Origin of the sequence: Bacillus cereus (assembly GCF_015071065.1) — a bacterium.
GTDB classification, from domain to species: domain Bacteria; phylum Bacillota; class Bacilli; order Bacillales; family Bacillaceae_G; genus Bacillus_A; species Bacillus_A cereus_BA.
In genome coordinates, this window is the sequence record NZ_VOVA01000022.1 from 1 (window position 1) to 52118 (window position 52118).

Consider the following 52118-nt stretch of genomic DNA (forward strand, 5'->3'; position numbering starts at 1 on the left):
ATAATATCATATATGGGTGTCTTTTCTTTATGCATTAAAAAGCCTCACCATCCTATGGAAATGGTGAGGCTCTTATGACTATTATTTATCATCAGTTTTATTATAAACACATTTGGCTTCTCCAACATCCTGTTTTTTAATTAAATCTAAGTAAAAATGTGAGACAGTTGTGTTGTAATAAGGAGAAATGAAAATAAATGATAGATTAAATGTAAACATTCCTATAAATGCGGCTAATAAAAACCACCCAATAAAAGATAACCAAAGAACAAATAACTTTAACTTATGTCCTTTCATTATTTTTTTACTCTCCCTTAATGCTTCACTTGCTGTATAATCAGGGTTCTCTATTAATATGTAATATGCCATGGAATAAGAAAAATATTTAATAATACCTGGAATAATTAATAAAAGACTCCACAAAAAAAGAAAAATAGCCTGCAACAGACCCAATTTTATTGACTTAAACAAATTGTTCTTCTTAAACCCCAAAAATACATCATCCACTTTAGCATCTTCATTTTTACCTAAATGTAAGGTGAAAACAGAATATCCATAGTTAAAGATACCTTGTATGGAACTGTAAATTAAGAAACAAATAAGTCCTAAAAATGTATAACTTAGAATAAGTAAAACTAGTGCTGTTGGATCTACTTGTGGTTGCCCACCAATTGAATAAATAAAGAACACATCCAAGCCAATTACCCCAATAAACAGGCCAACTATTAAATACATGAAACTAGCGATCGCTGATGCACTTAGAGTTGGTACAAAATAGTATAACGCTGATACTCCTATACCCACTCCCCATTTTCCATCTAACGAATTAAGTGCTTCTTTCTTTAAATTTCTTATCATACTTGTATTCCCTCCTTTTTTTTCGTATTTTCATTTACTGAAAAGTAATTCTCAAAATAAAAGAACTTGTAGCAGGCCCCGCTACAAGTTCTTTTAGCTAAATATTTTAGCTCATCAAAATAAAATATACATTCTACACAATCAGGGGTAATGCCTAAAATATGGTTTGTTAACATCATTATATAACATAATTATGAAATTTTGTTAAAAATTCTATAATTTTAGATACATTTCATTCCACTTTCTTACTTATTTATATTTTTATTTAGTTTAATCGTTTATAAAAAGGTAAAAATGCACCGTTGAAATAAAGTCGTACTGTTTATAAAAAAAGATGTACCGTTTCAAAGAAAGTTATATCGTTTATAAAAAAGTTGCACCGCTTTATCCCTTTGTATATAGGGATATTTTTTGTGAGTATTTTTAATTATAAGAAACATTTTGTCAAAAATACTTTACGAATTGCAAGAAATACATTACAATCTTTTCAAGAGGTGTTGCTATTGTTACAAAATAAAATTGTAGTTTGTCGAGCAGAAAAAGGTTGGACTCAAGAAGAACTGGCAAAAAGAGTGGGTGTCAGTCGTCAAACTATCGCTACTCTTGAAAAAAATAAATACAATCCTTCTCTAATTCTTGCTTTTAAAATTGCAAATATATTTGAAAAGTCAATAACTGACGTGTTCGATTATCAGGAGGAGTGAGACATATGTTGTGGTTAAAATCTTTATTTTTAGTTTTAATATTCATCAGTCAGATGTATGTAATAAAATTTCAATCAAGTGATGAAGCAAAAGACGAAAGAGGGAGAGAAATTCAATATAAAACAAATAATTTGTTGTACAACATCCTATATTTAGGTATCATTGCCATTATTATTTTTCAATCGATAGATATTGTTCCTTCAGAATTTCTACCTGATTTATTGTTATATTTTGTGCTTTCATTAAGTGTGCTAGGCAGTATTTTTATATTTATCAACAGGAACAGGAAAAATTACTAATATGAGCTAGTTTTTTTATCTTGTTCTGTTAGACGATCGAACAAAATGTTTCTTTTAAAAAGTGAAATTTATATACTAATCATGAAGGAATATAGTTAAACTAACAGCTGCGTTTATTTAAGTAGACCACATAAAATAATCAATCTTTTTTATAAAAAATTAAGGAATTCAAAATTAAAACCCACACATTTTGATTAAACTTTTTCAAAGTGTGTGGGTTTCTTCTATTTATAAAATCAATATTTGCAGCAATATCGCATTTCTGCTACAATTTCTTTTTAAATTCTTTATTTATAAAAACATATTCTTCCGGATCATCATCCTCACCATACCAAACTTCTATCTTTTTAATATGTGAAACTACTTCCCTTAAAATTACATTCATAAATGATGTAATAGGTATTACGTTATGTTCTGTATCTCTGTAGTTCTTTATAATAGCTATAAATGACCATTCATTACCTTTTAAATTTGTATAATAATTACTCTCTTCTTCCCAGTTTCCTCTGTGAGACCTCATATATAGAAAGTCATCTTCTGCTAATGCTTCATTTATCTGTTTCTTAGTAAATGGAATGGTCTTACTTTGATTAACTTTTGTATATTCTTTAACGAATGGAAATTTTAAAGCTGCTTCTTCCCAGCTTCCTGTATTTATTAATTCCACCAATTGTTTATATTTGTCCTTTATAATTACTTTAACTCGAAAAGCTGTATACATTACAAATGGCACCTTTTTCACCCTCTTGAACCCATTATGAATTTAATTACCATATATCCTTAACTACACTATAGTAGGTTTTAGAAATCGTATTACGTTTCCCTTTTCGTTAAATTCACTCTCGTTGTTGCAATTCTTAGAGGTAAGATCAACTATATAACTCTCTGAAATTTTAAAAGTTCTTTCCTCATTAAACATTTTCAAAGGAACTGATACTCCAACATTATTATCTAAATGACTTAGTACCATTACTGGAATAGTTTCTCCTTTTAATAAATCAACATATGAGGTCTTAACTTTATAATAATGCCCTTCTAAAAAGTGCATTTTTCCGTTTATTAAATCTACTGCAACTCCGTTATTACAGTACGCTAAGCTTTGATTTGAAAAATGAATATCATCTGATACTTTAATCAATCTCATTGTTTTATTATCAAATATATAGTAACCCTCTCTTACTACAAAAAGATTATGCGGGTTGATAAACTCTAAAAGATAATGTGTGATTTCAAAACTAGTATCGCCCTCAATCATTTCACTGTATTCTGCATAAAGTTTCTCTAACTTTTTAAATGTGCTTAGTTTGATTCCCTGGTTTGGTCTTGATGCAAGTGTTAAGTCATCTAATACCCATTTAGCCACATATGTTGACGTTGGAATCATTTACAATATACCTCCTTCAAAATTCTATATATAAACATATAAACTATTTAAATTTAATAAATTAGGCTCTACTTAAAGTATAGGCAGAATCTATTTAATAACTAAGATAATTCTCTAACTTTTTCATATTTACTTCTTTTGAACCACCCCCACTTTCACTTCGTTTAGAAGAGGGGGATTCCTAAGTAAAGAGTTCTATCGAACTCTAATTTATTAGGCTAGCTCCACAGTCCTTGCGGTTAGAAGCCTTATCGCTTCATTCTTTAGATTGATACTTGCGTTAATATCCCTATCATGGTGTGTACGACAAGAAGGGCAGTCCCATTTACGTAGGTTTAGATTTTTAACGTCTTTGTTTTGATAGCCACAACAAGAACATAATTGGCTGGAAGCAAATGTTTTCGATACGACAATGACTTGTTTGCCGTACCATTTTGCTTTGTATTCCAACATGGCTCGAAACTGTGACCATGATACCTCACTAATTGCTTTTGCTAACTTATGATTCTTTAACATATTCGATACTTGCAAATCCTCTATACCGATAACATCGTGGTTTTTGATGATTTCAGTTGAGATTTTGTCCAAGTAATCTTTTCTAGCATTTGTCATGTATTCATGAATTCTAGCTACCTTTACTCGCTGTTTATTCCAGCGAGAAGAACCTTTCATTCTTCTAGAAAGAACACGCTGTGCTTTCGCCAACTTCTCTTCTAACGATCGAAAAAACTTCGGATTTTTATAGATTGTTCCATCTGACAAAATGGCGAAATCTTTTAGCCCTACATCCACTCCAATGTAAGAATGTGTTTTCGGAAGTTCTTGCACTTCTGTTTCAACTAATAACGACACAAAGTATTTACCAGAAGGGTTCCGTCTAACTGTAGCATTTAAAATACGGCCATTTACTTCACGGCTTTTGGCAAATCGAACAAGACCTAGTTTTGGTAGTTTAATTTTGTTTCCTACGACGGCAATGTTTTCATTTGTTTGTTTTGTGGTGTAAGATTGTACATTATTCTTCTTAGATTTAAAACGCGGGGCACTGTTTTGTTTTTTGAAAAAGCGTGTATAAGCATCCGCAAGGTTGCGAACAGACGACTGAATAGCGATACTATCCACTTCTTTTAGCCAAACAAACTCTTTCTTCATGGCAGGAAGTTTGGCAGAGCATGTACCATATGTTAAACCTTTTCCTGTTTCTTTGTATACATTATCCCATAGAGATAGGAAATGATTGAATACAAAACGAGAACAACCAATCGTTTTATTGATTAGGGTCGCTTGTGCTTTATTTGGATAGATACGAAATTTATATGTTTTATTGATTACCATTCGTTTCACCTCCATTTCGATATGCGTTTATTATACAACAAACATACATTCGATAGGTAGTGAATGAAGTAACACTTTATGTATGTCGAACAATTAAGATGGCTTCCTGCCATCCCTTGTCCGAAGCCAATTCATCTCCCACCTACTCACTTCGCGTTCCTTGAGGAAGGAGTCTTCTTGGCTAAAGTGATAAATTATATTTATCAAACTCTAAAATGAAATCTTTATAATTAATTTACATTTTCAGAAATTTGAGATATTATTTGTTGTATACACCTTTTTAATTTTTTAAATCAATCTCAATACACATAAGCCCTTCGGGTTACTTGAAATAAGAATGTAATGCTAACTGCATTAGTTCTTACTATCCAGTATCCTTGAAGGGCTTTTTGTATTGTCTAGAAAGGAGCGAGTAAATGAGTTTTAATGAATTCGTATTAGATCAATGCGGAAAAACATGGCCAGAATTAAAAAACGAGACTCTGATTGAAAATCAGGATCTAACACATGAAGACATTCAAGAAATTATCTCAAATCAATACTTACTTTTGAGAAATGACTACGAAGAATTCCTATTAGAAACACAGTAAGAAAATATTTAACGCATTTATGCGTAACAACCAGACTTCTCAATTTTGAGGAGTTTTTATTATGGAGGGAGTTTAGATGACTAATTTTATTGAGCTGCTAAATGAAACTTACTGGGATAGTTGTTTAATTCACGAACATGCTGAAATCCAAAAGTTCTCTAAAGCAAAAATTGAATTTACAAAAACTATGCTTTTTTTAGATTCCTATAATCGTATCTACAAAAAGAATCCAGAAATATTTACTTTTATGATGGAAGTACTCTCTTCTAGTCTAATTAAAGCGATATATCGTTTTATCGCCCCGAAACTTGAAGAAAGAAATCTTCTCGAAAAAACAGAAGTACGCCATAAATTCCAAAATACACAGCAAAAATCAACTTTCTATTTCAACAGTAAGATCGGGCAATATGAATTAAGCATTAACTTTGAAAGTATTACATCAATTAGCATGTACTTTGGAAGTCATGTATTTGACGATATTATTCTGCTAGATAGACAAATACACTTTCTGTTGGACCAATTTTCAGATGCAGCAGCAAGTCATTATGAAGATGATAGAAATATTATTAAGGATAATAAGGAGGAATTATAAAATGTTTGAAAATAATAATGAGTTATTCAGTTTGTATTTAAATGGTGAGTTTCAAGGGTATGTGAATAGCGACGATTATCATCAAATAGCTGCAGCAATTCGTGTATTAGGCATGAAAGGAGATTTAATTTTCACTTCTTTTATGGATACTACGGTTATTTCGACAATAGGAATATTTTTAGATTATTGCTTACCAGAAATACGTCAACCATTAATGCAAGAATTAGTGCCCATGCAACAAAGTGCAGAATCACCTGAATTAGCCCTTCTTGGAAATATTCAATTTTACGCTCAAGATGATGAAACAATTGAGGAATTTTCTGAATTTCTTTTAGAAAGGCTTAAAGACACTCCAAATTATCCAGCTGGTTTAATACAGGGGGTTATATATGGAGTTGTTATTCCTGTCGGTATGGAATCAACTAAAGAATCAATAATAGAAGACTTATATGAACAACTAACTATCAGTAATTAGAACCTGGGTGAGAACCTAATTTTATAGTTTCAAAATGGGGTTATATTCAATTTGAATATGCCCCTTTTCTGCTTTAAAAAATAGTCAAGGGGGTACTTTTATGTTAGTGGCATTTGCATCTAAGACAAGTAATGTTGAACGGTTTATAAAATCATTTCCTGATATAAAGTCAGTAAAAATTACTGATAATTTACTCCTTGAAGAAGATTTTATACTCGTTACTTACACAACAGGTTTTGGTCAAGTGCCACAACTTGTAGAAGACTTCTTAACTAAGAATAACAAGCATTTACGGGGCGTTGTAGCGAGTGGTAATCGCAATTGGGGAGACATGTTTGCAAAGAGTGCAGATGTTATCTCTGATAAATATAACGTACCAGTATTATTGAAATTTGAGTTATCTGGAACGATAAATGATCGCAAGAAATTTGAATCTATTTATTCTCAGATTGTATGAAAAATATTTAAGTATTAAAACATACAGACCAGGGGGAATAAAAATGGCAAGTATTAATGGAATTGAAATCAAGACTTACACAATTAAGCGTGGACATGATGGTGAACCACTTCAACAAGCAGTGGTATATATAGATGGGAAAAAGACTGGCTATATCTCTGACGGTGATTGGGGAGGCCCAATGGTATTAGAGTTTAGCAATTATGATTTAACCGTGATTAAGCAAAGATTATTTGCATATGCCAAACATGAAAATTTCATTTCCAGTATGTCTTGTGATATAGAAATGCTATTTGCACTACTACTCGGATATGTAAATTTAGAAAAGGTATATAAAAAGATTAGTAAAAAGAATAAGGATTTACTCTTATTAGTAGTTGGTCTCCGAGAAAATTATTTAAAAGGCTGGTCGATGAAGAATGAGTTAGTATATTGGCAATTAGAGAATGATGATCCAAAAAAAATAAATAACTTTATAAACAAAATAAAAAAGAGTGAAGCTTGTTCTGAAGTGATTATATTTCAAAAGCAAGAAGATTTCCATATAAACACTCATGACTTTATTCGTATTTAAGAAAAATTCACTTTCACTTGTTAATAGTCAAAATATCCTTTTTTAGTTTAACTTTGATGTAATTTGAAATTTAAATACTTGGATAAAACTTCTGATTCACCCAAATAATTGAGGTGAATCAGAAGTATATTAAGGAGGTCCTTCATGCTTAATTTAGTTAGTATTAAATCAAAAACTCCTGCTATGAAATTTCCAAGAATCAAAAAACTAATACAATTCGATGTAGATATTTGGCTATATAAAAATAAATTACCTATCGATCAATTGGATTTACACTTTAAAAAATGCACAAATTGTTCCTATTATGGGGTTCAGCCGAGATACGTGTAAAACTAGGTCATAGTAATACATTATTTACCAATAAGTGTTTTTCGATGATATTTGTAACATAAACGGTCGTTTTTGTTATTTTATATTTAAAAATATGAAATATCTTAACCGTTGAATTAGCTGTAACAAAATACTGTATCAAAAATAATCCGTAACATTATTAATGAAATACCTTTTTGTTACACTAAAACCTGATAATGGAAATGAAATACAGTATGTGACCCGAAATTACATGTATCTCGGTCGAACCCCTATGTAAGGGGGATAAACAGTTTAATCTATTATGTTCAGATATTCTTCTAAGGTAATGTTTTTTTCATAAATATCTTTAGCAATTTCACCAACATATCGAATATGCCATGGTTCATATGAATAACCCGTAATGTGTTCTTTTCCTTTTAAATAACGAATAATAAAACCGGCACGATGAGCATTATTTTTTAACCAGGTTCCTTCAGCTGTGTTAGCAAATTGAGTTTCTAATGTATTATTGACACTATCCGCAGAAACATCCATCGTTAACCCTGTTTGATGTTCACTATGCCCTGGCTTTGCAGAAACTTTATCAGCTTGTAACTGACCTTGCGTCTCTACATTTCGCCTATAGACACTTTGTTGATATTTTTCAGAGCAATAGCAGATTCTTTTCGCATATAATTTTTCTCTAGAATCTCATCAAATGAAAACTTAACATTGGGCACAATTAAATCATTAGGTCTATAATTACTTGGAAGTTTTCTATGCTTATTCACTACCACATCCACAGCATCTGGAAAGGTAATAGTTATAAACCACCCATCACCACTTTGAATGTTCTCTTTACTTTTAGCAATATCAAATGTACTTAGGAAAAAATTACATATGCACAGGAAGAGTAAAAAATTCACCCCTACTAAGCCGCCTATTAATTTTCTATTCATTTTATCTACTCCTTATAGATACCACTTTTATAACCTGTTTCGTATTGTGATGTAACGATCTAATAAATTGCCGGGATGTTTTTTATATAATTTCATTTTAACTATTTATTATAATTTCAAAATACATTTTACAGATTAAAAAAAAGGTATATAAACTTTATGAAACCCATATGAAAATAATTTTTTTGTTTCTATAAATCGCTTGGCATCTTCACTGGTTCCCATGACAACAGAAATCATTCTTCTTTCACCTTGTTTTGCTGTTCCTGTAAAACAATAGCCTGCTTCATCTGTAAATCCAGTTTTTAAACCATCGATTCCTTGAAAATGCAACTTATTACTAGATGTATAGAGCATCTTATTTGCGGTTTTTAAAGTTGTACCATTAAAATATTTAGGCTTGATTAATAGATTTATTATGTTTAATCTTGCCTTTACAATAAATAGATTAATAGAGAAAGATAAAATGCAGATGATGTCGAAATTAATAAAGAAATACACTATCCTGTAGACAAGAGGAAGATTTTCACTCTAAAGAATGCAACTCTTTCTATTTATATTAATGAAAGAATTGTATCTTTTCATTAATTGATTAATTACAAACAAGTTCATGCTGTAAAATATCCAATAATCCCATCAACAATACCTTTTTTTGATTTTGTTTGGAATTCTTCTGAATTCATTCGTTTCTCATCACTTTCATTCGAAGTAAATCCTAACTCAATTAAAACAGCTGGAGTTGAATTCTCCCTTAAAATAAGATAATCACTACCTTTAACGCCTCTATTTCGAGCATCTACATCTTGATTGAAAATAGCTTTTTGTATGCTCTTTGCTAATTTCTTATCTGACCATTTATTCGCTCCATAATGAGTTGTTATTCCTTGCACACTCGTATCTTCAAAAGCATCATGATGAATGCTAATGTAAAGATCTGCTGAATGATTTTTAGCTATATTTACCCGTGCTTGTAATTCTTCTTTTTGCTTCGTCTCTGATAATAAGCTAGTATCCTTTTCACGTGTCAAAATGACTTTCGCATCCGTTCTCTCTTCTAACTCTTTTTTTATATTTTGGGCTACTTTTAAATTAAGATCTTTTTCTATTGTTCCATATTTCTTTCCCTTTGTTCCTCTGTCTCCCCCGCCATGACCAGGGTCAATTACAATTGTTTTCCCTTTCAAACGTAAATCATCAGTTGTTACATTTTTATGTGCTTGTACCTTAAATAAAAAGAAACTTGCACTTATAAATACTAGTATAAATAAAAAGACTTTCGTCATTTTTTTCATCAAAAACTCCTCCTTATCAGGCTTCTATAAATTATCGATAGCGTAAAACAAAACCATACTTCCATGCCTCTTCTTCAATCCATTTTCCTTCAGGAGCTTTCTCCATTTTCATTTGAGTAGACCCTACATCGAGTGATAAACCTAAATTATGTTTGCTATATCCTGCGGCAATGCATAATCAGAGCCCATTTTTTGATATAGCTTCCTTTGCTCTTTAAAATCTCGATAACCACGACTGATCAAAAAATGAAGAACACCTTCTTTTTTCGCCGCATCTACGACCTTCAAAAATTTATTCACAATGACGAAGATTTCTATCAAGTACTCCATAGCCTCTTACTAACTCTTTATTTTGAAATAAATTTATAATATCGGATTTTATGCTATCTTTCTGAACTGGATAATCTTTATTAACTAGTAATAGATCACCTTTATAAATTTGCTTTTTTGTAATTTCTTTCTTTTCGGTATGCGTAGAAGCTACCTTATCATCTTTTTCCACTCTCTTAACCTCTACGCCATTTTGAAATAATTGTACTATATAAATACCAGCACATACTGTGCACAATATAAAAAGCAAAAAAATACCCACTTTTTCATTTCTAGTTTCCTCCTTAACCTTACTTACGTATAGGATAGAAAAAACTATTTAAATAAAAAGTGGGGTAAACTTAAAATTTTTATTAAATTATTAAATTAGATTCAGCACCATCGTCCGCTGGTAATCTTACTTCAAATATTGTTCGTATTAAATTACTTTCGGCAGAAATCGTTCCGTTATGTTGCTCTACAATATTTTTTGCAATAAATAAACCAAGCCCTGTACTATCTTGCTGCTGGGTTCGTGCTTTATCACCTGTATAAAACATATCGAAAAGATACGAATGCTTTAAAAATGGTGCAATTAAGAAACAATCGGAATACATAAAAATTGATGTGAAACAGATTTTAAACCAACTACAGCCCGGAGAAGCATTTGAATTAAAACATACTTATATTGTGATAAACAACAACTGTTTGCACGTGTTATTTTGGTTCTGGTGCAAAAATAAAATAAAAGAGAATAAAGCGCATATATTCCTAACGGAATCGTATCTTATGCTGCAAGTCCAAACAATTGATGGATGAATTCTTTCTGATTTTGGACAGACTGGTTCCGTAAATCAATCTGTTCTTTTTTAATCATATGCATGGCTTCTACTCCAGAAAGAATGGATATAGCTGTGTCAAAAGATTTGAGCCCTAGCATAGAACGGATACGCTTCTTTATAAAGCGATGATCTTGTTCTACTATATTATTCAAGTACTTTTGTTGTCTATGTTGCATACCATCAGGTATGCTTTTTTCTTTTTTCAACTGTTCAATTGCTATAGGATAAGCCGGATTCTTATTGACTGTTATAACACGTGGCTTTGAAACATGAAAAGACCGCAAAGATTTCTTGAAAAAGCGTTTTGCAGCCTTTTGGTCTCTTGTTTTGCTTAGATAAAAATCGATTGTGTTTCCTTTCGAATCAACAGCACGGTACAGGTACATCCATTGCCCTTTAACTTTGATATATGTTTCATCGACTCTCCAAGAGTCATTGGTTTGCTTGAGGTGACGACGAATTCGTTTGTCCAATTCAGGACCATACTGATGAACCCAACGCATAATCGTGGTATGAGAAATAGATAAGCCCCGTTCCTTCATCATTTCCACCAAACCACGAAAACCGAGGTTATACCGTAGGTACCATCTTACCGTTAACAAAATAATATCAGGCTGATAATGCTTCCATTTGAAAAAATTTTCCTTTTTCATACTCATCACACACCTTTTCTAGAGTAGTAATATCAGTATGTCCAAGTTCTATAGATTTTTTGCACCAGAACCGCTCTCTTGATAAAGAGAGCTCCTTTTTAAGATATATTGACATTTCAGCACAACATATCAATCGCTCAACCAAATAGTCATAAGTGCAAGGCCTAAATTCATGCAGCGAATGGTAGCAAATTTAATATTATTGTCCTGCTTTTTCTAATGCTTCTTGACGTTGACCTCATTTAAAATGCCAATACTCCATTAAGATTCGGCATTTTTTTATTTTACCTTCATATACACAAAGGCTTCATTTGTAGTTATATAGTATGTTTTCCTTTTGCCATTCTGCACTTTATATTATCCTATTAAACTTTGAATTATTGGTAAGAAATGCTAAGGTTAAGTAGGTTAAAAAACATACAAAGTGAGGCGATATTCTTGAAGAAATTAAGCTTATTACTAACAGCATTTGTAATGATTGTTACATTATTTATTCCTAATCTTGCAAGTGCTAAATCTTTCCCTGATGTCCAAGCTAACCATTGGGCGATTAAAGAGATTAACTATTTATCAGAAAAAGGCATTATTAATGGTACTCCAGAAGGATCTTTTAAGCCAAGTGACAATGTAACTCGTGGACAAATGGCATTAATGCTAGATTTATCGTTAAAATTAGAAAAACCATCTAGCTATAATCATATTTTTTCTGATGTAACCAAAGGTATCTATTACTATGATTCTGTACATAAGTTAGCACATAATAACATTGTACAACGTGAGAAAAACTACTTCCCTGACCGCTCATTATCTCGTGCAGAAATGGCAGTAGTTCTTGTTAAAACTTTTGATTTGAAGCCTACAGGTGCGGATGTCAATTTCCCTGATGTTCCATCTACTCATTGGGGTTACCAATATATCAAAACTCTAGCTCAAAATAATATCACCGCTGGATTTCCTGATGGTACATTTGGTCCAGACGTAAAAGTAACTCGTGAGCAATTCGCTGCATTCTTGGCTCGTGTATTAGAACCAAGCTTCCGTCCGGCTCTTCCTAAGCCTAATGGTAACTTAGAGGTTCATTATATTGATGTGGGACAAGGTGATGCTACATTTATTAAATCTCCAAGTGGAGAAACAATCCTCATTGACGCAGGTAACAATGGAAAAGGTAAAGTAGTGGCGAATTATCTAAAGGGATTAGGGGTCCAAACAATTGATTATATGATTGCTACTCATCCTGATGCCGATCATGTAGGCGGATTAGATGAGGTCCTTTATTCTATGAATGTAAAAAATGTTTACGCTCCTAAAGTAAGTCATACGACACAAACGTATAAAGACTTTTTAACTGCAGTAGCTAACAAAGGATTAACAATTAAAGAAGCAAAAACTGGTGTAACTTTACCAATCAATGGTTTAAACTCACAATTCTTAGCTCCTGTTAAAGAATATGGTGACGACTTAAACGAATGGAGTGCTGTGTTAAAAGTAACGCACGGTAGCAAATCAATCTTATTTACTGGCGACGCTGAGACAAAAAGTGAAAAAGATATGGTTGCAGCGCATGGTTCTAACCTAAAATCTGATGTATTAAAACCTGGCCATCACGGAAGTAAGACTTCTTCTTCTCAACCATTTTTAGATGCAGTTAAACCAAGCATTGCTGTAATCAGTGCCGGTGCAGGTAACCGATATGGACATCCAACACAAGAAACTTTAGCTAAGTTATCTGCAATGTCTGTTAAGGTATATAGAACTGATTTAAATGGAACAGTAGTTGTTAACAGCGATGGTTCAAATATTTCTGTAAGAACGGAGAGATAATTATGCAAAGAGGGATTATTGACCGTTTCGAAGGGGAAATAGCAGTTATTGAACTTAATAACTCAACAATTGATGTGCCTAAATCCAAACTCCCTTCTGCTGCAAAAGAGGGTGATGTTCTTATTATTGAGGATGATACGTATACAATCGATAAGAATGAAACAGACAAAAAAAGACGTGAAGTCCAGGACTTAATGGATAAACTATTTGAATAGCAAAATTAAATAGTTAAATGAAAAGAGTCATCCTGTTGGATGGCTCTTCTTTATTTCACATATCCATAGGCTTTGTTTACAAATTAAGCAGATTTTATTTTATATAAAGATTACTATACTAATCTAAAATTTCTGTGTTTACATTTTTTTCTTTTTATCTCATAATTTTAATTGGGAAAAGGGAGGAAAGAAATGGCTCAAATTAAAGTGACACCTGAAATGCTAGAAGAAGTTGCTAATCGTGCAAGTAATACCAGAATCGCATTAGAATCTATACATAATAATTTATGTAATGAAATAGATCATTTGTGTTTTCAATGGATTGGAGCCTCTAATCAACAGTTCGTTCAAATGTTCAATGATGCCAAACCAAAGGCTTTTACATCTATCAATTCACTTGTACAGGTAGAAGAAGATTTGAAGCGAATCGCTGAAAAGTTTCGCAATGCAGATAATCAAGATGTTACACTAGAAGAAGGTGCAATGTGTGGTAAACCTTCTTCTGAAGAGAATGGCTTTGATGGTAAAAAATTAGCTAGAGATATTGCTGGTGAAATAAGTGGTGAATATGATGTTCGTCGTGTTTGGGATGGTATTGATCCATCTACTGGCGAAAAACTTTCGGGGTGGGAACGTGCTGGGGCAGGTGTCATGGCTGTAGCCGGCCTTACACCCTTTGGAAAAATAGCTAAAGTAGGAAAAGGAGTTAAAATGACTGCTAAGGCTACTGAGGCTGTAAATATAGCTGAAAAAGTTAAGGGTTCGGATAAAGTTTTAGAAAATGGTCCATATATAAAAAACGGAAAGCCTAATGGTAGACCACAGTTATCTGGTAAAAAGAAATATGAATTTGAAAAAGATGTTTTTGATAAACAGGTGGACCCAGATGGAATTGTACGGGATCCTAATACTAGTGAGGTACTTGACTGGAAACCTGGACAGGCACGAAAAGATAAAGTAGATTTTGGTCATACAGAGGGAAATACTTATAATAATATGTTTCAGAAATATAAAAATCATGAGATTACTCTTAAAGAATTAAAAGAATTTCAGTTTAATCCGGATAATTTTAGATTAGAAAAGCCCTCTGTAAATAGAAGTCATAAATATGAGTAGTTAGGAAGATGACGGAATGAAAATATTAAATGTTTTTGATGCAGTTAGAGAAGGAACTTTTGAAGATTTTAAAAAATTTTATGATGGTGATATTAATCAAATTGATAGTGATTTAGATATGAATTTATTGTGCATGGCTATGACTAACAATAAAAGTTCTAGTGAAAAACTTAAAATTATAAATTTTTTACTAGAAGAGGGTATTGATATTAATTACACTACGGCTAAGGATAAAAGGAATGCATTGCATATGTTTTATTTTTGTGTTTTACGCCCAACAATAGAATATGAATTAGAGATAACAAGATTACTTATTGATAATGAAATTAATATAAATGCTTTGGATAAATATAATGCTATTCCTTTGAAATATGCTATTACGATAAATAAATTGTCTACAGAAGACAATAAAGACATGTATAAATTACTTATTAAAAATGGTTCAAACTATAATTTGAAAGATGAATTTGGAAAATCATGTGTAGATTATGCCAAAGAGTATTCTTGGAGAAATGATTTATTAACTATTATTGAGGAGTGTTAATATGAAAGTAAATAATTCTGATTACGGGGGCTTTATTGTTTCTAAAAATGTTGTAGCTGGAAAATCAATACGTTATACATTTAGGGAAAAATCAGAAATTCCTCAATTAAATGGGTGGACTATTTACTCTTCGGAAGATGATAATGAATATGTAAATGATTCTAGTAATTTCCAAATATTAGGGGCGAACTCTATATTAGAAATAGCTCCAGTTATGTTAGAAATTTTTGATGCTCCTTATGGTACAGATTTATGTTGGTTGTATGAAGAAGGTATTCATGTAGGATTTTATGATTTAATAAGTGAAAATGAGAAAGATATTGATCAAATTTTAAAAGGAAATTGATTTATCTTTTAAGGTGAGAGGGCAATTCCGAAAGGGATATGCTCTTTTTGTTTTATCTAGATATGAATAAAGAAACATTAGAAGAATAAAAGTAAAAGCCGCACATCATCATGGTGGCGGCTTTTACTTTTATTTAATATATTCGTAATACCACTTACGTTCATCCAGCCAAGCCGTGAACTTATCAATATTTCCAGATGGATAGCCGTTTGTTACAGCATAACCGATACTGTCTTTCTGAATAACAATCTGTCCGTCAATACCTGCATCAGCCATCGCTTGGGTTAAAGCTTGTAAATTACTAAATCCTACGCCTCCAGTTTGTACTTTAAGCAATTGAACTGCACCTCCTGCATTTACTCCATTCGAACCCCCTACTGTTTGTCCTGTAAGGGCATATACAATTGAGTTAGCAATTTTATCAACGTTCCACTTCGCCATATCATCATCATTATCGATGAATCCAAGTTCGATTAGGATTGCCGGTGCTTTAGTTCCTTTTAGTACAGCTAAATCAGTACGTTGTTTTGGACCACGATCACGCCACCCAATATCTTTAGCAAGTTGAGCTGATACTTTTGCTGCTAAGTCCTTTTGGTCAAAATAAAGTACTTCCACACCATGACCATTTCCGTCTGAAGCATTTAGATGATATGAAATAACTAAATCAACATCATGTGAGTTACAATTTGCTACGATGTTATTTAAGTTTTGCGCTTGAGTTCTTCCTACCTCATCGGTGTCATCATAAACAGTGTGACCTAAAGTTCTTAACTTAGCTGCAACCGCATCTTTTACCTGACGATCCATAATGTGTTCTTTTCTACTTCCGAATTTAGAGTTGGCGCCTTGTACAATGCTATTGTGCCCACCATGTAAACTATATTTAACCATTCTTATACATCTCCTTTTTGATTAAAATAAAAAACAGCCAAATTATGGCTGCTTTAATATTTTTGTTAATATTTCATCTATAAACTCAAATTCAAGGTCAGATATTCTAACTAACAGAATATTGTTCTTATTACAAAAATCATTCTTAATTTCATCTCGTTTTTTTGTTTTCAAGAACTTTTCATCCCCACCGAAATGTTCTACTGCTTTTCTATGCTGTTCACCATCATATTCAATGATAAATTTAATCTTCTCATCAGTATTGTACACAACAAAATCAAATTTTAAAGGTCTTTTAAATTCACACCCTTTAATCTTCACTTGTTTATCAAATTTCAAATTGTGTTCTGTAAGGAATTGACTAATTTTCACTTCACCCTTACTTTCACTTTTAGAACATCTACTACATTTGTTCTTTTGATGATATTTTCCGGTTAGACTCGAATATGTTGTTTTAAATAAATTTCCACAGCTACATCTAAATGTAAGTAGTTGATTTGAACTCTTATAATTTTTAGTAATTAGCTCACAATTTCTAGATGCAGCAGCCAACGCAACTTCTTCGATAGTTTTTCTTTTGCTTATCCCTCCATTTTTAAAACCACAAGAATCACATTGTTGTTTTTTATCATTTTTAAACCTATAAAATGTTGTAGTATATTCATTTCCGCACTTACATAAAAAAACAAGCGGGGCATCAACGTTTTCATAACTTTTGCTTAATAAAACAGATTTAGAATTGTTTTTTACGAAGTCCCTAACATAACCATGTGTCAATCTTGTATCCTTATTACGGTTTTTACGACCACATGTATTACATTGTCTTTTATTTGATCTTTTAAAACTACCAAAAGTAGTAATGAAAGTTTCTCCGCATTTACACAAGAAAGTTAACTTCTCATTCTCATTAACATGCATTATGTAAATTAGGTAACTGGGAAATACCTTGGTATCAGTACTTTCGTTATTTCTTATGAATAAGAGGTATTCATAATTTTATATATCGGCTTAAAACAGCCATTTTCAGCACCTAATCACCGTTATTTCTTGCATAAACTTCACTTTGTTAACTATCTCTATTTTCGTTCTTTGTGTTCGTTTGTTTTGTTAGACCTTAAACCGAATTGCAACTACATTCTTCGTATTTAATAAGTATTAATTTAGAAAACCCATAAACAAAAAAAAGAGCGCTGTGAAGAAACGCACTCATTGAAAGAAATTTACCAATCTCGACGATTATCGCGATCACAGTCACGATCATGATTGCGTCTACGACGACATTCATCACAATCACAGTCGCGGTCACGTCTACAACGACGGTCATCACAATCTCTATCTCTGCGTCTGCAGAACATTAAATCATCCCAAAATCTATTACAATCTCTGCAATGTCTGGAATTACAATTACATCCCATAAATATGATTACCTCCTCTTAACTTTAAGATTCATCATATTCTATGCTTAAAAACAAAAGTAGCTTGTTTACTAGTCTACTTTCTGCATTTTAAAGTAATAATATTATTATCTAATCTTTAAGTTTCAAATCTATTTCACCCCTTATCATCCCTTAACAACAAACAAGACGCTAAACCGATCACGGCAGCGCCTAACAAAGTAACTATAGAATTAATCATTAACAAGTATATCTGGACCCTCTTTCAACATATATGCGAAACCCGAAACAAATACGATGCTAAATATAATAATGGAAGACCACATATTAAAATGAAATTCTCCACCCACAACTAAATAGTAGATGTTTTGGGTCAAGAAGTTAGCACCTATGATAGTTCCCCCTAATATTGAACTAATCACCAGACTGATTAAATAAAATTTGAGCTTCTGAAACATTTTCTCTCCACCCCTTTTCTAAAATCAACTTTATTTGGGTTAATTTAGAAAATTATACCATTTAATTTCCAGGTATTATTAAACCTATAGTTTAATTAAGGTTATTTTAAGGAAGATTGTCTATTCAAATGTCCATTTTGTTCAATAAAAAAGAGCATCCACGTCAGTAGATGCTAAAATGTGTGATAATGAGTTTCCAATGAGTATTGAAATAGGATACAAGCGAGTGAACTTGTACCACACTTCAATATATGCTTGTCCTTATCATAATGTGCAATAAAAAAAGCACCCTCGCCCAGGCGCCCAAAAGATACATATACTTTGAGGTAACTAACACGCTAGAAAAGACCCTTCCATATCATTGTATGATTATCGATTATCTTTATACCTATCAGACTCATTAAATATGTTTAATTTGTAATTTCTATACAACAAAGAAAAAAGCATCCGTTATGGATGCTTAATGTATACTAATATTAATATTGAATAGCTTTATTGATAAACTTTCTAGAACAATAAATATACTAGCTGAAACTGATCTATATCCGATATTCTTTCCTATAACATTAATAGTAATCTCCGCTAAATGGGTTTGCATATCATCTTTTTCAAAAATTTTATCTTCAACCTTTTCAATTATTGCTTCACTATCCACTTCTTTAAAAGTTTTCAGCAATCTCGTTTCTAATAAAGTAAAATCAAAATTTTCATCCTTAACCGCATCAAATTTAATCTTCATTTTTCTTTCCCCATTTTTAACAAGTTAACATCTCTGTATTAATATAATTATATATACATGTATTAAATAATACAAAAAATATGTTTTATAAAACTATCAGCCATAGTTCACATCTCCAATAGAGAGAAATGAAAAAAACAAATGGTAAAGTTCCTTCTTTCAAGGTCAAGATTACTCTCAACCTTCTCCAAATCACCGCATCAATAGTATGGCTGCACGCCCTGTGTCGGTGACTGGGAGAAGACTAAGAATCTTCTCGTTTATACTCCATAGAGTCGGCTACTTAATGTCATTTTCACCATTTTCGTTTACACAACGGAAAGGATTTATATCAAGACGCATATGTTTCTTCCTACGCCTTGTTTGAACCAACACACAAGACTGAGGGGAATGTTCAGTTGTATTGGCTCAAACAAAGAGCGGAAGCTCTCTGCTCGTTTAGACCTATATTTTTTAGAACACTACAGTTCATCCAATCGAACGAACCATCACCACATTTGTAAAACAATCCATCTCGAAATCAAGACCTTGAAAGTAGTTTCCGCTACCTCTCAGTAATAATAGTGTACCACCTATATATCACGTTGTGGCATGGTTGTGGCATGGTTGTGGCATCTATTCATTCTGCTGCTAACTCTTCTAATATGGTCATAGCTATAACCTAGCTCACTAGCAACCTGTTTTAAATTGAATCCCATCACATCACGCAAATAAATAATTTGTTGCTCTAATCCCTTCTTCTTACTCATAACAAACTGTGCTTCTCCCATTAATACTTTCTTATCAGCGATACGTTGTTTTAATCGTTCTGGCTTCTCCATAATACGATCATGACGACCTGCAATTTCATCTAATGCTAATGGAATTTGTCCACCTGTTACACGGTCCTTGCTGTAGTCTGTTACTCCATTGAACTTAGGCGCGTTCATATGCATGTTTTTCATCAGGTATTTATGCTCTAACTTCAGGTCCTTTAATTCAATCTCCATTAATTCAATTTCTTCTCCTAAGTTTTGATAAATGTTTGTCATGGTAAATCCCTCTATTTCTGAATTTTGATTTTTACATTCACATCAGGTACGTGAAATTTTAATATCTCCTCGTTGAATAAGGGAACATCACGCATTAACATAGCCCCCACCACACTATTGCGCGTTGTTCCGTTATCCATTAAGCCTTTAATAACGTTCGTTTCTTGTTATTCATCTTCTCTTTCGCTGCTTCTATATTATTAGCAATCCTTGCATGGTCCTGATCTATCTGAATCATTCCATCTAACACCCCTGGAATTAATCCTGTTTCATCGATGTACTGTAAGTAATCAACTGGTGCTCGTTCTGTCTGATTTACTAAATACCCATAGATATCAAAGTCTGCTCTTGGTATCGACTTCTTGCCCTTCGGTTGATGAGACATCCTTACATAAGATTGGATTACTGATGACGGTACAAGAAATATCGCTTGATCTTTACTAAACTCTATAAGGAAGAAACAAACCGCTCCCATCTTCTCTGCTTTCTCCAAGTAATCTAATTGATGCTGTGCAATGTTACTTAAATCAAATCGTGTAAGACTCTGCGTTGACTTTGCTTCAAATGCTACTGCTCGTCCTTTATAAACGCCGTCATAGTCTACTGTACTTTTAGCTTCATAGAATCCATTTAGCACACGGCCACCTTTACTCTTTAACACCTTCACAGGAGTTGGACGCTTGTTTATAAGCGCCACTCCCCCTCTTTGATACATTTCGTTTGATAGATTAATAAGCATTTCAAATGCCATCCCACGGTTTCCTAGTCCCATTGTTATTCCTCGCTTTCTACTTGTAACTTTCTATTTTAATTAAATATGCAACATTTCATATTTAATTATTGTAATATCATTTTATTAACTATCATTTGCTAGTGCATCATTAAGATCCATTGATAAATCAACATCTGTAATTTAATTCCTTTTATTAATCCCTGGCAATATACTATTAAACAATATATTACGATAATTATATTGGAATTTCTTGTTCTACACATCTATACGTGTTTTGTGTATTATATAGTGAAAGAGTAAGGTAAGAGTTACTCTTTGCCATTTTAGGAAAGGTTCTGTTGGAGACAACAGGACCTTTTTTCGTAGTTGCGATAGGTAAAACTTTGAAGTTATCTCCATCTTTTCCCCCGCTTAACACTGTACGTGCGACTTTCATCGCATACAGCGCCCCATCTTATCCTTTTATACTAAAGCAACTAGATCACAAACAATGTTGTACTCACCAACGTATTAATTCCCCTTTCTTTACGAAAGGTCACATCATCTTACTCGATCCTGTGAGTTACATCTAATTGATTTAGTTTTCAAAGAACAAGACTAGGGACTATCCCTCCACATTCGTTACATGCTTCTTCGGTACTGTGTCCCCACCTTCACAAGAATGAAGCAATTTCGGTTCGTTAGAACCTTATATGCCTCTGTCCGCTAGTAGGCGTTGGTGACAGTTTCTTGTTTACCACGTTCCGATTGACCTAGCTATACATATATCCTTAGGTGCTTGCTTTAAGCCTGTTATCTTTACATCCTCATCGTTAGATGTTCCGAATTTCACATCCTTTACTCTTACTTTCCGGTAGATAACGTCGTCATTGACGACATACACATTTCTAATGTATTAATAATTTAGACCCGTACATTCGCAAGTTCGCCAGTCCGTTAGGACATTCTCACCGTAGATATTTTGTAGCATCCCGCCCTATCCATTACCCTATGATTTCTCACTTAGGTTTTGTTCAGCCGACTTCACCTAGCTTCATACAATTTGTGACTACTATCACGCCTTGCATGTAGGAGTATCAGATAAGTAGTTTCAGCTCAACCTGACGGCTTTCATTCCTACTTTCAGTCAATCAGTTGTTGTTATCAAATTGATAACCCTCCTATTTCGTGTTTGCACACTTATGAGGAAACGTGTCGCACAAAGGATTATTTTGTTGTGTTTTCTAACAAGCTTCATTTCAAAATTTTCAGATCCAAATGAACCTCTAGACGCATACACCATATACTAATTTAAATACTTCCTAGAAAAGCAGGTGAAAACTATGCCATCTATTGTTGGAAATCTGGTTGTACAAAATAGTAACGGTTCTTTCAATTTAGGTGATTTTTATAACGTTTCTCCCAAGGAAAATACAAAAGCTTATAATGGTTCAGGATCATCCACTGTTGCTTTTGTTGCCAATACCTTTAGCGGTGTTAGTGCAACAAACACATTCGATTCTGATGTTGCAGACCAAAACCAAGTTGGAACAGTCTAAAATTACTCATTTCCCTCTACCCCTTGAATGAAACTCAAAATTCCGTCAATAATATAGATAGGCTGTTAAACAGCCGGAAATCTCTTGTGTGTAACCGTACTAATCGAGACTTCCTTCCAGACTGAGCAGTTAGCTTTTGCTATCTGCTCTTTTGTTTGAGATTAAAATAGCGTTTTTGTTCAAAATGATGCCCCATTCACTTGGACACATTTACCAGTATTTTTACCAAAAAATTCATGATATCGTTAATTAGTCGAGTACGTCATTACTTGACGATTACCCTTAGGAGCCCCGCAGACAATCGGGGTTTCTTTTATTTAAATAAGGATTTTATTTAGTTTTAACTTTAATAACATTTAACTTTCCGTATAACGCTTTTGTTTAAATTATTTCTACTGGTGTTAGAACCTTTAAAAACTTTATTGGTTATACTTTTTCTTATAAGTCCAAAAATAACTACATTAAGGAATTTATGGTATTATTCAAATAAAGATTATTCCACAAGGAGCTGTTAAAATGGCATATAATTTCGTTTTAACATTTATTGTGACTTTGGTATTTATAGGAGTTATCGGCTTTATAGTTAATACATATTTGCCCAAAAAGAAAGAAAACAAAGGAAAAGTATTTGTAATCTATTTAATTCAAAGTTTTGTAATTGCAACTACGCTTACTTGGATAATCTAAATATTTTCGATTGATAGATGCTCTAATTAAAAAACACCACAAATGATTGAACATTCTAGGAACATGTTTTGATTACTTTTTCAAAACATGTTCCTTCTTTTCATTCTATTAACAAGGTTATAGATCACCTTATTTCTTAATAAAATTCAAATTTGGTCTTACTTCACGCCTGTTGATCCAAACCCACCAACACCACGATTTGATTCTGATAGTTCGTCCATTTCAACAAAATGAGCTGTTTCCACTGGCGCTATGACACCTTGTGCAAAATCCTTGTTCCTCTTTCAATAACATGCGCCTTTATATTTACTCCTAATGCTCGTCCAAGATAAAGAAGTTCATAACCCATTCCCCTTTCTTAATCCAGCTCCATGATCTCTGCTAACGCCCTTGTACTTACAACCGTTTTTATAATTTGAATTCTTCCATGCTTTGCTATGGCATCGCTCTTTGCATCTTCTTCGCTTTTTGTTTCAAACCAATCTATTTTTTGCTTCTCATCTTGATCGTAAAAATGAACTTCAAATGTAGGCGCTATAGCGTTATGGCTGTTACTACGCAGAAATTGTTCGGAAGTACTGGTTGCTGCATAATCAAAGCTTCCTATAACATCATCAAAAGAGATTTGTCCACTTTTCATGCCACGATTCCTGATTTCTCTTCCTGCTGCATTCGATGCATTTCCTTCAATCTCGCCATAACGGTATGACGTCTTTTATCCACTTCTTCCGGCGTACGATACAATTAGATTTTATAGAAAAAACACTTGTGTCTTTATTTTCCAAAATAACCAATACATATCCACATACGCTGGATGTCGATGAAGACCTTCGTCAATATGACGATTTTAAAAATACATACTCCCATTTGAAAACTGAATACACAAAACCTTCATTAGTATTTAATACAAAAATTATAAAAGGAGAAGATATCACAGTAGTAGATATAACAAATATTGCGGATTTAGATAGTAAATGTTTAACATTTAGACAAAAAATTGATGATTATTATGAAATTTATCTAGAAAACAACTAATATCATTTATCATGCTGCAAGGATATTATATGGGAGTCCAATACATATTATTAAAATTAAGATGGTTCAAGTCAGAGGAAGGCACATTAGGGTGTCTTTTCTTTATTGCTTAAAGGACCTGCTCATTCATCATTAAAAAGCATAAATTAATGTAAACCCGTTAAAACACATGTGTGACCCCGATTTTTTTCTCTTACTAAAAGGAGAGATTGATATGGGATTTGGTGGTAGTTGTGGCGGAGGCTGTGGCTTTGGTGGCGGATTCGCCTTACTAGTTGTGCTCTTTATCTTATTAATAATAGTTGGAGCTAGCTGCAGCGGATTCGGCTGCTAAGGAGAGGCACTCATAAGAGTGTCTTTCTTTATTTTCAAAAGGACCTGCTCAATTAATCTGTAAAATCATAAAGTAAAGTGAATCCATTAAAATACATGAGTGACCTTGAATTTCCCCTCCTACTCAAAGGAGAGATTAAAATGGGATTTGGTGGTAGTTGCGGTAGTTGTGGCGGCGGCGGTTTCGCTGGAGGCTTTGCTTTATTAGTTGTATTATTTATTTTATTAATCATAGTTGGAGCTAGCTGCTTCTGCTAAACAAACTATCGGAAAAGCCCACCTATTTCCGTAGGTGGGCCTTATCTTTATTACACAATATCAAAGTATACTCTCTTTTTCTCATAAACTACATGCAATTATACATATTCGGCAAAACTACACCAAATAAATATTACATGTAGTAAAATATAACTTGTGGACACGTTCTATAAAGCAGATTCTTTTGAAAGGCCAACATATCGATCGTTTTGAAAGATATGGCGTCACTCTAATACTGATCTCAATTCTCTTGTGTTTTGCAAACTAACAATCTGGTGTATATAGATGATTCTGTTTTATAGCATGTGTTTACATGTATAACAAAGGGATAAATTTATATTAAATGAAAGTGGTTCAAGTCGAAGACAGGCACCTTAGGGTGTCTTTTCTTTTTTTTATTCCTAAATCTATATTTTACAGTACAATTCCCTTATTCTTATATAAAGGATAAATTAAAATAAGGAGGATACTTATACATGAAAAAAGGAGCTCTTATAATTACATCTTCATTACTTATAATCAGTTTATTTATTATCGGAAAAGGTATAATAAATCGTTATATTATTACAGGCGATCCAAAATTAAGAGAAGAGGCTATTATAGGTATTATGTGGCACCTAGAAGAAAAAGGCTATACGAAGTCAGATGTTCTAGAAATTAAATCTTCTTATAATAATAAGATAGATCAATATGGAGCACATGTTAAATTTAAAAATGAACCAAACATATGGTACGAATACGTACGTTGGGATAATCCTCATACAGGTAAGGTTGAATTTGGGCAAGGTGATAATGGTGAGCGAGGCAAACATACAGAATTAAAATAATATGGATTTAATTACATTGTGAAAAAGCATATTAATGTATCTTTTCTTTTGAAAAAAAGCACTCCTACGAGTGCTTTTTTTCAATCTATCTAATTTTATTAATCATAGTTGGAGCTTCTTGCATCTGCTAAAAAAGCTATCGAAAAAGACACTCTTATATGGTCTTATCCCCGTCAAGTAGACAGCTTTTAAAAAAGACTAAGCAGCCATTGAGATTCGATATTCAATCGGAGCTCGATGATTGAGTCGTTTTTGGAATCGTTTGTAGTTATAATGATAGATGTATGTTTCAATTGCTTGAATCAATTCTTAAAGCATCAGCAATCACAGTTCTAATTTGATGTAACATAATAAATTCCTCCAAATAATTTTTTATTTTAAATATGTAATCTCAGAAATTCGAAATCCATCTATTTCTGGTACATATTTAAATTTCAGAATTAAGTCGTTTTGTTTTACCAAAAACAATCCTTTTTTTACTTTTGTAACAGTTCTTGGTTTTTCATAATTAAATAGACTTGGTTTACTTTTATAAGTAACCTTGTAATTCTTATTTGCACTAAAATAGTCTGATGTAAATTCATCAGCTAATTCTGCAGTAGTTACATGATTTCCTAAAAACATTTCTAGTTCTTTTTTATTTTGATAAATGGTTAAGTGGCCGTTCTTATCAATATCATCAAATATTAATTTGAATTGCCCTCCTAAGTCGTTAATCAGATTTTGTGATAATTCATCTTCAAACAAATAATCGTATTGAATTTTTTGTTTCAAATCTTCTACTTTGATTGGAGTTAAAGCATCTGTTTGAGGTTCATCCTTTATAAAGGTGTTATAAAAAACAAACATCATTGCTAAAACGCCTAACACTAAAAACAATCTCTTAATCTTCATAAAATCTTCATCCTTTCACAATGTGATATTCTCCAAAAAACGCAAAAAAGCCCTTTTCGGAGTTATAGTTAAAAAGAAAGTAAAAGTAAAAAACTTAAACTATCTTTGAAAATCTAAACCCCGAAAGGGCTATAGTAGTTATAGATATAAAAAATTGAAATTTAAAAAAGGTATACTTAATTTTAACAAATTACACCTGTAAAAACAACAATCTTCAGAATATTTAATCCATTAATTTTATGTTATGATGAATACTATAAACCCTCAGAATGGAGTTTGATCTACAATTGAGAAAACGTCTACTTTCTGTTTTTCCAATATTAATATTTATAATTGGTGTTACCTTACTGTTACTAAGACAGTTCGTTTTTTTTCCATATAAAGTTTCCGGAGTTTCTATGGAAAACACCTTTTTTAATAATGACAAGGTTTTAATTAATCACTTTACTGATTCAATTAAAGATCTGCAAAGATTTGATATTGTTGTTGTCAATTCACCTTTAGGCAACACTTCCGATAAAAAAACAATTATAAAAAGAGTAATTGGTTTACCCGGAGATACAATAGAATATAAATCACAGCAGCTTTATATAAACGGACTTCAGATAAAAGATGCATACTCAAAAGGCGAAACAGCTGATTTTTCATTAAAAAGTATTTACGGCTTCGAAAAGGTTCCGAATGATACAATTTTTGTATTAGGAGATAATCGCGAAGAAAGTTTAGACAGCAGATTTAAAGAAATAGGCTTTATATCTTTGAATAATATAGAAGGTAAGGTAGTTCTACGCTACAAACCATTCAATAAATTCATGAAATTTTAATACAATTAAACATATAAAAAAGCTCCAACTGTAGGACAGTCGGAGCTTTTTACAATATAATTTTGATTAGTTAAGTTTTACTGATACAAAAACTTATAGATGAACCTTCTAAAATCTTATTTAGCTACATCATTAAAATTTGATGCAAGTAATCCATTACCTTGTTTTTGTTCTGGTTTCTGTTCTGGTTTTTTCTCTGGTTTTTGCTCTGACTTTTGCTTTGGTTTTTGCTCTGGTTTTTGCTCTGGTTTCTGTTCTGGTTTTTGCTCTGGTTTTTGCTCTGGTTTCTGTTCTGGTTTTTCTTTGTCAAGAACTACCACATTTACATTAGCAGTTGAGTTGTTACCTGATATATCGGTTGCTGTTACTTGAACTGATATTATACCTGGCTTACTTGTATCATACGCTCCTACTGTTACTACTGGATTTGGGTCTTTATTATCTTTTACTTCTACTAAATCTCCTGCATTTAAGCTATCTCCTACATGTACCGTTACACCTTGTTTTGCCGTAATCACTGGTGCTTCTGTATCTTTCTCCTCTTCTTTTTCCACTACCTTTACGGTTACCGTTGCAGTTGAACTATTTCCTGATACATCAGTTGCCGTTACCGTTACTTGAATTTCTCCTACTTTACTTGTATCATACTCACCTATTGTTACTACTGGATTTGGGTCTTTATTATCTTTTACTTCTACTAAATCCCCTGCATTTAATCTATCTCCTACATGTATTTTCACACCTTGCTTCGCTGTAATTACTGGTGCTTCTGTATCTTTCTCCTCTTCTTTTTCCACTACTTTCACTGTTACCGTTGCAGTTGAACTATTTCCTGATACATCAGTTGCCGTTACCGTTACTTGAATTTCTCCTGCCTTACTTGTATCATATGCTCCTACTGTTACTACTGGATTTGGGTCTTTATTATCTTTTACTTCTACTAAATCTCCTGCATTTAAGCTATCTCCTACATGTACCGTTACACCTTGTTTTGCCGTAATCACTGGTGCTTCTGTATCTTTCTCCTCTTCTTTTTCCACTACCTTTACGGTTACCGTTGCAGTTGAACTATTTCCTGATACATCAGTTGCCGTTACCGTTACTTGAATTTCTCCTACTTTACTTGTATCATACTCACCTATTGTTACTACTGGATTTGGGTCTTTATTATCTTTTACTTCTACTAAATCCCCTGCATTTAATCTATCTCCTACATGTATTTTCACACCTTGCTTCGCTGTAATTACTGGTGCTTCTGTATCTTTCTCCTCTTCTTTTTCCACTACTTTCACTGTTACCGTTGCAGTTGAACTATTTCCTGATACATCAGTTGCCGTTACCGTTACTTGAATTTCTCCTGCCTTACTTGTATCATATGCTCCTACTGTTACTACTGGATTTGGGTCTTTATTATCTTTTACTTCTACTAAATCTCCTGCATTTAAGCTATCTCCTACATGTACCGTTACACCTTGTTTTGCCGTAATCACTGGTGCTTCTGTATCTTTCTCCTCTTCTTTTTCCACTACTTTTACGGTTACCGTTGCAGTTGAACTATTCCCTGATACATCAGTTGCCGTTACCGTTACTTGAATTTCTCCTGCTTTACTTGTATCATACTCACCTACTGTTACTACTGGGTTCGAATCTTTATTATCTTCTACTTCTACTAAATCCCCTGCATTTAAACTATCTCCTACATGTACCGTTACACCTTGTTTTACCGTAATCACTGGTGCTTCTGTATCTTTCTCCTCTTCTTTTTCCACTACTTTCACTGTTACCGTTGCAGTTGAACTATTTCCTGATACATCAGTTGCCGTTACTGTCACTTGAATTTCTCCTGCTTTACTTGTATCATACGCTCCTACTGTTACTACTGGGTTCGAATCTTTATTGTCTTTTATTTCTACTAAATCCCCTGCATTTAAACTATCTCCTACATGTACCGTTACACCTTGTTTTGCTGTAATAACTGGTGCCACTGTATCTTTTTCAGGTTCCTCTGGTTTTGTTGTACCACCATCGTTATCACCGCCGCCTGTTGGTGGCTCTGTGCCTCCTCCACCATTGTTACCGTCACCGCCTTTTGGTGGTTTTGTGCCTCCTCCACCATCGTTACCATCACCGCCTGTTGGCGGTTTTATATCTCCTCCGCCCTTATTACCATCTCCACCTGTTGGTGGTTTCGCTTCCCCGCCACTTGAGTCTCCAGAAGTTGGCGGCTTTTTATCATTATTAATTGGAGGTATTGAATTATCTGCATTAGCCACTCCATCATTGATGTTTAGATCGCCACCAAATACAAAATTCTTACTATCCTTATTATCCGAGACAGAAGGATTGTTTGTTGCTGATGCTATTGAAGTATTTAAATCAGAGAAACGATTACTTGATTTATCACCGTCAATAACTGATGCTAAGTTTCGATCTGAATTTATAGCTGCGGTCGCAATTGAATCAGTTAAATCATCAAATTTCTTTTTGGTTTTGTTATTTTCAATGATTCCGGCTAAATTTTGATCCGAGCTACGTTTTGCATTATCAATGATTTCATCGAAGTCATTGGTGTTTAAATTTTCAGTTGTTCCATTCTTACTTTCATCTTTTTTTTCATCTTTCTTCTGTTCTTTGTCACTATCTTTTTTCTTTTTAGATACTGATGCTGTTTTGCTGCTCTTTTTTTCCGAAGAAAACAGCGAGCAGCCTGAAACTACCCCAACACTTAAGGTAGTAGCAGTAGTCGCAAGTAAAACTTTCTTAAAAATTTTCGAATAATCTAAAGGCACAATCAATTCCTCCCCATTACTTAACCTGCACTTATAGTTGCTACAGATGTAGCAGAGCTATTAGGTGCAGAATTATTAATTTTTTCAAGTAAATCTTTATTTCCAACCTTTTGAGCAAACTTCTTAGCTTCCTCAGATTTATTTAATTTCAAATAACTATTAACAATAATCCCTTCTCTTCTACCATCTAGTGGCACCCGATCTTTTAATTTAATAACTTCTTCATGTTTGTCCTCTAATGCTGCAATTTCAAAATTAATTAGTGGATTTTTTGTTTTTAGTTCTTTTACTTTTTTTAAATTATCTACAGCTATATAATATGAAACTACTGATTCTGCAAAATCTTGCTCTAAGTCAATAGCCTTTTGTGCTTTACCGCTTAATAGATAAGTAAATAAAACTGCCTTTTTATCTTCTTTTCCTAGCTTTTTATAATCTACTTTATCAAACTCCAAGGCAGCATCTTGATATTTTTGAACTGCAGATAACCTTAATCCATTTATTAAATTTGCATTGATTTCTAAACTATTTACATTATTTGCAGATGCAGCCTGTGAATTCTTCATATTGCTAAAGGCAAAACCTGCTACTACTATTAAAACAATTGATGCGACTCCTATAATAGCGTACTTATATTTTTTCATATAATTTAAGATTCCTTTTTTATCAAGTTCTATTTTCTTTTCTTGTTCAATATCGACTTCATTTGGTGGATTTGTTTCCTCATTTAAACTATTTCCATCAATTTCTGATTCTCTTTTGGCTGCTACTAATTGTTGTCTCTTTTTAGCTTCTTCTATTTTCTTCTCTTCCTCTAATCTACGTTTTCTTACTTCTTCAAGCTTTTTCTCTTCTGCTTTTCTACGCACTTCTACTTTTTTTCTTGCTTCTTCTTCCGCTTTCCGACGTGCTTCCGCTTCTTCACGTTGCCTTGCTTCTTCCTCTGCTTTCTTACGTGCTTCTGCTTCTTCACGTTGCCTTGCTTCTTCCTCTGCTTTCTTACGTGCTTCCGCTTCTTCACGTTGCCTTGCTTCTTCCTCTGCTTTCCGACGTGTTTCCACTTCCGCTTGTTTTCTTGCTTCTTCTGTTTTTTCTTTTTCAAAATCACTTTCAGAAACACCTGACTGTTTTTGAATTGTTGTAATCCAGTCAAGAGCTGGATTACTAGTTAAACTTTCATTTTTGGGGTTGTTTGAATTTACAACTTCTTTTCTTTGTTTCAATGGATGTTGAAACTCCTCTTGCTGGAAATGTTCACTTACTTGTTCCTCATGCATATCACTATATTGTTCTTCTTCCTCTGCTAGCAATCGTTCACGTCTTTCTTTTTCTTGTCTAATCCTTTCTTTAATTACGTTTCTTTTTCTATTATTTTGCATAAAACAACAACGGCCTCCTTTCTATTTGTACCTCATTAATGAGAGTTATTAATTTATTTATCCTTCATAATTAATCATGGGATATTTCTACAGAAAAACTAAGGAAAAATAAAGATAATATTATTTTTTAAGTACGGTAAATAAAAAGAAGGATAAACGGGTAGTCCCCATTTATCCTTCTTTTTATTTTACATCTATTGAGTTTATAGTACACGTGATACCCTTAATGCATCACTTTGTTTCCTCCTTTTAGATACAAAAAGCCCCTCATGGTCTCGTATTATTACAAACTTAAGCAACAAATTTGTAATTCACGCTACCCGAGGGGCAAAATTTTGTGAAATAGATTAAAAAATAAAATGATACAACATGCACATTATACTGTATTTTCAAATAAATATAGATATTCATTTTCACGCCATATTAAGCTCATCCATTACTTTCAACTTTTCATGTAGTAGATTAAAAATTTCATCTTTATAGTCACATTTCTTCAATCTTTTAATTGCTTCATCCTTTAATTGTGATACCCTTTCAGTTGTAATCATAAGTGCTTTTGCAATTTCTTTATGCAAATACACTTTACCATCTAGTAGACCAAAACATAGATTTAGTACCATCTTTTGCTTTGGATTTAATACCTCATCAAATATTAGCCATATCTCGTAATTTAAGTCCTCTATTAACATCTCATTTGTGGAAGGAATTGCTGAACTATCATCATAGAATGGGTTCAATATAACTATATCTTCATTTATTGTATCTATATCTAAAGTTATAGTAGTAACTCGCTTATAATATACGTCGTGTCGAACTACCATTTCTCTAGTTATATCTAACTCTTTTACTACCTCTTCGACTGTAGGAGCTCTGTTGTGCATTTGTAAATATTTATCTTCGATCTCAACATATTTCACATTAAATTGATTCACATAGTTAGGAATTTTAAAAGGCCCAGACTTTTTTTTACGTATAAACCCTAACATACTCTTTTTTATCCACCAGTAAGCGTATGTAGAAAAACAATAACCTAAATCAGGATTAAAATCCTCAATTGCCCGCAACATTCCCTCATTACCTTCTTGAAGCAAATCATCAAATTCTATATCTAGGTGCTTATTTTTATATTTTCTTGCAATAGATAATACTAGGCCTATATTTACATGGAACAAATATTCACGAAGATTCTTTTCACCATGTTTGTACCTTCGAAATAAATTTAAACTGTCTTGCTTTGACAGTACTTTATAATTCCCAATCTCCTTAATTTCAAAATTGTTATCTTCAGTTTTAACCATCGGCTCAATACTTCTTGCAGTAGAACCTAAAGTTATAGTTCTTGTTAATGATTCGTCCCGATTTAAGTTGCTATATGATTGATTCATACCTATTCCCCCTTTCTGTTTTTTAGCGAATTGCTTCTAAAAATATCTTTGTCTCTTCTTGTAAACTGTTTATTAATTTGCAATTCTTTGCACATGTATTAGCAACTTCTTTATGTGATTTCGTCTTTTTTAACTCATTATATATATCGCATCCTTTACAGATGCTACTAATGCCTTCCATTATTTCTAACTGTTTTTTTCTTTCATATAAAAACTGTTCTTTGGATTTCTTCTTATCAACTTTTCTCCCCATTTGATTCACCTCGTATAAATAAATAGAATTTAGCAATTAAAAACTACTATTGATACTACATAGATACGAAACTTCCCCATTAGATCTATTCCAAAATTCCCCTGTATATATATAATATATGATTACAAAAAAATGTAAATTTAATTATTAGAAAAATCTTAAAATTTTCCGAGATATCTATTTCGTCACCATTTTCTTATAGTAACGCTACTTATGTTTACATAAATCTAATTTAATACTTTACTTAAATAACAAAGGAAATTTGTATTTTTAAATATTCATTCAAATCCCGATAATGCTATCCTTTCATTGGCAAATTAATTTCACCTAAGAACAATAACGTTTATCTCACTTTCTCTATTGCTGGAATATAATCGTTTAACAATAAATCATCTAGACCCTTTCCAAGATTTATATCCCAACTTGCATAATTAATACTTATCCCTTCTTGATAAAGCGCTTGCGCACATTCTAATAACGATCGCTGAACATCAGAATTTGTAATCATATCCATATCTAAAGCGAACGTCGCCTGTTTAACTCCCATTTTTTTTAATGGTTCAATCAATATTCTCCATACTTTAACCCCAGGTATTGATACGACAGTAGTACCATACATTAATTTTTCCTCATTTGTTAGAAGCTCGTCTAAGTTTTCAGCAGCAATATCAGACTTTAGACTCCCTTCTGAAATCCATACATTATCCTTTTTTATTAATTCTCCACGTTCCAAACTTTTCAACTCTCGACTAGGTACTGCTACATGTATTGGCAATGGGCTCCCAGCTCCTGTTCCATGAAACTTCCCACCTGAGCTGATCCAAATATATTTACTTTCTAACTTTAATTGTACTTCACCTAATTTTTCACCTTCATAATTTATTTCATACCATTCTTTAACGTCAACTTTACCTTTAAATATAGACTCTATCTTCCCATTGATTTTATAGGTCACTTCTATAGTATTAGGCTGCTCAATAACTTCTGCCTTAAAGCTTGGTTTATAATTTTTTACAACTGTCATATATTCAGGATTATCAATTCTACATTGAAAACCGCATATCTGATTATAAATATTTCTCTGCGGTATTAATAAAGAATCTCTCCTTCCTGCAAACGTGAAATATCTTCCATCCTTTGTTTCTTTTGCATAGAATCCTGGAATCCCAACAATATAGCTTGTTTTCCCCCCTACTTTTTTTATTAGCCCTTTCGTAGTATCCCAAGGTTTAATAGGAAAACTTTTGTAATTTCTAATATTTATTACTTCACTTGTCATCCTACGTTTTGATCCCGTTAACATTTTAATATGTTCATCTCGCACTTCTAAAAATTCTAGGAACAAAGTGTAAATAATATCAAGGGTGTAATCATTTTTCTTACTATGTTCCTTAATCATCTGATCTTGAGAAAAGTCATATCTCCTTTTTTGATCTTCTGCTATTACATGTAAATAGCCTGCTTCCCCGAATTCTTTTTCTGATGGAATTCGCCCACATATTATTTTGGTTTCAGAATCATTAACCATGCACCATCCTTGTTTACCACATATAGGGCATGTTGTTCTATAATATTCAAACCATCTCTCATTACTACCCTTACTCATGCTTCGCACCGGTCTTAATAATCTACTTGCTGTTAACTTTTCAATTGACATCACATATCTCCTTTTCCCTTAATCAAATAGAAAAGCCCTTTGGAATACGGAGGTTAAATACCACACAAACGTGTAATTTAATCCGTAACCCGAAGGGCTTTATGTAATCACTAGAAACTAAAAAAATTAACAAGTTATAATAAGAATATACTAAAAATTCTTTATTTAATCTAGAGGTAGATCATAATATTCTTTATTTAATCAAATAATCTTCTAATATTATTAAACTCCACACTATAATTATACATGCGCATCTCACTACTTAACCCCTTTTGAAGCGAAAACTTCTTCGGAATCAGATACTATTTTAGCAATCTATATTTACCAAGCTATAAGGGTCCCCCTTATTAACCGTTCACTAATGTTTTTCTGCTTACTTTTTTGGTACAGTATACTCTCTACTAATCAATTAATTGCGCTATTAAGCGCATTCTTGTTGACCATAATCCATTCCTTGTAAATAAGCATCATAACATTATATTTTGTTCAAAATCAACTAATCCTACTTAAAAACAATTTAGAACAAGGACTATAAAACAGTCATATAATTATCAATCTCATGTTGATACCAACAGAAAATCAATACATCTCACCCACATTTGACATTGACATATCGACCGAGATTAACATGTCAAATAAGGCGCACCAACTTTATCACTGGTATCCATCGATTAACATTAACATAACATTGACAAGCGGACACTTATCAAAAATGTTTGTACCTATCTAAACTTCAAGATCTATATTAGTTGAACATTAGTCCATTGCAACGGATTGTACGGAAGTAAGTTAATTAATAAACTACCTTTGAAAATGTTTCAATGCTAGTAATACATAAAAAAAGAAACACCATGAAACTATCAATCGCATGTTGATACCGATGAAAAGATAACCGATTTTTAATCTCTTATTTGTTATTGATATGTCAACCGAGATTGACATGTTAGATGATTGTGTTCTTTTGTTATCCATATCATTTTGATTAAGATTGACATAACATTAACAATAAGGTGTCAAAAAAGAAGAAACGTTTATAGCTTTCAAGATTTCAAAATCTATATCGGTTGAGCTTTTTCTTCTGTGGCAGCTTTCTCGAAGTGAATTTAGTGACAATCTATCCTAGAAAATGTTTCGACACCATCAAAACACAGTTAAAAATTTAATCGGGATAATAAATAATGACAGTAATTCAATGATTTTTACCCTTTGTTTATCATTGACCTATAGTCTGAAACAACACATAGAGAAGAATACTGTCTATATTGTTAATGTCATATTAACAATTCGTATTTAACATCAATATGACATTAACAATTAAGTAGTTGAAATACGCATAGATGCAGATCTTGGGTCTTCGAGATCTGCATTAGTTATAAATTTATCTACCACAACAGATTTCTATTGAAAAATAAAAAAGAAACACTTTAAAAGAACTATAATTGTGATTAGAAACTAACAAGAACTCCATACAATGGACAATTTTTTATTAGTGACACCCAAAAATTTAAAAGTTTCCCCTTTGTTTATCATTGATATATAACCTGAGATTAACATGTTAAGCACTTGTTTTCTTTTGTTATCAACATTATTCTAGTTGATATCGATATAACATTAACAATAATGTGTCAAAAAAGGAAAAGTGTTTATAGCTTTCAAGATTTCAAAATCTATATTGGTGAAAATTTTCTTCTGTGACGGTTTTCTCGAATTGAATCTAGTGATGATCTATCCTTGAAAATGTTTCGACACTATCAAAACATAGTTAAAATTTAATCGCAATAATAAATGACGACAGCAATTCAATGGTTTTCACCCTTTGTTTATCATTGATATATAGTCTAAAAGCAATACGTATAGAGAAATGCTGTCTATATTGTTAATGTCATATCAATAATTTGTATTTAACATCAATATGACATTAACAATTAAATAGTTGAAATCTGCATTAGTTAAAAGTTTATCTACCACAACAGATTTCTATTGAAAAATAAAAAAAGAAAACATCCTAAAAGAACTATAATTGTGGCTAGAAACTAACAAGAACTCCATACAATTGACAGTTTCTTATTAGTAACACAAAAAAATCAACAGTTTTCTCTTTATTTATCATTGATATATAACCTGAGATTGACATGTTAATAGGGCTATTTATCAATTAATGGTAGTTTTATATCAACTATCACCAATTCGTATTGACATAACATTAACAATTATCGATTCTAAAATTGAGAATATACAAATAGAGATTTAGATTCTACATCTATTAAAAGGCTTTTTTCTATAGCAAAATTCACTGGATAAGCCGGAGAAGATATCATTCTTAAAAGCATTTTGATAGTAGCCAAAAACAATAAATCGTTTTTTATTACTTCCGATTTAAAAGTAGCCATTGTATGAATCAATTTTGATTATATAGAGATCACTTGTAAAGGGCGGTGACCCCTAGAAAAAGTGAGTTTATATTAAACCGCATTAAAAGTAGTTCAATAACCTATAATAACCTTCATGTGCATTCTAAAGACCCACTGAAACCAATTAACTATACAATTTTTAGTTTTCTACTACCGAGTATCATAAGTTATAATAAATATAGGCCTTTACTTACTATTAGTATGGACTTTTTGTTTTACATTTATACATATTTTTTAGCTTTTAAGTCTTTAAGTTTAATACTATATCTTTATAATTTATTTACAAATCACTCATATTTTCTTATCATTAATATATTGTAGACTAATTTGTTAATTTCATAGCAACAATAACCATTAATGACTAACAAATTATTAACAAGACATTAACAATAGTTAGTTTAAACCCTTATTTATCAACGTCATGTTAATAAGTGATACTTTACATATCAATGATATATTTCATGTCAATGTCAATCGATAGAGGTATTTAGGTTTATATCGTCGAAAAACACTTAACATGTTAATCTCACTTTCTATGTTAATTCCATTTTACTGTCGCCATTATATTTCAAGGAGGTATAACAATGATTGAACAAGGTAACCAAAATACAACTGAACATACTGAGCCAAATAATACAAACTCTAGCCATGAAGATGCTTTTGAAAAAGCATGGCGAATAACAGAGTTTTCAAAACTAGTAGGCCGACATCATAATACTGTATACAATTGGTTCAATATCCTAGAGGAAAAGGGGTTACACGGAACATTAAGAACCAATAATACAAATGAAAAGTTATATAACACACTGGATTTAGACATAGCTTTATTTATCAAGCAAAAGAGGGATGAAAAGTGGTCACTAGATGCAATTATTGATCTTTTACCACATCAATTTGAACTAAGACTAGTTTCTCCAGAAAATCAAACCAGTGAAGTCTCAACCCAATTAAACATGCAGGAAGCTGCAGCGACTATTGAAAGAATAGTAGAGCAAAAGATTCAAATGCATTTACGAAGCATTGAATTAGAGTATCAAGGGAAGTTTGAAGATGCTATACGTGCAGTGCTCCCTGAACCAGAAGACCCTGAAATGTTAAAAGAGCGCCAAAGGCAAGAAAGACTAGATAATATGATAATTCAACATAGAGCGCGTACAGAGTTAAGAAAACAAGCTGAAAGAGAGTGGAGTGCACAACCAGAAGAAACTCGTATTAAAAAAGTTGGTTGGTTTAAAAAAGAGGAAGATCTTGCGAGAAAACAACTTTTCATAGAAAACTATATTGATGAGAACATGATTGAATATATGAAAAGTGTAATGAAAACAGAAAAATAAGCCTGGAAAATTCCAGGCTTATTTTTTATTTTGTTCCAAACATCTTATCTGGATCCATAAATGCGGCTAATTCTTCATCATTTTGCGCTTGTGGTTCTTCATCTTTAACTGGTTCTAATTCAAAGTAATCACCAAAGTTAATATTGAAATCATCATCCGAGTCTTGCGCTTCAATAGTATTAATTTGAGACTTTGTATATTGAATTTGACTTTGTTTTTCTTTAAATTCATTATATTCTTCAACTAATCCTTTAGATAATCGTGATGGTAGTGCATCTGTTTTATAGAAAGTATACACGCTACCCATAAAGTCATTTTTACTAACTAAATAACCATTAAAAACAGTTCCATTGATTGGGAGTTTATTTGTTACTTCTACTTTAGCATCATCCATAAATGAATCATCAATGTTCTTTTGTTCATCTAAAATTGCTAACATGCCAAAATGATGCACCTTTGATGCCTCTAAATCTCCATTTTCATTTGTCTTCATCAGGTCAATTGGATGGTGGAATGAGCTTCCTTTCAATGATTCTGAGAACATATCTACAATTTCTTTACTATTTTCAATTTGATTCATATTACGTGAAACCTTATTAATTACTAAACATCCTGATTTTTCTAGCAAAATTCGTTTAAAGTCTTGGGAATCTAGAATTACTGATGTTCCTGAACCGTTTGCAGCTGTGTTTAACTCATGAATAATATCTCCAATGCGCTGATTTGCATAGTCGCGTGAGTTTGCAATACCTTTTTTCTCATTTTCGTTTAATCCTTTAAACTCATCATAAAAATGTTGGTTATCTCCAAATACAACAAATGCAACGCCTTTAGCTGGATCATTAGCTAACTTCCAAATTTCCTGTGAAAACTTATTTACTTGTCTCAGTACATCAGGTCCATCTGCTCTAACTGGAAGTGTAACTACAATACCCATTTTAATAAAATCTTTACGCTCAATTGCATTATTGAATGCAATTCTTGCATACTTTTGTTGATTTGCTATTAATTCTTCTCTAGGAACTTTCATTGCCATACTTTTAAGTTCTTCCGCGATTACAGGTTTATTATGAAAAGCAGAGAATTCTTCAATTGCTTTAATAATTGTAGATGTACCTGTGCCACCACCTAAACCTGCAAAAAATAGCACTAATTCATCAGATGGTCTTACACGTTCCGTTATAAATTCTTTTAATTTATCTTTAGCTTCATCATTAGATTCTAAAACCTTTACAGCACGCTCAGGATTCTTACCTAAACCACCTAATTTTAGTGAAACTTGATTACTTTTTGGAACATGTTTCAGTTCAGCTAAATCTCCGTCATTACTATTTAATGCAAGACAATTATAAACTGCTGTACCGTCTGTATGTTTATACTCAGCAAACTTATCTACCATTCTAGTTCCAGCTTGCCCAAAACCAACCATAGTCATTTTTACCGCAACTTCGTTTTTCAGAAAGTTTTTCGCCATTATTGTATCTCTCCTTTATTCTATTTACTTATTTTTTACGTTTCTCTAATTCAACTAAAATTTGTTGTCCTCTTATTGTCGAAATTAAGAACTTATACGGATGCATAATCTTTTCTGTTATTAATGACATAGAAGCTAAAGTGCCAACACTTCCCTCTGCTGATCTTCTTGAAATGTTAGTTCTTTCAAGTTCTAACGAATAAGATTTACCCTTAGGCTTCTTTACTCTCCTATCAATAACAACATTTTCTACTATCTCATTTATTGAAATACCTCTCATATACTTTGTCTCTTGGTATTGTTTGTTTACTTGAGATCCTATGTAATGAAATACATTGTACAGTATTTCGTCTTCTTCAATAATGTCTGCGAACATTTCCACAACTTCTTGAGTAAATTTGTTCTGTTTATATTTTTCACTTAATACCTCGTTCAAGTTGTCCCCCCCTTAAAACGTTGGTTAATTATTCCTAAAAATATATTACATCATTATAAGACGTATATCAAGTCATTATATATAAGTCTTATATAAAGTCATTATATACAAGACTTATATAAGACTTGTACGTTTTAAAATTGAATTAATCTCTTATATATCAACATTTAACATATAAGACGTATATGTAAGTCGTTCATATACGTAGTAAACAGAACATGTTAATATCAGATTTCATATAACTAACAATAACTATCGGATACTAAATAAGAATACAGTATTTATGTAGAATTTTATCTAGATTTATATTTTCAATATATGATACTCCTAAAATATAATGCTATTATCATGCTTATTACACTTATACAACCTATATGTACGAACTATATATAAGACTTATATATAAACACCTATAAATAAAGGATTTATATACTTTTATATTAATTTCATGTCAATATAATATTATCACAAATCATTACACGTCTTATTTATAAGACTTATATATAAGGCGTATAAATAAGTCTATAAAAAAAGAGTAATACTTAATAAGTATTACTCTTTTAACTATAAAGTTTTATATAAAACACTTAGTTTATTGAAAATAACTTCATGATCCCGCTTCTTATTTACCAACTCATTTCTCTCTCTGTTGTCAACAGAAAGGAAAGGGGATGTTAATGTCATGTTATATTTAGTTATTTCTTTTATTAATTCCGTAGTTATTTCTGAGATTTGCAGGAATAATACATAAAATTGTGATTCATTTTCATTCAATTGGCTCTCTTTGTAGTTAAGTTCTGTAAACTTCTCAGTATAACTTGTCAATTTCATATCAATATAATCGCTATAACTAACATGTAAAGTCATGATGTTGTTAAACTCAGCCAAACTAATTAATTTCTTTGTTAAACATAGATTTACTAAATAAATCTTGTATACAGCTTTAAATGAAATAACATATTTAGTTCTCTTTTTTATTAATTGGATGTATTCACCGTATTTATTGATTAAATATCTTAATTGATTAGATTTTATCCTCAAAATTCTACTAACTTGTGAGGTATTATACGTTTTATAAGGATCTAGAGCTGCAAACTGTATTGGAATTATCTCATATTCGTTATTTAATGTGTTGATTACTTTGGTATAAAGAAAGTCCGTTTCAAATTCACTTTGTATTATCTTTGTTATTAACCCATATTCAGTGTTCCAATTCCGCATTTTTTCACCCCTTAAATCAGATTGTAACATGCAAAATATAAAATATACACAATTTTCATTTACTTTATTATGTTTATTAACTTATTTCTTTTATGATGTGATTTTTCCTTCTGACAAACAGCTACCTCTACAGAATTAAATAAAATTCAGTTCAATACTTAATTTCATCTATGCAAAAGTATATTCACTGTATATTTTATCTATTTTTGATACTCTACAACATATACGACGAAATACACATGACGAACCCTTATTTCATCATTAGAGTTCGTCATATGTCCTCTTATTTATGTCGAAGTATATATGACGAACTCTAATAACAAATTTCTACTTGATATCATTGAATTTTATTACTCACACCTGACGATACAATATGTGGTTTTAAATCAAGAGTTCATAGGGGATAACGGGTTACTTTTTTGCAAATTTCAGTTAAAATATACTTTAATCATTTTTATGTTCTGAACTGCTTAATTTATCCAACATTAATTGCTTTTATTTCATGACAATTGCACTCGATTTCATGCAAGTTTCCGTATATTATTTCCATATCAAGGGAGTGTTTAAAATTGAAAAAATCATTTGATCATGCCGTTAAATATATCGTCGGGGAAAATGATCGTGGAGTTTATTTTAATCGTTCTGACATTTTTACAGTTTTATTTTTATATGAACAGCGAACAGTATCTCAAATTCAATTACGCAAATTTTATGAATTGATAAGTGGGGATCCTATAAGTCGAACTACATTTTCATCAAAGTTAACTAAGTGGGCAAAAATGAAATTAATAAAAAAAGAAAATATAAGTGTGAGAAAAAAGCGAGGCTTTACATTGGATTTCGTTTCTATTTCTTCAAAAGGGGCTGAAATATTATATCGGTTAAAATTGATCTCTGATTGTAGCACCTCGTATGTTACTAAAAGGCAATATGAACACAATATAGCAATTACGCAATTTATATTAAACTTACTTGAAGCAGAATCAACTAATGAACATACCGGCGCAATTGTAGGTGGTAATGGAGATTATCTATTCCCGCTCAACAAAATTGTGAAGCAAAACTTACAGTTGCCAAACCTGCTGTATTCCACTTCAAATGATGTCCACTTTTTGTACGAAGATGAGGAATACTGCGAAATATTTCAGCCAGAACTTCAATCCGTTTCCTTCCAACCAGATCTACCTCAACTCGTATATTCATTTCGTCCATCTAAAGAGTTTTATCCAGACTCAATGGGAAACCCATTAATAATTCCGGATTGGGTTATTACTTGTAACGATTCTATTATCAATATTGAAGTTGATACAGGATCAGAAAACATTCCGTTTTTAGAAAATAAATTAAAAAAATATCTCGATATTGCTGCTGCTAACCCATCTAAACGGTATTACGTTTTATTCTCTGTTATTGATGATTCCTACCATACCATTTCTACTTACAAAAAACGGACTACACGTGTTACAAATTTAAAGAAAGCTTTTGGCAATATTCCACGTTTAAGTGTAGTGAACAACCTAAATGTTTACGTATGTAATATGGGTAGTTCGGCACTTGTAGTAAATAATATCCTGCAAGAAATTCGCGAAATTAATAGTTCAAACAAAGGTCATCTGCTCAAAAAAATCACCGAATGTTTAAACATAGACCCTTATTTTTCTTATTCAACAGAGTGGATATCTAATAAAAATGAAATCCAAGCGAAAGGGATTCAGCATTATAAACTGCTTGAGCTAACAGATGACATTTTGGTATTTCAAAAAAAATCACCTGCTGAAGAAAAAAATTCTTTAGATTACTTAGAAATAGTTTGTATATTAACAATACTTAAGATAGGGGAGGTTAACGCACACTTTAAATTACAACAATTATCAGGATTGTTGGCCATGCAAAATCAACACCGAACACTAAACCCAATTAAGATTTTGGGAATATATGAAGCGGATGAATTAGAGCATGGGCAGCAGGCCATTTTTACTGACTTGTATCACAATACCATAGCACCAGAGAATATTTTATTGGCTACTTCTGCTGAATTGCTTAATTTCACCGCTGCTTTTTATTCGTTAAAGGAGAGGGTGAAACAAGAATTTGGAGAATGCAGTTCAAAAGAATACTGAACTCAATACAACACCAGGTAATGAGGAAGATCCAAAAGCAGGAAAGAGCAAACAAAAATCCTATACAGTCACAATTGACATTACAAAAAGCTGGAAATATCGTCTAGCAGCTCGCTCATCATACTACGTAATTACATTACTACTGTTACTAGCTTGGTATTTTGCTTTCAGAGGAATATATAAATACGCTTCTTTTTGGTCAATTCAAATGGGAGCTCCATTACCTACGTTAAGTATCTTTGGTAATCCGTTCGATACTCATTATTACATTGAAACTTTTTTTAGCTTTTGGATATTAATTTATACTTGGCAGCTTTCAACTAAGGTTAAGACTTATCAGGAGATAAAACGTAGATGGTTTATTTTCTCAATGATGTTAATCGGAATAGTTGCCCAGTACTTATGGGCGTTTAGTGTTCCATTAGCTAGGATATTCATACCATTCTTAAATTCGAAAGCTGGAGAAGTTTCACTAAATGACAAAGGATTAGAGGATACTATACTTTCAAATTTTAGTAATATCATGCACCTTGTATTTGCTATACCTGTAATTATTATTATTCTCGTACTCTTATGGCTCTTTAAGATTTTTTATGAACATAAAAAAGAGCTATTAGATGAATTCGGTAAATGGGAATACGTGTTTAAAATACCTGGTTGGATGCTTTCCTTTTTGAATGATGATCGCCAACGAAAACTTGCTACTTCATTACACAGATTTTTCACTGAAAAAAAACCTTCAAAACTGCCAGAGCCTGATATCTTTCTCGGCCCTAACAGCGCTACGCGAGAAATGGCAGTAATACAGGGTAAGTCTTTAACACTTAATATAATGATCATCGGTAACATTGGTACAGGTAAATCAGCTGCACTAGGTTTACCAATTGCTAATCAAATTCTTGATTATATGGCTTCAATGATTAATAACTTTAAAGTCTTATATGCAAGAAAAGATTATCATTCAGAGGATGTAAAAGGAACGCAGGTAAATGGTCTTACAGTTATTGAGCCATCTAATGACTTCTGCGAAAAAGTATATAAATTGGTATTAGCACACAAGATTCCCGAAAGTGTTATTTTCTATTTAGATCCAACGAATCCTGATACCCCTTCTATAAATTTTGTACGTGGGCCAGTTGATAAAGTTGCTGAGATGTTATGTTCCGTATTAACGGGGCTCTCTGATAATGGAGCAGGAAATCCGTTCTTCGTTCAATCTGAGCGTTCTCATCTTAAACAACATATTTATTTGTTAAAACTCCACGATTCAAACTTTGAAGCTAGATTTGAACATTTAATCGATATGTATAATGATGCTAACCTCGTTTTTGAGATGCATCTCAAATTAAAAGAACGACTTCCAAATGATATTGAATCTATCCCTGATAGAGATGAACGAAATCATTGGCGCATAATGAAACAGGTGGATGAATGGTTTAATTTAAATTATGTACCTGAAATTTCTGGTGGTCGTGGGGGAGGGGAAGTAGTCTATCATACTGAAGGGAAATACTATGGACAGCCGAAGATTATTGACAAACAAGAAACCTTTGTTCGTGGTTTACGAAACACATTGAATGATATTTCTGCTCAACCATTGCTCCGACGTGTATTATGTGGTCCATCGAATTTTGACTTTGAAAAGCATCTAGAATTTGGTGGAATCCTTTTAATCAACACAGCAAAAGGTGAACTTTCTGACCTATCTGATGTATTCGGTAAATTATGTTTATACGCCGTGCAAAATGCTGTTTTCCGTCGTAAACCTAACGTATCTCCATACCATCCAGTTTTGGTCGATGAGTTTGCTGATTACATTTACAAGGCATTTAAAAGCTTCCCTGCACAATCACGTAAATATAAAGCACCTCTTACTGTTATTGCACAAACAATTAGTCAATTAGCAATTGAACATGGCCCAAGATTTATGGATATTCTATTAGGTACATTTCGTAACAAACTTGTTTATGGTGATGTTACTAATGAAGACGCTAAATTGTTTAGCAAACTTATGGGCACAAAAACAATCTATGAAGCACGTGAAGGTGATCAAGAAATTGATATGGTTACAGCTGAAACGAAAACACAAAGCACACGTAGAACATCATACTCTTATTCGAAAACAGAGGTACCAATTCTTTCTGAAAATGATATATTGATTCAAAAAGCATTTCAGTGTGCCGCTAAAATTGTAAAAGATAATGCCCCACAAGGAGGAATACAAGTAAACGCAAACTTTGTTCCTGCCACAGAGTTTAAAACTGCTAAAATTCAAGTTGATGCAGAGGCAGCTACTTATTGGTTAAAGATTCGAGAAGAGTCGTTAAATGCAGAAATTAAATATAATGATTATGTTACAGATACAGATGTTGATAGTGAAGAAAATGTAATTGAGGAATTAAGCACACCTGCACCTGCTCCTACTGCTATTAAAGGTTGGTTACAGACATTAAATCCTGATACTTACGATTATTATAGTAACGAGGATGAAACTAACAATGAAGTTGAGTTAACTATTAATCAGCCTGTGCAAGATAACTCAAGAAAATCTGCCCCAAGACTTGAAAAAGGGGAGACTACAGCATCAATTCCTACTAACAATACAACAGAACACGTAAAAATTAATGAAGTGGTGAATATTCAAAAAGAGAATGTACCAAATACAGGTACACATAGAGAGCCTATTGATTTTAACAATAAAGCACCAGTTATTACTGAAACTCCTATAGAAGTGCCAAGGACGAAGCATACACCACAGTACAGAGAGCCAGCTTACACATCTACTGTCACTCATAATCAGCAGGAACAGGAAATTCAACGCACTGCAGAAATCAACGGTAAAAATACAACTTCTAACCTAACAATGCAATGGTTGCAACAACAAATGGCCGCTACTGTTTCTCAAGATGATGAAAATACAATATCTTCAGATGAAATGGAAGAAGGCTCTCGACTTCACAAACGAAAAGTGGCAGAAGTAACTCCAGAAAGTGCAGCAATTAAAGATAAACTCAGTCAATATATCGAAGGTGACATTGATCAGGATTGATACGCTATGTATATAATGAAAATATGATACTGAATATTTCTTCGGATAAGAAGGTGTGGGTTGCAAACTCATACCTTCTTATTATTTCATATGCATATTTCCGAAAAGAGATTAGTTCTTTATGCTAAAATTTAATTGAGTTTGTGAAGAAACGAAGGAAAATATTAAACATTAAGATTTGGAGGAAAGACATTGGATATAGACAAATTAAATTTACCCATAGATAGTAAAGATTTTATACTTAATCATCAAATTAAAGAAAATGAATTCGAATGTCTCAATGTGGATTTTTATACTTATTCTAATGGTTTTCTTTTAGATGTAGTAGAATGGACAAAACAAAATGATTTTTCTTTATCTATTTTAGATAAAGAATATACAGAAAATTTTTTAGCAAGTTTAGAGAAGTTTAAATCATACCTCGTTATTGGGAGCAATATGGATTCAGGTAATCTAATTACAATCTACCAGCCTACAGGAGAAATATATGAGTTAGAACATGAAATTACGGAAAGAGTTGAAAGAAATTTTGTCAATTCTTCTATAGAGAAGATGTATTGCTGCTTCAATTGTTTTAAAAATTATTGGGTTCAACTAATAGAGCAGGAACAATACAAAGATCGTGACCTAATAAACACTTTTCATGAATTAAAGAACAAATTAGTGGAATTTGATAATAACATATTAATAAACGATGATGACTATAATAGACAATTTTGGAATTCTTTATATCTAAGCCAGTTAAACTTCCTTTTGGAAAAGTCAAACGAAAAATAGATTGTTTCTAATTGAAATACTTACATGAAATAAACTTTATTTCAAAGCAACAGGAGACTTTTTAAGAAACAAAACCAGAATACGATACAACTTTTACATATAATCGTACTGTTGTCGCTTTTAAATAAAGTCACGGTGTTTATAAAAAAGTTGTGATGTTTTGTCCCTTTGAATCAGTTTATTTAAAGGGAGGATAGTGAAAAGAAGACCTGAACTGAAAGGAGGATTAAGGAACTGTTGAGTAGCAATAAAGTTACTCCACTAAAGGTCCAGATTATGGAATAACTCCTTACTGGTTAAAATTTTAGAGAAGAAAAATAAAAAACCAGTAAGGAGTGGTTTCTTAATCTCGCATTGCCCCCGCCTCTCGGGAAGTCATTGCTCCTTGTCCTTCTCTTACATCATTTTGAATTTCTTGTTTTACTTTTTGCGCATCAGTTTCAGCAAAATTTGGTTTCATAATAGAACCAGACTTCTCTATAGATTTTTTATGATGTTGCATACAAACCCTCCTCAATTTAACGTTTAACAATCTTATTATTTACAAAAATACACTCGGTATACCCCGAGTAGTTGAACGAATTTCACGTAAAGTAAAGGGGGGGGGGAAATTAAATAAGTGGTTTCTGATTTTAGGAATAGCCAATAGAAATTATTCCACAATCGAGCGCGATTATGGAGCAATACAGGCAGAAAATGATCAAACTAAAAAGAAGCAGGTACCTCTGTAATAAGGTATCTGCTTCTTTTCACATAGATTCTATAATCATTTGTCTTTCATACCACTTGTTAAGTTTTTCATTAACACTTTTTGAAATGCGTTTCATTTTTTTATTACAAAATCTTGATAGCGTAGCAGGGGATAAACCTATTTCATCTGCTATCTCACGCATTGTTCTATTTTGATGCATATGCTGATACATAATTTTTTCTCGAATCATGTCTTCTGATCCTTCAGTCGTTTGTTTTACTGTATCTGCAATATAATGGTCATCCTGCTTCTCTTGCATATCTATAGCTTTTTTCTTTACCATACTATCTATATTGTTCATCAATTCTTTTGGAGGTAAGATAATGATTCCCAGTTTTTCATAGTAATTCTTAAACCAATTGCGTTCTCCTATCTTTGTTTCATCCAATTCTTCTGCATATGCCCAATGTGAAATGACATTTTCTTTTTCTAGGTCAATTAAAACATTTTCTAATTGTTCTCGAATTCGGTGTGGGCGTCCAGACGTAGTTTTGATACCAATTACAGATAGTAAACCTTTTTCCCCACCAATTGAGTATGGTCTTTTTAAAGTACTGTATTGCTGGCGGATTCTCCACTGCCATGATAAATAACGTATTAACCGTTTATGAAACTTGTGTCTATAGCTATTATATTCTAGTGCTTTTTTCGATAATAAAGCAGTTGTAATATTAGAACCATACAAATACCCCGACAAGAAGCTGCCTGGTTTAATCTTGCAGGATTCTATCCCCATATATTCATTTGTGTTCTTATCTCTCCATAGCACTACAGAATCTAGTACAAAAAGCCTTTTGATAACTTCACGTTTCACTTCGAATTGCTTTCCAGTTTCTGCTCGATCGTTCAGTACTACAACTTCATTATCATCATTCAAATAAATAAAGATACTAGCCAAAGCTGCAATACGTTGCGCTATTTTTATCTTATCTTCTGCACGATAATATTCTACACCATTTGCAGATGCTTTTGGCATATTGCACAATTCCAATACATTTTCATAACTAAAGTCTATAAATTCGTCTGGGGATTTAGCTTGATTTAGCCACTGGATTGTAATAGTATCCAAACAATCTGCTGTAAGATCATCCATATTACTAATTACTCCATCAACCAATATAGACCATCTTTCTGCTTCGTTTGTGTTAACTAGTCTCAAATCCTCGTCCTTATGTGAGGATAGTTGTGCAACTCCGCTTGAATTTTTCGTTTCTAATGGTAATACCGGGTTTGCTGCTGCTTCATCTTCTTCAAACTGATTTTTTGCTATTCCATCACGTAATTGATAATACATTGCGTCATTAGTTACAGGATAGTAATCATCAGATATATCTTCTATATGTTCTTTTACCTGACTATCTTCAAAAATTGAAATTTGAGTTGGTTCAACTGCTTCAACTTTTTCTCCAAATTCTTGTTCAATGATCTTATCTAGTACATTTTGAATCTCAATTTTATATTTATTCAGATTGGCATAAATGTTCAACAACGATATTCCTTGCTCTTGTTTCTGACCTAACCAAGAAACAAGTGTTGAAAAGGAAGGGGACATATTAGCTGATGTTACTAATTTATCGTGATTCTCTTGTACTTCATTATAATATTTATTCCATTTGGTCCATAACTGCTTATTTTCTTCATAAATTGGAGCAGCAAGTAGGAGGGCATCACTGAACAATACTAATACTTTCTCCATATTTAAATACCTCCTAACAATGTTCATTATGAATATAATTTGAATCTTAAAAATGTGAAACGTCATAGCTATATGATGGCTACACAGCCGTAAAGTTAAAGTGTTTTCAGAATAATCTGTGCGGAATTATGATTTATTATATACTTTAGCATAATCACTTCATATCTTATGTGCTTGTCTTTAATTATTTGAACTACTCACCAATTAACATCCTCACAGACTGTTTGAATTGTGAGATTCCTAAGTACGGAACCCTAACGGTTTCTAATTCATTAGGCTATCCCCGTAGTTCCTACGGTTAAGAGACGAATGGCTTCATTTCTAAGATTGAGCGCTGCGTTCCGATCTCTATCGTGATGTGTGCCACAAGAAGGACAATCCCACTCACGAATGGTTAAATTTTTAATATCTTTGTTTTTGTAGTCACAATTGGAACATAATTGACTAGAAGCAAATGTTTTAGATACCACAACCACTTGTTTGCCATACCACTTTGCTTTATATTCCAACATTGTTCGAAATTGTGACCAAGACACTTCACTAATCGCTTTTGCAAGCTTTTTATTTTTGAGCATGTTACTGACTTGTAAGTCTTCCATGCCGATAACATCGTGGTTTTTGATGATATCAGTAGAAAGTTTATGTAAGTAATCAGCTCTTGTATTTGCAATATGTTCATGGATCCTTGCAACCTTCACACGTTGTTTATTCCAGTTGGAAGAACCTTTCATTCTTCTAGAAAGGATACGCTGTGCTTTCGCTAACTTTTCTTCTAATGTACGGAAGAATTTAGGATTCTTATATGTTGTCCCATGAGAAAGAATAGCAAAATCTTTTAGCCCCACGTCGATACCAACAGATGAACCTGTTTTTTCGACTGGTTGTACTTCTGTTTCTGTAAGAATAGAAACAAAGTATTTACCGCTTGGGTAACGTCTAATTGTAGCATGTAGGATACGCCCTGACACTTCACGACTTTTGGCAAATCTAACGAAACCAAGTTTAGGTAACTTTATTACATTACCTGTAATGGTGATATTACGATTTACACATTTGGTTGTATAGGATTGTACTTTATTCTTTTTAGACTTGAATCGTGGAATCTCATTCTGTTTCTTAAAAAAACGTGAAAAAGCATCTGCGAGGTTTTTCAATGTGGATTGAAGAGCGATACTATCTACTTCTTTTAACCAAATCGTATCCTGTTTCTTCTTTAATTGAGTAAGCTTAGCAGAGCAAGAGGGATAAGTTAACCCTTTTCCAGCTTCTTTATAAGTATCATTCCAAAGAGCAAGAAAATGGTTAAATACAAAGCGACTGCAACCTATAGTTTTAGCAATTAATATTTCTTGTTTCTTATTCGGGTAGATACGAAATTTATATGCTTTATTTACTAGCATAGGTTGCACCTCACTTTTTCATATTATATCTACAGTATACAAAAAAACGTAGGCCTATGCCTACTGACATCCATCTCCCACCTTTAATTGGGATTTCACACCTTCACATTTTTGAGGAAGGAGTCTTCTGTCAGAATACGAAAAACTGTTCCTATTTATAAAATTACTACTTTACAATACATTTTCAATTGTTGATTGTAAATAAAGTGGCGAAATTTATAAAAAAGATGAGATAATTTAACACTTCAATTAAACTAATATAATGACGTACATTCTTTATTTTTCATTTTATTCATTTATATTGATTCCTTTCTTATCACTTAAATATCTTGCTACATTAGTAAACAACCTTATTATGACTATAACATTTTATTTGAAATCATCTAGCCTTATTGTGGCTATAACTCCTTACTTAAAATTACATAGCTTTATCATGGCTATAATTTCTTACTTGAAATCACGTATCCTTATTGTAGCTAAAACTCCTTACTTGAAACCTCATAGCTTTATCATGGCTATAATTCCTTACTTGAAACCCCATAGCCTTATCATGGCTATAACTCCTTACTTGAAACCCCATAGCCTTATCATGGCTATAATTCTTTACTTGAAACCCCATAGCCTTATCATGGCTATAACTCCTTACTTGAAACCCCATAGCCTTATCATGGCTATAATTCTT

General features: G+C 32.4%; 51 protein-coding genes and 6 pseudogenes. 23 read left to right on the forward strand and 34 right to left on the reverse strand.

Translation table 11 applies throughout. From position 1 onward, the window contains the following. Positions 1-81: 81 nt before the first annotated feature. Complete coding sequence (locus FT637_RS26280; protein WP_193648765.1) at positions 82-858, reverse strand: DUF975 family protein; 777 nt, start codon at positions 856-858, stop codon at positions 82-84. Between the two features lie 503 nt (positions 859-1361). Between FT637_RS26280 and FT637_RS26285 the strand changes: the two genes are divergently transcribed. After that, the gene (locus tag FT637_RS26285; RefSeq protein ID WP_141523320.1) at positions 1362-1562 is read left to right on the forward strand and encodes a helix-turn-helix transcriptional regulator; all 201 of its coding nucleotides are present in this window, start codon (positions 1362-1364) and stop codon (positions 1560-1562) included. Positions 1563-1567: 5 nt separating this feature from the next. Continuing rightward, on the forward strand, positions 1568-1861 hold the full coding sequence (locus tag FT637_RS26290; protein ID WP_002192061.1) for a hypothetical protein: 294 nt from the start codon (positions 1568-1570) through the stop codon (positions 1859-1861). Positions 1862-2126: 265 nt separating this feature from the next. Here FT637_RS26290 and FT637_RS26295 read toward each other — a convergent pair whose 3' ends face one another. The 3 genes from FT637_RS26295 to tnpB (FT637_RS26305) all read right to left on the reverse strand — a co-directional run bounded on the left by FT637_RS26295 (position 2127) and on the right by tnpB (FT637_RS26305) (position 4580). Further along, complete coding sequence (locus FT637_RS26295) at positions 2127-2582, reverse strand: hypothetical protein (protein ID WP_193648808.1); 456 nt, start codon at positions 2580-2582, stop codon at positions 2127-2129. Between the two features lie 63 nt (positions 2583-2645). Next, positions 2646-3245 (reverse strand): hypothetical protein, encoded by a 600-nt coding sequence (locus tag FT637_RS26300; RefSeq protein ID WP_193648766.1) that lies wholly within the window; start codon positions 3243-3245, stop codon positions 2646-2648. A gap of 213 nt (positions 3246-3458) precedes the next feature. After that, positions 3459-4580, reverse strand: coding sequence for an IS200/IS605 family element RNA-guided endonuclease TnpB (gene tnpB, locus FT637_RS26305; protein ID WP_193648767.1), 1122 nt, complete (start codon positions 4578-4580; stop codon positions 3459-3461). A 416-nt stretch (positions 4581-4996) separates the two neighbouring features. Here tnpB (FT637_RS26305) and FT637_RS26310 point away from each other — a divergent pair, with 416 nt between their 5' ends. From FT637_RS26310 to FT637_RS26330, 5 genes are all read left to right on the forward strand, one after another. Continuing rightward, positions 4997-5170, forward strand: a complete 174-nt coding sequence (locus tag FT637_RS26310; protein ID WP_193648768.1) for a hypothetical protein — start codon at positions 4997-4999, stop codon at positions 5168-5170. Positions 5171-5246: 76 nt separating this feature from the next. Then, positions 5247-5762 carry a hypothetical protein gene (locus tag FT637_RS26315; RefSeq protein WP_193648769.1) on the forward strand — a complete coding sequence of 172 codons (516 nt, stop codon included), beginning with the start codon at positions 5247-5249 and terminating at the stop codon, positions 5760-5762. A gap of 1 nt (position 5763) precedes the next feature. Further along, a complete protein-coding gene (locus tag FT637_RS26320) occupies positions 5764-6237 on the forward strand; it encodes a hypothetical protein (RefSeq protein WP_193648770.1) in 474 nt (157 codons plus the stop codon). A gap of 100 nt (positions 6238-6337) precedes the next feature. After that, positions 6338-6694, forward strand: a complete 357-nt coding sequence (gene nrdI, locus FT637_RS26325) for a class Ib ribonucleoside-diphosphate reductase assembly flavoprotein NrdI (RefSeq protein ID WP_193648771.1) — start codon at positions 6338-6340, stop codon at positions 6692-6694. A 43-nt stretch (positions 6695-6737) separates the two neighbouring features. Then, positions 6738-7268 carry a hypothetical protein gene (locus FT637_RS26330; protein ID WP_193648772.1) on the forward strand — a complete coding sequence of 177 codons (531 nt, stop codon included), beginning with the start codon at positions 6738-6740 and terminating at the stop codon, positions 7266-7268. Positions 7269-7871: 603 nt separating this feature from the next. On the opposite strand, the pseudogene FT637_RS26335 reads toward FT637_RS26330, so the two are convergent. The 5 genes and pseudogenes from FT637_RS26335 to FT637_RS26355 form a co-directional block, all read right to left on the reverse strand. Continuing rightward, a pseudogene (locus FT637_RS26335) lies at positions 7872-8518 on the reverse strand (D-alanyl-D-alanine carboxypeptidase family protein). Positions 8519-8653: 135 nt separating this feature from the next. Further along, positions 8654-8902 (reverse strand): annotated as a pseudogene (locus tag FT637_RS26340) (D-alanyl-D-alanine carboxypeptidase); the annotation flags it as partial. A gap of 224 nt (positions 8903-9126) precedes the next feature. After that, complete coding sequence (locus FT637_RS26345) at positions 9127-9810, reverse strand: N-acetylmuramoyl-L-alanine amidase family protein (protein WP_193648773.1); 684 nt, start codon at positions 9808-9810, stop codon at positions 9127-9129. Positions 9811-9847: 37 nt separating this feature from the next. Beyond that, a pseudogene (locus FT637_RS26350) lies at positions 9848-10410 on the reverse strand (M15 family metallopeptidase); the annotation flags it as partial. An 83-nt stretch (positions 10411-10493) separates the two neighbouring features. After that, positions 10494-10691: pseudogene (locus FT637_RS26355) on the reverse strand (ATP-binding protein); the annotation flags it as partial. A gap of 1 nt (position 10692) precedes the next feature. Here FT637_RS26355 and FT637_RS26360 point away from each other — a divergent pair. After that, positions 10693-10841 (forward strand): annotated as a pseudogene (locus FT637_RS26360) (IS4 family transposase); the annotation flags it as partial. Positions 10842-10906: 65 nt separating this feature from the next. Here FT637_RS26360 and FT637_RS26365 read toward each other — a convergent pair. Next, on the reverse strand, positions 10907-11614 hold the full coding sequence (locus tag FT637_RS26365) for an IS6 family transposase (protein ID WP_193648774.1): 708 nt from the start codon (positions 11612-11614) through the stop codon (positions 10907-10909). A 438-nt stretch (positions 11615-12052) separates the two neighbouring features. On the opposite strand from FT637_RS26365, the gene FT637_RS26370 reads away from it, so the two are divergent. From FT637_RS26370 to FT637_RS26390, 5 genes are all read left to right on the forward strand, one after another. Then, positions 12053-13438, forward strand: a complete 1386-nt coding sequence (locus tag FT637_RS26370; RefSeq protein ID WP_193648775.1) for an S-layer homology domain-containing protein — start codon at positions 12053-12055, stop codon at positions 13436-13438. Positions 13439-13440: 2 nt separating this feature from the next. Beyond that, complete coding sequence (locus FT637_RS26375; RefSeq protein WP_193648776.1) at positions 13441-13653, forward strand: DUF3006 domain-containing protein; 213 nt, start codon at positions 13441-13443, stop codon at positions 13651-13653. Between the two features lie 192 nt (positions 13654-13845). Next, positions 13846-14769, forward strand: a complete 924-nt coding sequence (locus FT637_RS26380; protein ID WP_193648777.1) for a WXG100 family type VII secretion target — start codon at positions 13846-13848, stop codon at positions 14767-14769. A gap of 16 nt (positions 14770-14785) precedes the next feature. Then, positions 14786-15313 (forward strand): ankyrin repeat domain-containing protein, encoded by a 528-nt coding sequence (locus tag FT637_RS26385; RefSeq protein ID WP_193648778.1) that lies wholly within the window; start codon positions 14786-14788, stop codon positions 15311-15313. Position 15314: 1 nt separating this feature from the next. Further along, complete coding sequence (locus tag FT637_RS26390) at positions 15315-15659, forward strand: DUF2185 domain-containing protein (protein WP_193648779.1); 345 nt, start codon at positions 15315-15317, stop codon at positions 15657-15659. A 129-nt stretch (positions 15660-15788) separates the two neighbouring features. Here FT637_RS26390 and FT637_RS26395 read toward each other — a convergent pair whose 3' ends face one another. The 8 genes from FT637_RS26395 to FT637_RS30130 form a co-directional block, all read right to left on the reverse strand. Beyond that, positions 15789-16553: an N-acetylmuramoyl-L-alanine amidase gene (locus tag FT637_RS26395; protein WP_193648780.1), complete on the reverse strand. Its 765-nt coding sequence runs from the start codon at positions 16551-16553 to the stop codon at positions 15789-15791. A 42-nt stretch (positions 16554-16595) separates the two neighbouring features. Next, complete coding sequence (locus FT637_RS26400) at positions 16596-17471, reverse strand: DUF2726 domain-containing protein (RefSeq protein WP_193648781.1); 876 nt, start codon at positions 17469-17471, stop codon at positions 16596-16598. A 302-nt stretch (positions 17472-17773) separates the two neighbouring features. Beyond that, positions 17774-17968 (reverse strand): hypothetical protein, encoded by a 195-nt coding sequence (locus FT637_RS26405; RefSeq protein WP_193648782.1) that lies wholly within the window; start codon positions 17966-17968, stop codon positions 17774-17776. A gap of 212 nt (positions 17969-18180) precedes the next feature. Continuing rightward, positions 18181-18405, reverse strand: a complete 225-nt coding sequence (locus FT637_RS26410) for a hypothetical protein (RefSeq protein WP_193648783.1) — start codon at positions 18403-18405, stop codon at positions 18181-18183. A gap of 460 nt (positions 18406-18865) precedes the next feature. Continuing rightward, positions 18866-19144, reverse strand: a complete 279-nt coding sequence (locus FT637_RS26415) for a hypothetical protein (RefSeq protein WP_193648784.1) — start codon at positions 19142-19144, stop codon at positions 18866-18868. Positions 19145-19716: 572 nt separating this feature from the next. After that, positions 19717-20175 carry a hypothetical protein gene (locus tag FT637_RS26420; RefSeq protein WP_193648785.1) on the reverse strand — a complete coding sequence of 153 codons (459 nt, stop codon included), beginning with the start codon at positions 20173-20175 and terminating at the stop codon, positions 19717-19719. A gap of 139 nt (positions 20176-20314) precedes the next feature. Then, positions 20315-20947: a Holliday junction resolvase RecU gene (locus tag FT637_RS26425; RefSeq protein ID WP_193648786.1), complete on the reverse strand. Its 633-nt coding sequence runs from the start codon at positions 20945-20947 to the stop codon at positions 20315-20317. A 196-nt stretch (positions 20948-21143) separates the two neighbouring features. Next, positions 21144-21344: a hypothetical protein gene (locus tag FT637_RS30130; RefSeq protein ID WP_227493973.1), complete on the reverse strand. Its 201-nt coding sequence runs from the start codon at positions 21342-21344 to the stop codon at positions 21144-21146. A gap of 886 nt (positions 21345-22230) precedes the next feature. Here FT637_RS30130 and FT637_RS26435 point away from each other — a divergent pair. Beyond that, a complete protein-coding gene (locus FT637_RS26435; protein WP_193648787.1) occupies positions 22231-22446 on the forward strand; it encodes a spore germination protein in 216 nt (71 codons plus the stop codon). An 845-nt stretch (positions 22447-23291) separates the two neighbouring features. Here the strand turns inward: FT637_RS26435 and FT637_RS30135 are convergent. Next, positions 23292-23455, reverse strand: a pseudogene (locus tag FT637_RS30135) (deoxyuridine 5'-triphosphate nucleotidohydrolase); the annotation flags it as partial. Positions 23456-23491: 36 nt separating this feature from the next. Then, complete coding sequence (locus FT637_RS26440; RefSeq protein WP_193648788.1) at positions 23492-23773, reverse strand: hypothetical protein; 282 nt, start codon at positions 23771-23773, stop codon at positions 23492-23494. A gap of 128 nt (positions 23774-23901) precedes the next feature. On the opposite strand from FT637_RS26440, the gene FT637_RS26445 reads away from it, so the two are divergent. From FT637_RS26445 to FT637_RS26460, 4 genes are all read left to right on the forward strand, one after another. Further along, positions 23902-24168 (forward strand): hypothetical protein, encoded by a 267-nt coding sequence (locus FT637_RS26445; RefSeq protein WP_193648789.1) that lies wholly within the window; start codon positions 23902-23904, stop codon positions 24166-24168. 214 nt (positions 24169-24382) lie between these two features. Beyond that, positions 24383-24502, forward strand: a complete 120-nt coding sequence (locus tag FT637_RS26450) for a YjcZ family sporulation protein (RefSeq protein WP_002035483.1) — start codon at positions 24383-24385, stop codon at positions 24500-24502. Positions 24503-24642: 140 nt separating this feature from the next. Beyond that, a complete protein-coding gene (locus FT637_RS26455; RefSeq protein ID WP_002069235.1) occupies positions 24643-24759 on the forward strand; it encodes a YjcZ family sporulation protein in 117 nt (38 codons plus the stop codon). A gap of 476 nt (positions 24760-25235) precedes the next feature. Next, a complete protein-coding gene (locus tag FT637_RS26460) occupies positions 25236-25586 on the forward strand; it encodes a DUF3139 domain-containing protein (RefSeq protein ID WP_193648790.1) in 351 nt (116 codons plus the stop codon). A 198-nt stretch (positions 25587-25784) separates the two neighbouring features. On the opposite strand, the gene FT637_RS26465 is transcribed toward FT637_RS26460, so the two are convergent. Further along, entirely contained in the window at positions 25785-25892 is a 108-nt protein-coding gene (locus FT637_RS26465) for an IS3 family transposase (protein WP_172805461.1), read from the reverse strand. 66 nt (positions 25893-25958) lie between these two features. Continuing rightward, entirely contained in the window at positions 25959-26480 is a 522-nt protein-coding gene (locus tag FT637_RS26470; RefSeq protein ID WP_193648791.1) for a peptide ABC transporter ATP-binding protein, read from the reverse strand. A 269-nt stretch (positions 26481-26749) separates the two neighbouring features. Here FT637_RS26470 and lepB point away from each other — a divergent pair, with 269 nt between their 5' ends. Continuing rightward, entirely contained in the window at positions 26750-27304 is a 555-nt protein-coding gene (gene lepB / locus FT637_RS26475) for a signal peptidase I (RefSeq protein ID WP_193648792.1), read from the forward strand. 116 nt (positions 27305-27420) lie between these two features. Here the strand turns inward: lepB and FT637_RS26480 are convergent, their stop codons facing one another. The 5 genes from FT637_RS26480 to FT637_RS26500 all read right to left on the reverse strand — a co-directional run bounded on the left by FT637_RS26480 (position 27421) and on the right by FT637_RS26500 (position 34767). After that, entirely contained in the window at positions 27421-30093 is a 2673-nt protein-coding gene (locus FT637_RS26480) for an adhesin (RefSeq protein WP_193648793.1), read from the reverse strand. Between the two features lie 20 nt (positions 30094-30113). Continuing rightward, the gene (locus tag FT637_RS26485) at positions 30114-31472 is read right to left on the reverse strand and encodes a hypothetical protein (protein ID WP_193648794.1); all 1359 of its coding nucleotides are present in this window, start codon (positions 31470-31472) and stop codon (positions 30114-30116) included. Positions 31473-31885: 413 nt separating this feature from the next. Then, on the reverse strand, positions 31886-32857 hold the full coding sequence (locus FT637_RS26490) for a sigma-70 family RNA polymerase sigma factor (protein ID WP_193648795.1): 972 nt from the start codon (positions 32855-32857) through the stop codon (positions 31886-31888). Between the two features lie 22 nt (positions 32858-32879). Then, complete coding sequence (locus FT637_RS26495) at positions 32880-33110, reverse strand: hypothetical protein (RefSeq protein ID WP_193648796.1); 231 nt, start codon at positions 33108-33110, stop codon at positions 32880-32882. A 343-nt stretch (positions 33111-33453) separates the two neighbouring features. Beyond that, positions 33454-34767, reverse strand: a complete 1314-nt coding sequence (locus FT637_RS26500; protein WP_193648797.1) for a DUF3854 domain-containing protein — start codon at positions 34765-34767, stop codon at positions 33454-33456. 2995 nt (positions 34768-37762) lie between these two features. Here FT637_RS26500 and FT637_RS26505 point away from each other — a divergent pair. Continuing rightward, on the forward strand, positions 37763-38512 hold the full coding sequence (locus FT637_RS26505; protein ID WP_193648798.1) for a MerR family transcriptional regulator: 750 nt from the start codon (positions 37763-37765) through the stop codon (positions 38510-38512). 25 nt (positions 38513-38537) lie between these two features. Here the strand turns inward: FT637_RS26505 and FT637_RS26510 are convergent, their stop codons facing one another. The 3 genes from FT637_RS26510 to FT637_RS26520 all read right to left on the reverse strand — a co-directional run bounded on the left by FT637_RS26510 (position 38538) and on the right by FT637_RS26520 (position 41673). Then, positions 38538-39986 carry a cell division protein FtsZ gene (locus tag FT637_RS26510; protein WP_193648799.1) on the reverse strand — a complete coding sequence of 483 codons (1449 nt, stop codon included), beginning with the start codon at positions 39984-39986 and terminating at the stop codon, positions 38538-38540. A gap of 28 nt (positions 39987-40014) precedes the next feature. Next, positions 40015-40422, reverse strand: coding sequence for a hypothetical protein (locus FT637_RS26515; protein WP_193648800.1), 408 nt, complete (start codon positions 40420-40422; stop codon positions 40015-40017). Between the two features lie 564 nt (positions 40423-40986). Then, entirely contained in the window at positions 40987-41673 is a 687-nt protein-coding gene (locus FT637_RS26520; protein WP_193648801.1) for a hypothetical protein, read from the reverse strand. A 539-nt stretch (positions 41674-42212) separates the two neighbouring features. Between FT637_RS26520 and FT637_RS26525 the strand changes: the two genes are divergently transcribed. From FT637_RS26525 to FT637_RS26535, 3 genes are all read left to right on the forward strand, one after another. Then, positions 42213-43763, forward strand: a complete 1551-nt coding sequence (locus FT637_RS26525; protein WP_193648802.1) for a replication-relaxation family protein — start codon at positions 42213-42215, stop codon at positions 43761-43763. Further along, the gene (locus tag FT637_RS26530) at positions 43735-46812 is read left to right on the forward strand and encodes a type IV secretory system conjugative DNA transfer family protein (RefSeq protein ID WP_193648803.1); all 3078 of its coding nucleotides are present in this window, start codon (positions 43735-43737) and stop codon (positions 46810-46812) included. Before FT637_RS26525 ends, FT637_RS26530 begins: the two co-directional genes overlap by 29 nt. 192 nt (positions 46813-47004) lie before the next feature. After that, positions 47005-47589: an SUKH-4 family immunity protein gene (locus FT637_RS26535; protein ID WP_193648804.1), complete on the forward strand. Its 585-nt coding sequence runs from the start codon at positions 47005-47007 to the stop codon at positions 47587-47589. A gap of 343 nt (positions 47590-47932) precedes the next feature. Here FT637_RS26535 and FT637_RS26540 read toward each other — a convergent pair whose 3' ends face one another. The 4 genes from FT637_RS26540 to FT637_RS30140 all read right to left on the reverse strand — a co-directional run. Then, positions 47933-48091 (reverse strand): hypothetical protein, encoded by a 159-nt coding sequence (locus FT637_RS26540; protein WP_193648805.1) that lies wholly within the window; start codon positions 48089-48091, stop codon positions 47933-47935. 247 nt (positions 48092-48338) lie between these two features. Then, entirely contained in the window at positions 48339-50036 is a 1698-nt protein-coding gene (locus FT637_RS26545) for a helix-turn-helix domain-containing protein (protein ID WP_193648806.1), read from the reverse strand. A 272-nt stretch (positions 50037-50308) separates the two neighbouring features. Further along, positions 50309-51436: an IS200/IS605 family element RNA-guided endonuclease TnpB gene (gene tnpB / locus FT637_RS26550; RefSeq protein WP_193648807.1), complete on the reverse strand. Its 1128-nt coding sequence runs from the start codon at positions 51434-51436 to the stop codon at positions 50309-50311. Positions 51437-51893: 457 nt separating this feature from the next. Then, positions 51894-52118, reverse strand: a 225-nt coding sequence (locus FT637_RS30140; protein ID WP_227493974.1) for a hypothetical protein, incomplete at its 5' end; no start/stop codon positions are given.

Excerpts from the sequence above, each read along its gene's own strand:
- FT637_RS26280 (WP_193648765.1), bottom strand. The coding sequence starts at position 858 with ATGATAAGAAATTTAAAGAAAGAAGCACTTAATTCGTTAGATGGAAAA.
- FT637_RS26290 (WP_002192061.1), top strand. The coding sequence starts at position 1,568 with ATGTTGTGGTTAAAATCTTTATTTTTAGTTTTAATATTCATCAGTCAG.
- FT637_RS26295 (WP_193648808.1), bottom strand. The coding sequence starts at position 2,582 with ATGTATACAGCTTTTCGAGTTAAAGTAATTATAAAGGACAAATATAAA.
- FT637_RS26300 (WP_193648766.1), bottom strand. The coding sequence starts at position 3,245 with ATGATTCCAACGTCAACATATGTGGCTAAATGGGTATTAGATGACTTA.
- tnpB (WP_193648767.1), bottom strand. The coding sequence starts at position 4,580 with ATGGTAATCAATAAAACATATAAATTTCGTATCTATCCAAATAAAGCA.
- FT637_RS26310 (WP_193648768.1), top strand. The coding sequence starts at position 4,997 with ATGAGTTTTAATGAATTCGTATTAGATCAATGCGGAAAAACATGGCCA.
- FT637_RS26315 (WP_193648769.1), top strand. The coding sequence starts at position 5,247 with ATGACTAATTTTATTGAGCTGCTAAATGAAACTTACTGGGATAGTTGT.
- FT637_RS26320 (WP_193648770.1), top strand. The coding sequence starts at position 5,764 with ATGTTTGAAAATAATAATGAGTTATTCAGTTTGTATTTAAATGGTGAG.
- nrdI (WP_193648771.1), top strand. The coding sequence starts at position 6,338 with ATGTTAGTGGCATTTGCATCTAAGACAAGTAATGTTGAACGGTTTATA.
- FT637_RS26330 (WP_193648772.1), top strand. The coding sequence starts at position 6,738 with ATGGCAAGTATTAATGGAATTGAAATCAAGACTTACACAATTAAGCGT.
- FT637_RS26345 (WP_193648773.1), bottom strand. The coding sequence starts at position 9,810 with ATGAAAAAAATGACGAAAGTCTTTTTATTTATACTAGTATTTATAAGT.
- FT637_RS26365 (WP_193648774.1), bottom strand. The coding sequence starts at position 11,614 with ATGAAAAAGGAAAATTTTTTCAAATGGAAGCATTATCAGCCTGATATT.
- FT637_RS26375 (WP_193648776.1), top strand. The coding sequence starts at position 13,441 with ATGCAAAGAGGGATTATTGACCGTTTCGAAGGGGAAATAGCAGTTATT.
- FT637_RS26380 (WP_193648777.1), top strand. The coding sequence starts at position 13,846 with ATGGCTCAAATTAAAGTGACACCTGAAATGCTAGAAGAAGTTGCTAAT.
- FT637_RS26385 (WP_193648778.1), top strand. The coding sequence starts at position 14,786 with ATGAAAATATTAAATGTTTTTGATGCAGTTAGAGAAGGAACTTTTGAA.
- FT637_RS26390 (WP_193648779.1), top strand. The coding sequence starts at position 15,315 with ATGAAAGTAAATAATTCTGATTACGGGGGCTTTATTGTTTCTAAAAAT.
- FT637_RS26395 (WP_193648780.1), bottom strand. The coding sequence starts at position 16,553 with ATGGTTAAATATAGTTTACATGGTGGGCACAATAGCATTGTACAAGGC.
- FT637_RS26400 (WP_193648781.1), bottom strand. The coding sequence starts at position 17,471 with ATGCATGTTAATGAGAATGAGAAGTTAACTTTCTTGTGTAAATGCGGA.
- FT637_RS26405 (WP_193648782.1), bottom strand. The coding sequence starts at position 17,968 with ATGGGATGTAATTGTAATTCCAGACATTGCAGAGATTGTAATAGATTT.
- FT637_RS26410 (WP_193648783.1), bottom strand. The coding sequence starts at position 18,405 with ATGTTTCAGAAGCTCAAATTTTATTTAATCAGTCTGGTGATTAGTTCA.
- FT637_RS26415 (WP_193648784.1), bottom strand. The coding sequence starts at position 19,144 with ATGAAGATTAAATTTGATGCGGTTAAGGATGAAAATTTTGATTTTACT.
- FT637_RS26420 (WP_193648785.1), bottom strand. The coding sequence starts at position 20,175 with ATGACAAACATTTATCAAAACTTAGGAGAAGAAATTGAATTAATGGAG.
- FT637_RS26425 (WP_193648786.1), bottom strand. The coding sequence starts at position 20,947 with ATGGGACTAGGAAACCGTGGGATGGCATTTGAAATGCTTATTAATCTA.
- FT637_RS30130 (WP_227493973.1), bottom strand. The coding sequence starts at position 21,344 with ATGAAAGTCGCACGTACAGTGTTAAGCGGGGGAAAAGATGGAGATAAC.
- FT637_RS26435 (WP_193648787.1), top strand. The coding sequence starts at position 22,231 with ATGCCATCTATTGTTGGAAATCTGGTTGTACAAAATAGTAACGGTTCT.
- FT637_RS26440 (WP_193648788.1), bottom strand. The coding sequence starts at position 23,773 with ATGAAAAGTGGACAAATCTCTTTTGATGATGTTATAGGAAGCTTTGAT.
- FT637_RS26450 (WP_002035483.1), top strand. The coding sequence starts at position 24,383 with ATGGGATTTGGTGGTAGTTGTGGCGGAGGCTGTGGCTTTGGTGGCGGA.
- FT637_RS26455 (WP_002069235.1), top strand. The coding sequence starts at position 24,643 with ATGGGATTTGGTGGTAGTTGCGGTAGTTGTGGCGGCGGCGGTTTCGCT.
- FT637_RS26460 (WP_193648790.1), top strand. The coding sequence starts at position 25,236 with ATGAAAAAAGGAGCTCTTATAATTACATCTTCATTACTTATAATCAGT.
- FT637_RS26470 (WP_193648791.1), bottom strand. The coding sequence starts at position 26,480 with ATGAAGATTAAGAGATTGTTTTTAGTGTTAGGCGTTTTAGCAATGATG.
- lepB (WP_193648792.1), top strand. The coding sequence starts at position 26,750 with ATGGAGTTTGATCTACAATTGAGAAAACGTCTACTTTCTGTTTTTCCA.
- FT637_RS26485 (WP_193648794.1), bottom strand. The coding sequence starts at position 31,472 with ATGCAAAATAATAGAAAAAGAAACGTAATTAAAGAAAGGATTAGACAA.
- FT637_RS26490 (WP_193648795.1), bottom strand. The coding sequence starts at position 32,857 with ATGAATCAATCATATAGCAACTTAAATCGGGACGAATCATTAACAAGA.
- FT637_RS26495 (WP_193648796.1), bottom strand. The coding sequence starts at position 33,110 with ATGGGGAGAAAAGTTGATAAGAAGAAATCCAAAGAACAGTTTTTATAT.
- FT637_RS26500 (WP_193648797.1), bottom strand. The coding sequence starts at position 34,767 with ATGTCAATTGAAAAGTTAACAGCAAGTAGATTATTAAGACCGGTGCGA.
- FT637_RS26505 (WP_193648798.1), top strand. The coding sequence starts at position 37,763 with ATGATTGAACAAGGTAACCAAAATACAACTGAACATACTGAGCCAAAT.
- FT637_RS26510 (WP_193648799.1), bottom strand. The coding sequence starts at position 39,986 with ATGGCGAAAAACTTTCTGAAAAACGAAGTTGCGGTAAAAATGACTATG.
- FT637_RS26520 (WP_193648801.1), bottom strand. The coding sequence starts at position 41,673 with ATGTTACAATCTGATTTAAGGGGTGAAAAAATGCGGAATTGGAACACT.
- FT637_RS26540 (WP_193648805.1), bottom strand. The coding sequence starts at position 48,091 with ATGCAACATCATAAAAAATCTATAGAGAAGTCTGGTTCTATTATGAAA.
- FT637_RS26545 (WP_193648806.1), bottom strand. The coding sequence starts at position 50,036 with ATGGAGAAAGTATTAGTATTGTTCAGTGATGCCCTCCTACTTGCTGCT.
- tnpB (WP_193648807.1), bottom strand. The coding sequence starts at position 51,436 with ATGCTAGTAAATAAAGCATATAAATTTCGTATCTACCCGAATAAGAAA.